The sequence below is a fragment of the Pseudomonas sp. LBUM1663 genome, assembly GCF_059695905.1.
In genome coordinates, this window is record NZ_CP166792.1 from 5,724,373 (window position 1) to 5,782,043 (window position 57,671).

52 protein-coding genes (1 of these 52 running past the window's edge) are annotated in these 57,671 nt (G+C 59.3%); 24 read left to right on the forward strand and 28 right to left on the reverse strand.

The features are described from left to right. Positions 1-184 precede the first annotated feature (184 nt). Positions 185-442 carry a PA4570 family protein gene (locus ACA075_RS26230; protein WP_095632313.1) on the forward strand — a complete coding sequence of 86 codons (258 nt, stop codon included), beginning with the start codon at positions 185-187 and terminating at the stop codon, positions 440-442. A gap of 128 nt (positions 443-570) precedes the next feature. Here the strand turns inward: ACA075_RS26230 and bamJ are convergent, their stop codons facing one another. The 3 genes from bamJ to ACA075_RS26245 form a co-directional block, all read right to left on the reverse strand. Then, entirely contained in the window at positions 571-1,188 is a 618-nt protein-coding gene (bamJ, locus tag ACA075_RS26235) for a BamJ family beta-barrel-assembly machinery protein (protein WP_010467525.1), read from the reverse strand. Between the two features lie 121 nt (positions 1,189-1,309). Continuing rightward, on the reverse strand, positions 1,310-1,621 hold the full coding sequence (locus ACA075_RS26240; RefSeq protein WP_094470564.1) for a DUF6482 family protein: 312 nt from the start codon (positions 1,619-1,621) through the stop codon (positions 1,310-1,312). A 209-nt stretch (positions 1,622-1,830) separates the two neighbouring features. Further along, positions 1,831-2,319: a TIGR00645 family protein gene (locus ACA075_RS26245; protein ID WP_149418392.1), complete on the reverse strand. Its 489-nt coding sequence runs from the start codon at positions 2,317-2,319 to the stop codon at positions 1,831-1,833. Between the two features lie 159 nt (positions 2,320-2,478). Here ACA075_RS26245 and ACA075_RS26250 point away from each other — a divergent pair, with 159 nt between their 5' ends. Next, positions 2,479-4,308, forward strand: coding sequence for a hypothetical protein (locus tag ACA075_RS26250; RefSeq protein ID WP_497296182.1), 1,830 nt, complete (start codon positions 2,479-2,481; stop codon positions 4,306-4,308). Positions 4,309-4,332: 24 nt separating this feature from the next. Here ACA075_RS26250 and ACA075_RS26255 read toward each other — a convergent pair whose 3' ends face one another. Further along, positions 4,333-4,653: a PA4575 family protein gene (locus tag ACA075_RS26255; RefSeq protein WP_010467520.1), complete on the reverse strand. Its 321-nt coding sequence runs from the start codon at positions 4,651-4,653 to the stop codon at positions 4,333-4,335. A 317-nt stretch (positions 4,654-4,970) separates the two neighbouring features. Next, positions 4,971-7,409, reverse strand: coding sequence for a Lon protease family protein (locus tag ACA075_RS26260; RefSeq protein ID WP_497296183.1), 2,439 nt, complete (start codon positions 7,407-7,409; stop codon positions 4,971-4,973). A 276-nt stretch (positions 7,410-7,685) separates the two neighbouring features. Between ACA075_RS26260 and ACA075_RS26265 the strand changes: the two genes are divergently transcribed. The 4 genes from ACA075_RS26265 to ACA075_RS26280 all read left to right on the forward strand — a co-directional run bounded on the left by ACA075_RS26265 (position 7,686) and on the right by ACA075_RS26280 (position 11,259). Next, positions 7,686-8,174, forward strand: a complete 489-nt coding sequence (locus ACA075_RS26265) for a DUF3015 domain-containing protein (RefSeq protein WP_219096085.1) — start codon at positions 7,686-7,688, stop codon at positions 8,172-8,174. Positions 8,175-8,267: 93 nt separating this feature from the next. Further along, a complete protein-coding gene (locus ACA075_RS26270; protein WP_497296184.1) occupies positions 8,268-10,121 on the forward strand; it encodes an Lnb N-terminal periplasmic domain-containing protein in 1,854 nt (617 codons plus the stop codon). A gap of 216 nt (positions 10,122-10,337) precedes the next feature. Next, positions 10,338-10,694: a hypothetical protein gene (locus tag ACA075_RS26275; protein ID WP_497296185.1), complete on the forward strand. Its 357-nt coding sequence runs from the start codon at positions 10,338-10,340 to the stop codon at positions 10,692-10,694. A gap of 70 nt (positions 10,695-10,764) precedes the next feature. Further along, on the forward strand, positions 10,765-11,259 hold the full coding sequence (locus ACA075_RS26280; protein ID WP_497296186.1) for a GreA/GreB family elongation factor: 495 nt from the start codon (positions 10,765-10,767) through the stop codon (positions 11,257-11,259). Between the two features lie 167 nt (positions 11,260-11,426). On the opposite strand, the gene ettA is transcribed toward ACA075_RS26280, so the two are convergent. Then, a complete protein-coding gene (gene ettA, locus ACA075_RS26285) occupies positions 11,427-13,091 on the reverse strand; it encodes an energy-dependent translational throttle protein EttA (RefSeq protein WP_010467508.1) in 1,665 nt (554 codons plus the stop codon). 286 nt (positions 13,092-13,377) lie between these two features. Between ettA and ACA075_RS26290 the strand changes: the two genes are divergently transcribed. The 5 genes from ACA075_RS26290 to ACA075_RS26310 all read left to right on the forward strand — a co-directional run bounded on the left by ACA075_RS26290 (position 13,378) and on the right by ACA075_RS26310 (position 21,844). After that, positions 13,378-17,226, forward strand: coding sequence for a sensor domain-containing protein (locus ACA075_RS26290; RefSeq protein ID WP_497296187.1), 3,849 nt, complete (start codon positions 13,378-13,380; stop codon positions 17,224-17,226). Between the two features lie 231 nt (positions 17,227-17,457). Continuing rightward, on the forward strand, positions 17,458-18,711 hold the full coding sequence (glyA, locus tag ACA075_RS26295; protein ID WP_054051411.1) for a serine hydroxymethyltransferase: 1,254 nt from the start codon (positions 17,458-17,460) through the stop codon (positions 18,709-18,711). A gap of 331 nt (positions 18,712-19,042) precedes the next feature. Further along, positions 19,043-20,356, forward strand: a complete 1,314-nt coding sequence (locus ACA075_RS26300) for a C4-dicarboxylate transporter DctA (RefSeq protein WP_497296188.1) — start codon at positions 19,043-19,045, stop codon at positions 20,354-20,356. Positions 20,357-20,424: 68 nt separating this feature from the next. After that, complete coding sequence (locus ACA075_RS26305; protein ID WP_109634999.1) at positions 20,425-21,129, forward strand: FadR/GntR family transcriptional regulator; 705 nt, start codon at positions 20,425-20,427, stop codon at positions 21,127-21,129. Positions 21,130-21,154: 25 nt separating this feature from the next. Beyond that, entirely contained in the window at positions 21,155-21,844 is a 690-nt protein-coding gene (locus tag ACA075_RS26310) for a GntR family transcriptional regulator (RefSeq protein ID WP_497296189.1), read from the forward strand. A gap of 103 nt (positions 21,845-21,947) precedes the next feature. Here the strand turns inward: ACA075_RS26310 and yjiA are convergent, their stop codons facing one another. The 3 genes from yjiA to ACA075_RS26325 form a co-directional block, all read right to left on the reverse strand. After that, positions 21,948-22,916: a GTPase gene (gene yjiA / locus ACA075_RS26315; protein ID WP_497296190.1), complete on the reverse strand. Its 969-nt coding sequence runs from the start codon at positions 22,914-22,916 to the stop codon at positions 21,948-21,950. 162 nt (positions 22,917-23,078) lie between these two features. Then, positions 23,079-23,276 carry a YbdD/YjiX family protein gene (locus ACA075_RS26320; RefSeq protein WP_008154232.1) on the reverse strand — a complete coding sequence of 66 codons (198 nt, stop codon included), beginning with the start codon at positions 23,274-23,276 and terminating at the stop codon, positions 23,079-23,081. Positions 23,277-23,290: 14 nt separating this feature from the next. Further along, positions 23,291-25,357, reverse strand: coding sequence for a carbon starvation CstA family protein (locus tag ACA075_RS26325; RefSeq protein WP_219096078.1), 2,067 nt, complete (start codon positions 25,355-25,357; stop codon positions 23,291-23,293). A 159-nt stretch (positions 25,358-25,516) separates the two neighbouring features. On the opposite strand from ACA075_RS26325, the gene ACA075_RS26330 reads away from it, so the two are divergent. Continuing rightward, a complete protein-coding gene (locus ACA075_RS26330) occupies positions 25,517-25,885 on the forward strand; it encodes a PilZ domain-containing protein (RefSeq protein WP_497296191.1) in 369 nt (122 codons plus the stop codon). A gap of 134 nt (positions 25,886-26,019) precedes the next feature. Here ACA075_RS26330 and radA read toward each other — a convergent pair whose 3' ends face one another. Genes radA through ACA075_RS26345 form a run of 3 tightly spaced genes read right to left on the reverse strand, consistent with a single transcriptional unit; the run spans position 26,020 to position 29,576 of the window. Beyond that, complete coding sequence (gene radA, locus ACA075_RS26335) at positions 26,020-27,387, reverse strand: DNA repair protein RadA (RefSeq protein ID WP_010467488.1); 1,368 nt, start codon at positions 27,385-27,387, stop codon at positions 26,020-26,022. A gap of 45 nt (positions 27,388-27,432) precedes the next feature. Beyond that, complete coding sequence (locus ACA075_RS26340; protein WP_497296192.1) at positions 27,433-27,975, reverse strand: ankyrin repeat domain-containing protein; 543 nt, start codon at positions 27,973-27,975, stop codon at positions 27,433-27,435. A 59-nt stretch (positions 27,976-28,034) separates the two neighbouring features. After that, complete coding sequence (locus tag ACA075_RS26345) at positions 28,035-29,576, reverse strand: catalase (protein WP_497296193.1); 1,542 nt, start codon at positions 29,574-29,576, stop codon at positions 28,035-28,037. A 286-nt stretch (positions 29,577-29,862) separates the two neighbouring features. On the opposite strand from ACA075_RS26345, the gene mscL reads away from it, so the two are divergent. Beyond that, on the forward strand, positions 29,863-30,276 hold the full coding sequence (gene mscL / locus ACA075_RS26350; protein ID WP_497296194.1) for a large-conductance mechanosensitive channel protein MscL: 414 nt from the start codon (positions 29,863-29,865) through the stop codon (positions 30,274-30,276). 46 nt (positions 30,277-30,322) lie between these two features. Here mscL and ACA075_RS26355 read toward each other — a convergent pair whose 3' ends face one another. Next, entirely contained in the window at positions 30,323-31,099 is a 777-nt protein-coding gene (locus ACA075_RS26355) for a ferredoxin--NADP reductase (RefSeq protein ID WP_497296195.1), read from the reverse strand. Between the two features lie 346 nt (positions 31,100-31,445). Between ACA075_RS26355 and ACA075_RS26360 the strand changes: the two genes are divergently transcribed. Both ACA075_RS26360 and ACA075_RS26365 read left to right on the forward strand, forming a co-directional pair. Next, on the forward strand, positions 31,446-32,156 hold the full coding sequence (locus ACA075_RS26360) for a LuxR family transcriptional regulator (protein WP_497296196.1): 711 nt from the start codon (positions 31,446-31,448) through the stop codon (positions 32,154-32,156). A gap of 188 nt (positions 32,157-32,344) precedes the next feature. Then, the gene (locus ACA075_RS26365) at positions 32,345-33,469 is read left to right on the forward strand and encodes a methyltransferase (protein WP_497296197.1); all 1,125 of its coding nucleotides are present in this window, start codon (positions 32,345-32,347) and stop codon (positions 33,467-33,469) included. A gap of 79 nt (positions 33,470-33,548) precedes the next feature. Here the strand turns inward: ACA075_RS26365 and ACA075_RS26370 are convergent, their stop codons facing one another. Genes ACA075_RS26370 through ACA075_RS26380 form a run of 3 tightly spaced genes read right to left on the reverse strand, consistent with a single transcriptional unit; the run spans position 33,549 to position 36,227 of the window. After that, positions 33,549-33,716, reverse strand: coding sequence for a DUF2474 domain-containing protein (locus ACA075_RS26370; RefSeq protein WP_010467474.1), 168 nt, complete (start codon positions 33,714-33,716; stop codon positions 33,549-33,551). Between the two features lie 57 nt (positions 33,717-33,773). Next, the gene (cydB, locus tag ACA075_RS26375) at positions 33,774-34,781 is read right to left on the reverse strand and encodes a cytochrome d ubiquinol oxidase subunit II (protein ID WP_219096073.1); all 1,008 of its coding nucleotides are present in this window, start codon (positions 34,779-34,781) and stop codon (positions 33,774-33,776) included. 3 nt (positions 34,782-34,784) lie between these two features. Continuing rightward, positions 34,785-36,227, reverse strand: a complete 1,443-nt coding sequence (locus ACA075_RS26380; protein ID WP_497296198.1) for a cytochrome ubiquinol oxidase subunit I — start codon at positions 36,225-36,227, stop codon at positions 34,785-34,787. Positions 36,228-36,757: 530 nt separating this feature from the next. Here ACA075_RS26380 and ACA075_RS26385 point away from each other — a divergent pair. Continuing rightward, entirely contained in the window at positions 36,758-37,996 is a 1,239-nt protein-coding gene (locus ACA075_RS26385) for an MFS transporter (protein WP_497296199.1), read from the forward strand. Here the strand turns inward: ACA075_RS26385 and ACA075_RS26390 are convergent. From ACA075_RS26390 to ACA075_RS26410, 5 genes are all read right to left on the reverse strand, one after another. Then, entirely contained in the window at positions 37,993-40,194 is a 2,202-nt protein-coding gene (locus tag ACA075_RS26390; RefSeq protein ID WP_497296200.1) for a xanthine dehydrogenase family protein molybdopterin-binding subunit, read from the reverse strand. The two genes, ACA075_RS26385 and ACA075_RS26390, sit on opposite strands and share 4 nt — an antisense overlap. After that, positions 40,194-41,180, reverse strand: a complete 987-nt coding sequence (locus ACA075_RS26395) for an FAD binding domain-containing protein (protein WP_497296201.1) — start codon at positions 41,178-41,180, stop codon at positions 40,194-40,196. The genes ACA075_RS26390 and ACA075_RS26395 overlap by 1 nt, the downstream gene beginning before the upstream one ends. After that, the gene (locus ACA075_RS26400) at positions 41,177-41,707 is read right to left on the reverse strand and encodes a (2Fe-2S)-binding protein (protein ID WP_497296202.1); all 531 of its coding nucleotides are present in this window, start codon (positions 41,705-41,707) and stop codon (positions 41,177-41,179) included. The genes ACA075_RS26395 and ACA075_RS26400 overlap by 4 nt, the downstream gene beginning before the upstream one ends. A 273-nt stretch (positions 41,708-41,980) precedes the next feature. Continuing rightward, positions 41,981-42,532, reverse strand: coding sequence for a DJ-1 family glyoxalase III (locus tag ACA075_RS26405; protein WP_497296203.1), 552 nt, complete (start codon positions 42,530-42,532; stop codon positions 41,981-41,983). A gap of 67 nt (positions 42,533-42,599) precedes the next feature. After that, positions 42,600-43,058, reverse strand: coding sequence for a DUF4879 domain-containing protein (locus ACA075_RS26410; RefSeq protein WP_497296204.1), 459 nt, complete (start codon positions 43,056-43,058; stop codon positions 42,600-42,602). Between the two features lie 214 nt (positions 43,059-43,272). Here ACA075_RS26410 and ACA075_RS26415 point away from each other — a divergent pair, with 214 nt between their 5' ends. After that, positions 43,273-44,568 (forward strand): NCS2 family permease, encoded by a 1,296-nt coding sequence (locus ACA075_RS26415; RefSeq protein ID WP_010467459.1) that lies wholly within the window; start codon positions 43,273-43,275, stop codon positions 44,566-44,568. Then, positions 44,565-45,644, forward strand: a complete 1,080-nt coding sequence (trmA, locus tag ACA075_RS26420; RefSeq protein ID WP_497296205.1) for a tRNA (uridine(54)-C5)-methyltransferase TrmA — start codon at positions 44,565-44,567, stop codon at positions 45,642-45,644. The genes ACA075_RS26415 and trmA overlap by 4 nt, the downstream gene beginning before the upstream one ends. A 60-nt stretch (positions 45,645-45,704) precedes the next feature. On the opposite strand, the gene ACA075_RS26425 is transcribed toward trmA, so the two are convergent. Then, positions 45,705-45,911, reverse strand: coding sequence for a tautomerase family protein (locus ACA075_RS26425; RefSeq protein ID WP_094470523.1), 207 nt, complete (start codon positions 45,909-45,911; stop codon positions 45,705-45,707). A gap of 111 nt (positions 45,912-46,022) precedes the next feature. Here ACA075_RS26425 and ACA075_RS26430 point away from each other — a divergent pair, with 111 nt between their 5' ends. The 3 genes from ACA075_RS26430 to ACA075_RS26440 all read left to right on the forward strand — a co-directional run bounded on the left by ACA075_RS26430 (position 46,023) and on the right by ACA075_RS26440 (position 48,375). After that, positions 46,023-46,934 carry a LysR family transcriptional regulator gene (locus ACA075_RS26430; RefSeq protein WP_497296206.1) on the forward strand — a complete coding sequence of 304 codons (912 nt, stop codon included), beginning with the start codon at positions 46,023-46,025 and terminating at the stop codon, positions 46,932-46,934. A 140-nt stretch (positions 46,935-47,074) separates the two neighbouring features. Next, positions 47,075-47,515 carry a type II 3-dehydroquinate dehydratase gene (aroQ, locus tag ACA075_RS26435; protein WP_497296207.1) on the forward strand — a complete coding sequence of 147 codons (441 nt, stop codon included), beginning with the start codon at positions 47,075-47,077 and terminating at the stop codon, positions 47,513-47,515. A 5-nt stretch (positions 47,516-47,520) separates the two neighbouring features. Next, positions 47,521-48,375, forward strand: coding sequence for a shikimate dehydrogenase (locus ACA075_RS26440; protein WP_497296208.1), 855 nt, complete (start codon positions 47,521-47,523; stop codon positions 48,373-48,375). Between the two features lie 134 nt (positions 48,376-48,509). Here ACA075_RS26440 and ACA075_RS26445 read toward each other — a convergent pair whose 3' ends face one another. Together ACA075_RS26445 and quiC are read right to left on the reverse strand one after the other, a co-directional pair. Then, positions 48,510-49,187, reverse strand: a complete 678-nt coding sequence (locus tag ACA075_RS26445) for a TetR/AcrR family transcriptional regulator (RefSeq protein WP_497296209.1) — start codon at positions 49,185-49,187, stop codon at positions 48,510-48,512. A 102-nt stretch (positions 49,188-49,289) separates the two neighbouring features. After that, a complete protein-coding gene (quiC, locus tag ACA075_RS26450; protein WP_497296210.1) occupies positions 49,290-51,191 on the reverse strand; it encodes a 3-dehydroshikimate dehydratase QuiC in 1,902 nt (633 codons plus the stop codon). 387 nt (positions 51,192-51,578) lie between these two features. Here quiC and ACA075_RS26455 point away from each other — a divergent pair, with 387 nt between their 5' ends. Then, the gene (locus tag ACA075_RS26455; protein ID WP_497296211.1) at positions 51,579-52,880 is read left to right on the forward strand and encodes an MFS transporter; all 1,302 of its coding nucleotides are present in this window, start codon (positions 51,579-51,581) and stop codon (positions 52,878-52,880) included. Between the two features lie 48 nt (positions 52,881-52,928). Here ACA075_RS26455 and ACA075_RS26460 read toward each other — a convergent pair whose 3' ends face one another. Then, positions 52,929-53,807: a DMT family transporter gene (locus ACA075_RS26460; RefSeq protein ID WP_497296212.1), complete on the reverse strand. Its 879-nt coding sequence runs from the start codon at positions 53,805-53,807 to the stop codon at positions 52,929-52,931. 227 nt (positions 53,808-54,034) lie between these two features. Further along, the gene (locus ACA075_RS26465) at positions 54,035-54,811 is read right to left on the reverse strand and encodes an IclR family transcriptional regulator (RefSeq protein ID WP_497296213.1); all 777 of its coding nucleotides are present in this window, start codon (positions 54,809-54,811) and stop codon (positions 54,035-54,037) included. 254 nt (positions 54,812-55,065) lie between these two features. On the opposite strand from ACA075_RS26465, the gene ypfJ reads away from it, so the two are divergent. Together ypfJ and ACA075_RS26475 are read left to right on the forward strand one after the other, a co-directional pair. Next, positions 55,066-55,959: a KPN_02809 family neutral zinc metallopeptidase gene (gene ypfJ, locus ACA075_RS26470; RefSeq protein WP_219096061.1), complete on the forward strand. Its 894-nt coding sequence runs from the start codon at positions 55,066-55,068 to the stop codon at positions 55,957-55,959. Beyond that, complete coding sequence (locus ACA075_RS26475; protein ID WP_497296214.1) at positions 55,960-56,919, forward strand: alpha/beta fold hydrolase; 960 nt, start codon at positions 55,960-55,962, stop codon at positions 56,917-56,919. A gap of 129 nt (positions 56,920-57,048) precedes the next feature. Here ACA075_RS26475 and ACA075_RS26480 read toward each other — a convergent pair whose 3' ends face one another. After that, the gene (locus ACA075_RS26480; protein WP_497296215.1) at positions 57,049-57,642 is read right to left on the reverse strand and encodes an HAD family hydrolase; all 594 of its coding nucleotides are present in this window, start codon (positions 57,640-57,642) and stop codon (positions 57,049-57,051) included. Beyond that, positions 57,639-57,671: the 3' end of an acyl-CoA thioesterase II gene (tesB, locus tag ACA075_RS26485; RefSeq protein ID WP_219096059.1), read on the reverse strand. 837 nt of this gene lie beyond the right edge of the window; the window shows 33 of its 870 coding nt (coding positions 838-870); its start codon lies beyond the right edge, outside the window — the gene reads right to left on this strand; its stop codon occupies positions 57,639-57,641. Before tesB ends, ACA075_RS26480 begins: the two co-directional genes overlap by 4 nt.

The window sequence follows — 57,671 nt, forward strand, 5'->3', positions numbered from 1 at the left end:
CCATACGTGGGATGGTGCTTCACCCTCCCCCACCTCTCCCGACATATCCTCGCAATAGCCAAACGCCAGCCGTTTTGACCTTACGCAATCTTTACCCGGAAAAAATCTCAAACTGCCAATAGGTCCTTGCTATTTGATGAATAAGAATTATTCTCATTGAAACCCATCAATGGAGATGAGACCCATGACTTATTTGATCGACGCCTGGCTGGACCGCCCACACCCCTACCTCAGGATCTTGCATCGGGAAACCGGGGAAGTTTGTGCGGTGCTTGAAGAAGAAGCCTTGAACGAGCTGCAGGATCAGGGTGATCTGGACGTCAACGGCTTGAGTTCCAGCGAGCCGGTGGTGCTCAAGGAACTGGTGCGCAATCTGTTTCTGTTCTGCTACGCCCGGGCGTTGCGCCCGACGAGTGATCTGAACCACAAGATTGAACTATGAAACACCGTAAAAAATTGTGGGAGCCAGCCTGCTGGCGATGGTATCAACGCGGTCTTGAAGAAACCCGGTCGCTCCTATCGCCAGCAGGCTGGCTCCCACATTAGCCCGCCATAAAGACAGGCCAGGTATTACAGAACGTCGAGCAGTTCGACGTCGAATACCAGAACGCTGTGCGGCGGAATGCTGCCAACGCCTTGAGCGCCGTAAGCCAGTTCGCTCGGCACGTACAGACGCCATTTACTACCGGCGTTCATCAGTTGCAGGGCTTCGGTCCAGCCAGCGATCACGCCGCCAACCGGGAATTCTGCAGGCTGGCCACGATCGTAGGAGCTGTCGAACACAGTGCCGTCGATCAGGGTGCCGTGGTAGTGAGTGCGCACTTGATCTTCACGGGTTGGCTTGGCGCCTTCACCTTGAGTCAGCACTTCGAATTGCAGGCCCGAAGCCAGGGTGGTAATGCCGTCACGCTTGGCGTTTTCAGCCAGGAAAGCCAAGCCTTCGCCAGCGGCCGCTTCAGCTTTTGCAGCTGCTTCGGCTTGCATGATTTCGCGGATCACCTTGAAGCTGGCGGACATTTCTTCCTGACCCACACGGCTAGGCTTACCGGCGAACGCGTCGGTCAGGCCAGCCAGGATCGCGTCCAGGTTAACGCCCGGTGGCGGGTTGTCGCGCAGTTGATCGCCCAGCTGACGGCCAATGCCGTAGCTGACGCGGGTTTCGTCGGTGGACAGATTTACTTCGGACATAACACTGCTCCGCTGTGCGGACGGCCCGGGAACTTGCCGTGCGTGCACAGCGCGTCCCGGAGCGCCCGGAACCAAAAGGGCCAGCAGACTAGCACAGATGCCGTTGCGTTGATCAGAGCTGTCAGTGGTGCCACGCAGAACGGAAGGCAATCGGAACTTTCAGGCTTTCCTCAGCACTGGCACCGAGCCCACACATCTCATCATGAACCGAGGTGTGCACAAGGTTGAATGGCAAGGAAGGGAAGGCATGAAGCACCTCGCGCGCATGCTCGACCGAACGCAGGTGAAACATTTCGCCGCGGGCATCACTCAAGGGATACGCCGCGCCGTGCATGCGAGCCTCCAGCAGATAGATCCCGCCTTCCATGGAGATCAGGTTCAGCTCATCGATTTTCCCGGCGATGGCATAAGCGCGCAACTCAACGAAGTTCATGAAGGCACCTCTTACAGTGTCAAGCCAATATCAATACATGCATAGGCCTCGACACCTCAAAGTACAAGCCACAAACGACACCGCCCGTCTGTTTGCACCTGACTGTAGGAGCGAGGCTTGCCCGCGAAGGCGGTGTGACGGGCAACAACTATATCGACTGACACGGTCCCTTCGCGGGCAAGCCTCGCTCCTACAGGGCTTTGTGTGCGTCAGTGCTTGGTGAGTTTGTCCAGGTAGCCCATGGCAAACGCCGACACGACGAATGTCATGTGAATGATCACGTACCACTTCAAATGCTCGGGATCGACGTTTTTGGCGTCCATGAAGATCCGCAGCAGGTGGATCGACGAAATCGCCACGATGGAGGCCGCCACTTTCATCTTCAGCGAAGACGAATCCATGGTGCCCAACCAGTTGAGCTTTTCCTTGTCGTCGTCGATGTCCAGTTGGGAAACGAAGTTCTCGTAACCGGAAATCATCACCATCACCAGCAAACCACCCACCAGCGCCATGTCGATCAGCGACAGCAGTACCAGGATCAAGTCCGACTCGGCCATCGAGAACACGTTAGGGATGACGTGGAAAACCTCCTGGAAGAATTTCAGCGCCAGCGCCAGTAGTCCAAGGGACAGACCGAAGTAGATCGGCGCCAGCAGCCAGCGCGAGGCATACATTGCATTTTCGATAAAGCGTTCCATTGAATCTCACACGTGGGCTGAAAATGGACGCGAGTATAACAGTCCCCCGTAACACCCAGAAACCGTCGGGAAATCCGCAACCTGCGCGTGTGCCACAAAGTTTTTCTGCTAGTGTCCAGACTATTGACCGCTCAGCGACATCGGACAGGAAGACTGGAAATGGGTGTGCGATTGCCAATAACGAGTGCCGGCATTTGCCTGGCCCTGCTGATGAGCGGCTGCTCACCCAGCGATGAGAAGCGCCAGACCAGCCTCGAGGAAAAGACCGCGCAGTTCGAGAAGTCTCTGGATGCGATTGAGGATCCGAAGCTCAAGGATGCCGTTGCCGAACTCGGCGGTTCTCTGCTGTTGCTCGAGCGTGCGCAACTCAAGCTCGACAGCAAACCCGTGGAAACCGAATACGGCGATGACGTTCTCGCCGTGCTCAAGCACTACCCCACGCCTCAGGCTTTGATCGACACCTACATCAACGGCCTGTTCGTGCTGCACAAGGATTCCGGATCCGACTACCTGACCGACCTGCAACCGGTGTTCCCTTTCAACTTCAACATTCCGGCCGCGTTTCTTTTTCCCCATGGCCTGGAATGGCAATCGGTGACCTTGAGCAACAAGCGCGTCATCGCGTTCCAGCCGGAATGGTCTGAAACCGATCCCGGCATTCAGCTGAGCCCCTCGAGTTCCAACCTGACCAACCCGGATGATCTGACGGTGACTTATCCGTTCATCGACGGCCTGGACATGGACAACAAGAACCAGCCCCAACCGGTGAGCCTGCAAGGCAAGGTCGAGGTCATCGCCCCTCGCCGGCTCTACACCTTCGACCTGACGAAAAAAGACGTTGGCCAGACCCGCACCAACGACAACCTCAGCGTCACCTTGCTGAAACTGGGCAACAACTACGCCGAAATCGAATTCAACAACAGCGCGCCACTGGCCCCGGAAGTCAGCGAAACACCGTTGAACCCGCTGATCGTCCAGGCCAGGGACATCACCGGGCAATTCCTCTCGCGCTCGGGTTCGATCAATGAAACCGCTGCGCAAATTGCCTTCTATCAAAAACAACTGGCGAAAATTCAGCAGCAAAAGGCCTGGAGCGAGACCTTCGAAAAGCAGATCGATGAAGAACAGCGCACCTTCGAGGCGCAGCAGAAGAATCATTACACCAAAGTGTATTTCAACGGTCCGGTGGAAACCGTTGAAGTCAGCGTGCAGGACTTCTCGGCCGCCACGGTGACTCGCAAGGACCTGAACCTGCCGGTACGCCGCTTCGACTCACACACCACAGAAAAAGCCATCCAGCCACTGACCTTGCCGGTGGTGGTGTATGACGATCGGGCCCCGACCTGGCTCAAGGGCGCAACATTGAGTGAGGAACAGCTGAAAAAGGGCGTCATCGTCAGTCAGTCGGTGGATGACCCCAGCGCCGCGCGCATTGAGTTCGACCACCCCAGAAGCTTCAATGACGAGCTGCTCGGCACATCGTTCAGCGCTGGCGATAGCCCGGTCACGTTTTTTACGGAGGATGGCAGCGGCAAACGCGATGAACCGATCGAGCTGCCGCCTGAGGCTTACGAGGTCGATCCGCTACGTGGCGCCATCACCTATGACTTGAACCTGTTTCCGGAAACACCGGCCTACGCAGTGGGCTCCATGCCGCTGTTTCTGGCGACTGTCGCCAAACAAACGCTCGACGCCCCTGCACTGCCCAAAGGCCTGGAACTCAAAGGCAATGCCTTGGTGGTTGATTTGAAGCTGTTTCCTGCCCAGGACTGGCGATTTTTCGCCAAAAACGACTCTGGAAACTACCTGAAGGAAATTCTTTCGGTCACCCACGACGCGAGCGCAGAAGGCCCGGCGTTATTTGCCGTGCATTACTTCTATGGCCAGCCAATACGTCTGGAAAGTTATCAGCGAACCGACCTCACCACCGTCCAATATGGTTTCGAGGTCAAACTGGCCAAGGCGGACCTGAGCCACCTTGATCAATAGCCGGTTTCAGTGGCCGCGCCGAACTCAGCCATTGAGGTTGCGGCAACGACCACCGTTGATTTCCCGCAGCTGGGCTTGCAGGTGCAGGCACCAGATTTGGGGGTCATCGGCCAGTTCGTAGCCATGCAGCGTCAGGCTTTCAACAATCGTGTCGAGGATGGATTCAGCCACGAAAGGACCATGAAACGGGCCCTGCGCCTTGATGGCGGAAGGTTGTTCACCGGCCATTCCGGCGGCGAATAGCAAGGTCCACATGCCCGTATCCCCCGCCAACGGGCGGATGGCACACTCGATACGGGTCACAAGGCCCAGGCATTGACGGGTGAGGCAGAGGTTGCGCGACATGGCGGCGACCCTCGGTAGATCCGGTATTCAGCCCCCACGGGAAGGCTGTCTCGATCCAGTGATTACTGTCGATATCCTTGAGCTGAGAATAGAAGAAAAGTTTGACTAGCACGTCAAGTGAGACCAGAAGGCGCCGAATGGTCATTGTGTGAATCTTGACGTCAGAGTGATGGCACTTTCTTGAAGCGGACACTTCACAATTGTGGGTGCGAGCCTACTCGCGATAGCGGACTTTCAGCCAACAGATGTGTTGGATGACAGTGCCTCATCGCGAGCAGGCTCGCTCCCACAGTGGATGGGTGTGATCCTCAGATCGGTCAGGCCGGCTTGGCCTCGACCAGCGCTTCCAACGCCGCTTCCTTCTCGGCTTCCTTGAGGTCTTCTTCGCTGATCATTTCCGCGATCACGCGCAAGCGTTCCACCACCCGTGCGTTAACGCTGCCTTCGGGGAACTGGCCATCGGCATCCGGGGCACCTGCCGGTTCGCCGACCAACAGGCTCAACGCCTCGTCAGCCTGGCGCACGGCGTAGACATGGAACTGCCCCGCACGCACCGCCGACAGCACCTTCTCGTCGAGCATCAGCGTGGCGACGTTGGCGTGTGGAATGATCGCCCCCTGTTCCCCGGTCAGCCCGCGGGCTTCACAAAGCCGGAAGAAACCTTCGATCTTCTCGTTGACCCCGCCCACCGCCTGCACTTCACCGAACTGGTTGATCGAGCCGGTGATCGCAAAGCATTGCTTGAGCGGCGTTTTCGACAGGGCCGAAATCAGCGTACACGCCTCGCCCAACGACGCACTGTCGCCATCGACGTAACCGTAGGATTGCTCCAGCGCGATACTCGCGGAAATCGCCAGCGGGAATTCCTGGGCGTAACGGCTGCCCAGATACCCGGTGAGGATCATCACGCCTTTGGAGTGAATCGGCTGGCCGAGGTTGACCTCGCGCTCGATGTCGACAATGCCGCTACCGCCCGGGTAGACCGTGGCGGAAATCCGCGCCGGCACACCGAACGCCGAGTCGCCGACTTCCAGCACGGTCAGCCCGTTGCACTTGCCGACGGCGGCGCCGTCCGTGTCGATCAGAATGATCCCGGCCAGCATGTCATCGAGAATCCGCGCCGAGACCCGCCCGGTACGGGTGGCCTTGGCCTTGAGCGCCCGTTCGATATGCCCGGCATCGGTCATCTCGTCCCCCGCCAGGTGACGAATGAAATCCGCCTCGCTGACCAGCTGGAACAGATCACCAATGCGCGCCGACAAACGCCCCTGATGTTCGGCCAGACGCGCGCTGTAAGTCGCCAGGCGCGCCACGGCATCGGCCGTCAGCGGCGCCATGCCTTCTTCCGAGGTGCGGGTTTTGAGCAACTGGGCGAACTGCTCCAGGCTCTCGTCGACCATCGGGATGTCCTCGTCGAAGTCCACCAGGACGCGGAACATCTCCTGGAAGTCCGGATCGAGGTCTTGCAGCGTGTAGTACAGCTGACGCGCACCGATGATGACGACTTTGACCTGCAACGGAATGTGTTGCGGCGTCAGGGTCACCGTGGCCAGGCGGCCCAGTTCACCGAGCGGCGATTCCATTTTCAGCTTGCGCGATTGCAGGGCGCGCTTGAGCGCATCCCACACGAACGGCTCACTGAGCATTTTTTCCGCTTCAAGGATCAGGAAACCGCCGTTGGCCCGGTGCAATGCGCCCGGACGCAGCTGCCGATAGGTCGTGTAGAGCGCGCCCTGATCGGTGCTGTATTCAATGCGGCCAAACAGGTTTTCGTAAGTCGGGTGCGGCTCGAAGACCACCGGCGCACCGCCGCTGGACGAATGACCGACCACCAGACTCGGGGCGTATTGCTCTTCCAGCAATTTGCGGGCGATGGCGTCAGTTTTGCTGTCGTCCACCAGTTGCTCGACCACAGTCTTGAGCAGATAGACCTGCATGGCTTGCAGGTAACCGCAAACGGCGGCGTTCTCAGCGTATTTCTCCGACAACGGCGACAACAACGGCTGCAAGGCCAACGTGATGGTTTCTTCGTTGAGGTGGCGCAGTTGATTGCTCGACTCGCGTTTCCATTGCGGCAGGCTGGCGAGCTCTTCGTTCAGTCGCTCCTCCAGACCTGAAATATCGTCGTGGAAACGCTCACGATCGGCTTCCGGCAACTGGGCGAATTCCGCTTCGTCCAGGGCCTTGCCTTCGCTCATCGGCGTGAATGCGATGTTGCTGGCGTCGCGGTAAAGCGCGACTTCTTTCTCCAACGCCAGGCGCTCGATCACGTCCAGTGCCTTGTCGTAGCGCTGGTTGAAGGCGCGGTCGATGGCGCTTTTTTTCTGCTGGTAGGACGGGTGCTCGAACACCGCCGGAAAGGTCGCCAGCAGGTTGTCGATCAAGCCGTTGATGTCACCGATGAAGGCGCCAGCGGTACCCGATGGCAATTCCAGCGCGCGGGGCTCGCGAGGCTCATCAAAATTATTGACGTAGACCCAGTCGGCCGGGGTCTGCAGGCGTTTGCCTTCGGCTTTCAGGTAGCGTTTGACGAACGAAAACCGGCCAGTGCCGGGTTCACCCATGACGAACACGTTGTAACCGGGGCGTGGCATGGCCACACCGAATTGCAGGGCTTCAACAGCACGTTCCTGGCCAAGCACACCGCGGAAGGGCTCCAGATCATTGGTGGTAGAGAAGCTGAACTGTTCAGCGGAAAACGGACGGGTCAGCGCTTCAGGCGCTAGACGCAAGCTGGCAGCAACAGGATCAGGCATCGGGCTTCCTTACATCAGGCGGGGCAGATAGCGGCATTCTGGCGCTGCCCATACCTCACTTGCAAGGCGCGCCTCCAGCCAAAGCATAGACAAACCGTCATCTCCAGGCTGGCCGGGGGCAAATCAATGATTTCAACGAATGTTTTGCAAAAAATCACGGAACCCCGGGAACGTGCCTAAACTCCAAACTGCGCGGCTGGATTAATAACTGGCCCACTGGCGCCGGATTGGGCCAGACCCCTTGTCCATTGGTATGCACATAAAGAGAACATAGCTATGAAACGGATTCTTCTCGGTACTCTCTTCACCGCTGTATCCATCAACGCCATGGCGCAGGCGCCAGGCGGCCCGGATTGCGGTTGGGGCAACATGCTGTTCGAAGGTCAGCGTGGCACCCCGGCTCACTTCCTGGCATCCACCACCAACGGCACTTCCGGCAACGCAACCTTTGGTATGACCTCTGGTACCAACGGTTGCTCGACTAATGCGTCGCTGACTTATGGCGGCAAATCCTGGTTTGCCATGAATGGCATGATGAACGAGCTGTCCGAAGACATGGCCAAAGGTAACGGCGAAGCGCTGACCACCTACGCCGTGGTACTGGGCGTGGCGCCGGAAGACCGTGCGCACTTCGCTGCCGTGACTCACGAGCACTTCCAGCAGATCTTCAGCAAGGCTGACGTGACCGCTGACGACGTGCATACCAACACCCTGGCCGTTCTGAAGAACGATCCGCGTCTGGCCAAGTACGCTACTCAAGCTTAAGCTCGACCCGCCCGCTCCTTTCGGGGAGCGGGTTTTGTTTTTTGGACCTGCCCTCTTTGGGTCTTTGTTTTTTTTCGACTTAAGTTGCCCACTATGCTCAAACGCCTTGCCTGGCTGGCGCTCTGTGTCTGCGCCCCGCTGTCCGCCGCGCCACATGTCGACAATCAACGTTTGCAGCAACTGGCCAACGACCCTTTCTGGATTTCCCTGGGCCATTACGAAACCGCCAAGCTGGGCGGTTGGCGCAGCTATGTCAGCGACAAAAAATTCTTTCTCGCACCCGACGGCAACGAACACCCCGACCGCGAACTGGCGGCCACCGTGCAGGCGCTGTACGCCCCGGCCAGTGCGGGCGAACAACATGCGCAATGTGTCTACCCGGCCCGCACCCGCTGGCTGAAGGCACAACTCAACCTGACCGACCTGCCGTCACTGGATTGCACTGAATTCAAGCAATGGTTCAAGGATGTCTCGCCCCATAGCGCGGTGATGATTTTCCCGGCGGCCTACCTGAACAGTCCGTCATCGATGTTCGGCCATACCTTGCTGCGCATCGACCAGGCCGATGTGCAGAGTGATCACACCGCGCTGCTCAGTTACGCGATCAACTTCGGCGCGTACATCGAAGGCTCGGACAACAGCATCCTCTACGCTTGGAAAGGTTTGATGGGCGGCTATCCGGGGCTGTTCGCGCTGGTGCCGTATCAGGAAAAACTCTCGGAATACCGCAGCCTCGAGAACCGGGACCTGTGGGAGTACCGGCTGAACCTGACGCAGGCAGAAACCGAGCGCATGGTCGAGCACGTCTGGGAGTTGAAGCAGATCCAGTTCGACTATTTCTTTTTTGACGAAAACTGCTCCTATCGCCTGCTCGAACTGCTGCAAGTGGCGCGGCCAAGCCTGCGCCTGACCGAACAGTTCCCGCTGACCGCGATCCCGACCGACACCGTCAAGGCGGTGAAAGAAGCCGGGCTGGTGGAATCCATTCAGTATCGTCCGTCTCGTGAACGGGAGCTGCTGAGCCGCGCCGAGCCATTGACTGACGAAGAGCAGGAGTGGGTGCTGAAAGTCAGCGCCGACCAGAAACAATTGCAGACGCCCGCGTTCAAGGCCCAACCGCGCGACCGTCAGGCGCTGATCATCGATGCGGCTTACCGACTCGAACGCTATCGCGCCAACGGTCAGGAGCGCGACCCTGAGCGGGCGCAGCGCAGTTTCGAACTGCTGCGGGCGATCAACCAGAACCCCGCCCCTGAGCTGAACATCCCAAGGCCCGGCCTGCCCGAGGACGGTCATGAATCCCGTACCTGGCAGGCCGGCATCGGCACCCGGGGCGACAAGGCCTTTGGCGAATATGGCTTGCGCATGGCGTATCACGATCTCAACGATAACGCCGAGAGCTTCCCGCTCGGTGCGCAGATCGAAATCCTGCAGATGAAACTGCGCCAGTACGAAGGCAATGAGTGGCAGTTCCAGCAACTCGACCTGGCGACCATTCGCTCCCTGACACCGCGCAATGAGCTGTTGCAGCCGCTCTCGTGGCAAGTCACCGGCGGTCTGGAGCGCGTGCCGGGCAAGCATGACGATGAGACGCTGGTCAGCCACGTCAACGGCGGTGGCGGCGGCACCTGGCAACTGGGCGAAGACATGCTCGGCTTTGCACTGGGCACCGTGCGTGTCGAACACAACAACGATTTCGCGGGTTTTATCGCACCGGCGGCAGGTTTCAACAGCGGTCTGCTGTGGAAAAACCCACTGGGCAATTTCAGCCTGGAAGCCAAGGGCGATTTCTTCACCAACGGCGAGGTGCGCCGCAGCGTGAGCCTCAACCAGCAGTGGGAACTGTCGCGCAACCTGGGCCTGCGCCTGAGTGCCCAGCGCGAATTCAGCCACCTCGCCTCGCCCGAGAACGAAGTGATGCTTGAGGTGAAGTGGTACCACTACTGATCGGCCGCACCACCCTCCCTGTGGGAGCGAGCCTGCTCGCGATAGCGGTGTATCAGTCAACGTTGATGTCGACTGACACTCCGCTATCGCGAGCAGGCTCGCTCCTACACGGGGATTGGCGTTATCCGACAGATTCATCACACGCCTTTCACACACGCCTCACGAATCCACTTCTAGACTCCCCTTATAGGCCGTTACACGGCCCGGGAGCTTGAGATGTGGCGGTGTGTGGCAGTAATCGGTTTGTTGCTGTTGATCGCGGGTTGCCAGACGACTCACGAGGATTTGATCGCCAAGGGTTATCCACCGGCGTTCGCCGATGGTTTCGATGACGGTTGCAGCAGTGGCCGGCAAGCCGCCGGGGCAATCACCGGGGAATTTCGCAAGAACGTCCCGCGTTATCTCAAGGACAAGCAGTACGCCGAAGGCTGGAGCGACGGTTTTCGCCAGTGCCAGGCCATGCGCGAAAGCGAGGATCGCGAGGACTATCGCAGCCACCATTGGGACGACCGCGACAAAGCCTGGCAGCAGCAAAAGGACCAGGACGCCGCCCGTGCCTATCGCTCGCAATGAGTGGCTGACAGACATCCATCGAAACTAAAAGCCTGCAACCATGGCCCAAACCCTATAACGGGAGAAAACCATGAGTCGCGCTTTCGTCAATGAAGATAACGCCGCCGCGCAAGCCGATCAGCCAGTCGAACGGCAGGTCAGCGCACAGCCCAATTACGTCACCCCCGCCGGGCTGGTGCAGCTTCAGGCGAAAGTCGCCGAGGTGCAAAACCTGCTCAACGGACAGGGTGCGAAAGGTGAACTCGCGGACAAACAGCGCCAGGCCGACCTGGAGCGTGACTGGCGGTATTTCAATCAACGCCTGCAAAGCGCTCAGTTGGTTGTACCGGCCTCCTCGACCCACAAAGTGCAGATTGGCGCGTGGGTGACCTTCGCCGATGAACAGGGCCACGAACAACGTGTGCAGTTGGTGGGTGAGGATCAGGCGGATGCGCCGAGCGGGCTGATCAACTGGGGCTCGCCGCTGGGGCGGGCGCTGTTGGGCGCGCAGGTCGGGGATGAGGTGGTGTGGAAGCGGCCGGTGGGGGATTTGGTGATTGAGGTTCTGGGCATAGAAATCGGGTGATATTCAGAGCCCAATCGCTAGCAGGCTAGCTCCCACAGTGGATTTGTGTCGATCAAATAACCCCTGTGGGAGCTAGCCTGCTAGCGATGGCCGCACCACGGTCTAATTGAAAAACCATAAAAAAACGGAGCCCTGAAGGCTCCGTTTTTTATGCAACCAACCCGATATCAGGCCAGTTTCTTGTGCCGTACACGATGCGGCTGGGAAGCCGCTTCGCCGAGGCGTTTCTTGCGATCTGCTTCGTACTCGGTGTAGTTGCCTTCGAAGAACACCGCTTGCGAGTCATCTTCGTAAGCCAGGATGTGCGTCGCGACGCGGTCAAGGAACCACCGATCGTGAGAGATCACAATGGCGGCGCCCGGGAAGTCCAGCAGGGCTTCTTCCAGGGAACGCAGGGTTTCAACGTCGAGGTCGTTGGATGGTTCGTCGAGCAGCAGGACGTTGCCGCCCTCTTTCAGGGTCAGGGCCAGGTGCAAGCGACCGCGCTCACCACCGGACAGGTCCTTGACGAACTTCTGCTGGTCGCCGCCCTTGAAGTTGAAGCGACCGACGTAGGTACGCGACGGGATCTCGTAGTTGCCGATGCGGATCTGATCGGAACCGTCGGAGATTTGCTGGAACACCGTCTTGCTGCCGTCCAGGTCTTCGCGACTCTGATCGACGCAGGCCAGTTGCACGGTTTCGCCGACTTCGATGCTGCCCGAATCCGGTGTTTCCTTGCCCATCAGCATGCGGAACAGGGTCGATTTACCGGCACCGTTACCGCCGATCACGCCGACGATGGCGCCTTTCGGCATGGAGAACGACAGGTTGTCGATCAACACGCGATCGCCGTAACCCTTGGAAACGTTCTTGAACTCGATGACCTTGTCGCCAAGGCGTGGACCGGCCGGGATGTAGATCTCGTTGGTTTCGCTGCGCTTCTGGAATTCCTGCGACTGCATTTCTTCGAAGCGTTGCAGACGAGCCTTGGATTTGGACTGGCGGGCCTTGGCGCCTTTGCGCACCCACTCCAGTTCTTCCTTCATGGCTTTTTCGTGGGCCGACTGCTGCTTGGATTCGGCAGCCAGACGATCGGACTTGGCTTCGAGCCAACCCGAATAGTTGCCCTCGTAAGGGATACCGGCGCCGCGGTCGAGCTCGAGGATCCAGCCGGCAACGTTGTCCAGGAAGTACCGGTCGTGCGTGATCGCGACCACGGTGCCCGGGAAGTCGTGCAGGAAGTGCTCCAGCCAGGCGACGGAATCGGCGTCCAGGTGGTTGGTCGGTTCGTCGAGCAGCAGCATGTCCGGTGCGGACAACAGCAGGCGGCACAGGGCCACGCGACGCTTCTCACCACCGGAAAGGAATTCGATCTTGGCATCCCAGGCCGGCAGACGCAGGGCATCGGCGGCGACTTCCAGTTGGCGATCCAGGTTGTGACCGTCGCTGGCTTGCAGGATGGCTTCGAGCTTGGCCTGTTCGGCGGCCAGTTTGTCGAAGTCGGCATCTTCATCAGCGTAAGCGGCGTAGACCTCGTCCAGGCGAGCCTGGGCGTTCTTGATCACGCTGACCGCTTCCTCGACCACTTCACGCACGGTCTTGGTCGGGTCCAGGATCGGCTCTTGTGGCAGGTAGCCGATGTTCAGCTCCGGCATCGGACGGGCTTCGCCCTCGAACTCGGTGTCGACGCCCGCCATGATTTTCAACAGCGTGGACTTACCCGAACCGTTGAGGCCGAGCACGCCGATCTTGGCGCCGGGGAAGAAGGACAGCGAAATGTTTTTCAGGATTTCCCGCTTCGGCGGAACAACTTTGCCCAGCCGATGCATGGTGAAGACGTATTGAGCCATGGAGAACCTTGGGTCAGTGACAGATGAATGATTGGAGCGCAGGCGATGCCCGGCCAGACTGTGCGCGTCGTCAGATTGATAATGTATCAATGCATGAGCGCTAAAAAAGTCTGAGTCTAGGAGCTGGAACGCTCCCGCGTAACCGGCAAAGCTACCTGAATGACAGGTGGCAGTCCAGCCGTGAGGGGCTGGCACTTAGCCACAACACAAGGCATGCTAGCCGCCCTTCGGGCGTCCGGCTTATAGTGCACGTCGCGCCAGTCCAGCCAAACCGCAGGATTACAGTTTGTCTAATGTCTCTCCGCCATCGTCCGTGAGCGTAGCCCATCCTGCGACCGGCTCGCCCCTGCGCGGATCCTTGAAGGGTGCGTTGGCGACGCTCGTGCTGTTGTTGCTCGCCTTGTTGTTCTGGCAGCTGCTGGATCAGCTGCGCGAAACACAGAAACACCAGCGGCAATACACCATCGACTACACCGCCGACCTGGCCGCGCAAGTCAGCCTGAACATGGCGCTCAAGGCCCAGATCGCGCTGAACCTGCTACCGATCGTCGAACAACCGCAAAGTGCCGACGAACAGCAGGCGCTACTGCGCAAGCTTCAACAATCGCTGCCTGAACTGCGCAGCCTGGCGTTGCTCAGTCCTTCCGGCAAAATCCTCAGCGACAGCGCCGCCGACAGCCAGGATGCCGACTACCTGGGTGAGCTGGTCCGACGCAGCCGCGCCCAGGCCCACTATTTCAGCAATGCCGACGACGGTTCAGTGGTGCACCTACTGCTGCATCAGGCCAGTGGCAGCAGCCGTGGTTACTGGGCCCTGCGCCTGACGCCGACATTTTTCTCGTCACTGACCAAACAAAATGAAGCCGGCATTCGTCCGCTATGGCTGGTGGAAAACCGGGTCAATCGCCAGATCATCAGCCGCGAAGAAGCGTCGCCTTCGGTTAAACCGAGCGCGTTGTCCCCGGACGATCTGGCCAACAGTGTGCTGACGGTGCCCCTGAGCAGCAGCGACTGGCAACTGCGCGGACTGTTCGATCGCCAGCAAGTGCTCGAACAACTGTTGCCGGCGTTCATCGGCAAATGCCTGTTGGGACTGGCATTTTCCCTGCTGCCGTTCATCGCGCTGCTGAGCATTCGCCGCCGTCAGCGCCAGTTGCATGAGGGCCGCCGCCGCTATCACGATATTTTCGAAGGCACTGGCGTTGCCCTGTGCGTATTGGACGTCTCCGGGCTCAAGACCTTCTTCGACAAAGCCCAACTGCACAGCAGCGAGCAACTCAAGGCCTGGCTCGACAGACCGGAGCAACGCCAGCAATTGCTCCAGGAACTGCGCATCACCGAGGTCAACCAGGTCGCCCTGCAACTGCTCAACGTCAATTCCTGTGCTCAGGCGTGGAAACTGTTGATTGACGGTTGCCCGCTGGACGGCACCGCCATCGGCCATCAAGTGCTCGAAACGGTGTTCAACCAGCAGAGACAGCTCGAGCTGGAAATCAAACTCCAGGACGCCAATGGCCGCGACCAGCACCTGTGGCTGGTGCTGCGCCTGCCGGAAGATCACGCCGACTATAAAGCGGTGATCCTGAGCATCACCGACATCACCAGCCGCAAGCTCATCGAGCTGTCGCTGCTGGAACGTGAAGGCTTCTGGTCCGATGTGGTGCGCACCGTGCCGGATCACCTGTACGTGCAGGACGTGATCAGTCAGCGGATGATATTCAGCAACCACCACCTGGGCCAGACCCTCGGTTATGACGGCACCGAGCTGCACCAGATGGGCGAGTATTTCTGGGAAATCCTCCTGCACCCCGAAGATGCCGATTACTACCACCGCTCGCGCCAGACCCAGCGCCGCGCGGGTTACACCCAATTGCTGCAATGCCAGTTGCGGTTCCGTCATCGCGACGGCAAGTGGCGGCGTTTCGACATTCGCGAACAGGCACTGGCGCGGGACAAACACGATCAAGTCACGCGGATCATCGGCGTGGCCAAGGACATCACCGATCAGATCGAAGCCAGTGAATCCCTGCGTGACAGCGAGCAGCGCTACCGGATGCTCGCCGAAAGCATCAGCGACGTGATTTTCTCCACCGACAGCAAAATGAAGCTCAACTACGTCAGCCCGTCGGTACAAGCCGTGCTGGGCTATGACGCCGAGTGGATCTTCCAGAACGGCTGGCAATCGACCATCGCCAACCCGCAGCAATTGACCGGCATTTACGGCCTGATGGATCGGGTCAGCAAAGCGCTGGATAAACCCGAGCAACTGGCACTGCTGCGCAGTCAGGTGCAGACCCAACTGTTCCTGTTCGATTGCCTGCGGGGCGACGGGCGCAAGATTCCGATCGAGCTACGGCTGGTACTGGTCTGGGACGAACACGAGGCCTTCGAAGGCGTGCTGGGCGTCGGCCGCGACATCAGCCAGCAACGCCGGGCCGAGAAAGACCTGCGCATGGCGGCCACGGTCTTCGAACATTCGACTTCGGCGATCCTGATCACCGACCCGGCCGGCTACATCGTCCAGGCCAACGAAGCGTTCAGTCGCGTCAGCGGTTATGCCGTGGAGCAGGTGCTGGACCAATTGCCGAACATGCTGACCGTCGACGAGCAGCAGGAAGCCCACCTGCGTTATGTGCTCAAGCAACTGCATCAGAACAACACCTGGGAGGGCGAAGTCTGGCTCCAGCGGCGCAACGGCGAGCATTACCCGGCCTGGGTCGGCATCACGGCGGTGCTAGACGATGAAGGTGACCTGGCCAGTTACGTGTGCTTCTTCAGCGACATCAGCGAGCGCAAGGCCAGCGAGCAGCGGATTCACCGCCTCGCCTACTACGACGCCCTGACCCACCTGCCCAACCGCACGCTGTTCCAGGACCGTCTGCACACCGCACTGCAATCGGCCGAGCGGCAGAAGTCCTGGGTCGTGCTGATGTTCCTCGACCTCGACCGTTTCAAGCCGATCAACGACTCCCTCGGCCACGCGGCCGGCGACCGTATGCTCAAGGAAATGGCCACGCGCCTGCTCGGTTGCGTCGACGATGACGACACCGTGGCGCGCATGGGCGGCGATGAATTCACCTTGTTGCTGCAACCTCGGGCCAACCGTGAAGTCGCCTTGAACCGGGCGATCCATGTGGCGGAGCAGATCCTCGCCAGCCTGGTGAAACCGTTCGTGCTGGAAGGCCGCGAGTTCTTCGTCACCGCCAGTATCGGTATTGCCTTGAGCCCGCAGGATGGCAACGAACTCAGTCAGCTGATGAAAAACGCCGACACCGCGATGTACCACGCCAAGGAGCGCGGCAAGAACAACTTCCAGTTCTATCAAGCGGACATGAACGCCAGCGCCCTGGAGCGCCTGGAACTGGAAAGCGACCTGCGTCACGCCCTGGAACAAGACGAATTCGTTCTGTACTACCAGCCGCAGTTCAGCGGCGATGGCAAACGCCTGACCGGCGCCGAAGCACTGCTGCGCTGGCGTCATCCACGTCGCGGCCTGGTGCCGCCGGGGGATTTCATTCCGGTGCTCGAAGAGCTTGGGCTGGTGGTGGATGTCGGTGACTGGGTGATCAGCGAAGCCTGCCGGCAGCTCAAGACCTGGCATCAGGCCAAGGTGCGGGTCCCGAAGGTGTCGGTGAACATTTCGGCCCGGCAATTCTCCGACGGCCAACTCGGGACGCGGATCGCCACCATCCTCAAGGAAACCGGCCTGCCGCCGGCATGCCTGGAGCTGGAGCTGACCGAAAGTATCCTGATGCGCGAAGTCAGCGAAGCGATGCAGATCCTCGCCGGGTTGAAAAACCTCGGGCTGAGTATTGCGGTCGATGACTTCGGCACCGGTTATTCCTCGCTGAACTACCTCAAGCAATTCCCGATCGACGTACTGAAAATCGACCGCACCTTCGTTGATGGCCTGCCGTCGGGCGAACAGGATGCGCAGATTGCCCGGGCGATCATTGCCATGGCCCATAGCCTGAACCTGGCGGTGATTGCCGAAGGTGTGGAAACCCACGAGCAACTCGACTTCCTGCGTGAGCATGGGTGCGATGAGGTTCAGGGGTATCTGTTCGGGCGGCCGATGCCGGCGGGCCGGTTTGAGGCGCAGTTCAGCAATGATGCGCTGTTCATGTTCGACTGAAGCACAATCATTGTGGCGAGGGAGCTTGCTCCCGTTGGACTGCGCAGCAGTCCCTTTTTGGGGCCGCTTCGCAGCCCAGCGGGAGCAAGCTCCCTCGCCACAGGCCAGCACAATCACCGCTGATCCCGTCATGAAGCCCACTTGTCTGCGACATGATGTCCTTTCATATGCCATCTAAAACCCATTGGGTTAGAATGCCCCCCTTTTCTGCCCCGATCCTTGAGGACCGCCATGTTCAGCCGTGATTTGACTATTGCCAAGTACGACGCCGATCTTTTTGCCGCCATGGAGCAAGAAGCTCAGCGCCAGGAAGAACACATCGAGCTGATCGCTTCGGAAAACTACACCAGCCCAGCGGTGATGGAAGCTCAAGGCTCGGTACTGACCAACAAGTACGCCGAAGGTTACCCGGGCAAGCGCTACTACGGTGGCTGCGAGTTCGTCGACGTGGTCGAGCAACTGGCCATCGACCGCGCCAAAGAACTGTTCGGCGCCGATTACGCCAACGTTCAGCCGCACGCCGGTTCGCAAGCCAACAGCGCCGTTTACCTGGCTCTGCTGCAAGCGGGCGACACCATCCTGGGCATGAGCCTGGCCCACGGCGGTCACCTGACCCACGGCGCCAGCGTTTCGTCCTCCGGCAAGCTGTACAACGCCGTTCAGTACGGCATCGACGCCAATGGCCTGATCGACTACGACGAAGTCGAGCGCCTGGCCGTTGAGCACAAGCCGAAAATGATCGTGGCCGGTTTCTCTGCCTACTCGCAGATCCTCGACTTCCCGCGCTTCCGCGAAATCGCCGACAAGGTTGGCGCCTACCTGTTCGTCGACATGGCTCACGTGGCCGGTCTGGTCGCCGCTGGCGTCTACCCGAACCCGGTTCCATTCGCTGACGTCGTGACCACCACCACGCACAAGACCCTGCGCGGTCCACGTGGCGGTTTGATCCTGGCTCGCGCCAACGCCGACATCGAGAAGAAGCTCAACTCCGCAGTATTCCCGGGCGCCCAGGGTGGCCCGCTGGAGCACGTAATCGCCGCCAAGGCGATCTGCTTCAAGGAAGCGCTGCAGCCTGAGTTCAAGACCTACCAGCAACAAGTGGTGAAAAACGCCAAGGCCATGGCCGGCGTGTTCATCGAGCGCGGTTTCGACGTGGTCTCCGGCGGTACGGAAAACCACCTGTTCCTGCTGTCGCTGATCAAGCAGGAAATCTCCGGTAAAGACGCCGACGCCGCTCTGGGCAAAGCGTTCATCACCGTGAACAAGAACTCCGTGCCAAACGACCCACGCTCCCCGTTCGTCACCTCCGGCCTGCGCTTCGGTACTCCGGCAGTGACCACTCGCGGCTTCAAGGAAGCAGAATGCAAAGAGCTGGCGGGCTGGATCTGCGACATCCTGGCTGACCTGAACAACGAAGCGGTGATCGATGCCGTTCGTGAGAAGGTCAAGGCCATCTGCAAGAAGCTGCCGGTGTACGGCGCTTAATTGCACCGCTGAACCGCAGCACTAAAAAACCGGCCAGTGATGGCCGGTTTTTTTTCGCCTTGGATTTGTAGGAGCCGGCTTGCTGGCGATACGTCCTTGAGCCTTGCAATGATCTTTCGGCCGCCATCGCCAGCAAGCCGGCTCCTACAGGACCAGCACCACTGGTCAGACCGGTCATGCCAATTATGCAATTTCCGCTTGCGATCACCCAAAAACAGCGCCTAGACTGCGCCTGCACTGGACATACCGGTAAGACCACAATAATTAAGTCCTGAATCTGATGCGCTCACTCAAGCGCACGGCAGCCAGGACACCGACCAGGATTCCTCCCATGCTCAGATGGTGCTCGCGTTCAATCTTCCTCCAAGTGGTTCTCGGACTGGTGCTCGGCATCGTCTGCGGGCTGACCCTTCCTGAATACTCCGCCCAGCTCAAACCGCTCGGCGACGGTTTCATCAAACTGATCAAGATGCTCATCGGTCTGATCGTGTTCTGCGTGGTGGTCAGCGGCATCAGCGGTGCCGGCGACTTGAAGAAGGTCGGACGCATCGGCCTGAAATCGGTGATCTACTTCGAAATCCTCACCACCATCGCCCTGGTGATCGGTCTGGTGTTCGCTTTCACCACCGGCATCGGCAGCGGCGCGAACATTCATCTGGATCAGCTTTCCGCTGCCGACATCGGCGACATCGCCCAGCGCGGTCAGCACATGCAAACCACCCCCCAGTTCCTGATGAACCTGATCCCGACCTCGGTTATCGGCGCCTTCGCGGAGAACAACATCCTGCAAGTGCTGCTGTTTTCGGTGCTGTTCGGCAGTGCGCTGAACCTGGTAGGCGAAGCAGCGTCGGGTATTTCCCGACTGATCAATGAACTGAGCCACGTGATCTTCCGCATCATGGGCATGATCGTGCGTCTGGCGCCGATCGGCGTGTTCGGCGCCATCGCCTTCACCACCAGCAAATATGGCCTGGATTCGCTGCAGCATCTGGGCAGTCTGGTCGGCCTGTTTTACCTGACGTGCGTAGCGTTCGTGTCGCTGATTCTCGGTCTGGTGATGCGCCTCTCGGGCCTGAAAATGTGGCCGTTGCTCAAGTACCTGCGCGAAGAACTCCTGATCGTCATGGGCACCGCTTCGTCCGACGCCGTGCTGCCACAAATCATGCGCAAGCTTGAGCACCTGGGCATCGGCAGTTCGACGGTCGGTCTGGTGATTCCTACGGGTTATTCATTCAACCTCGACGGTTTCTCGATCTACCTGACCCTCGCCATTGTCTTTATCGCCAACGCCACCGGCACGCCGCTGGCCATGACCGACCTGCTGACGATTCTGCTGGTCTCGCTGATCACCTCCAAAGGTGCCCACGGGATTCCCGGCTCGGCGCTGGTGATTCTCGCGGCGACACTCACGGCAATCCCGGCGATTCCGGTGGTCGGCTTGGTGCTGGTGCTGGCAGTGGACTGGTTCATGGGCATTGGCCGGGCGCTGACCAACCTGATCGGCAACTGCGTCGCTACTGTGGCCATCGCTCGCTGGGAGAAGGACATCGATATTCAACGGGCGAACAAAGTGCTTTCCGGCCAAGTGGGTTATACCTTCCAGCCGAGAAAACCCGTCGCCCCGGCGCATCAGCAGGAATTCTGAATAAACGCCGTGCCTGCCCGCGAGCAGGCACGGTCAACAATCGTTTTTGGATGCTCATGGAGCGAACAGTGATTACCTCGTCGACCGTTGTGAACTCAGTCGTAGAAAAACTCCGGGCCGCTTTGGCCCGTGGTCAGTGGCGCTCCGGCGAAATGCTGCCGGGGCAACGTGAGCTGGCCGAACAACTGGGCATCAGCCGCCCGAGCCTGCGTGAAGCGGTGATCGTGCTGGAAACCCTTGGCCTGGTGCGCTCGATGCCCGGCAAAGGCGTGGTGGTGCTGGACGCCCATCTCAGCGACAGCCAAAGCCACGACAGCGCGGTGGCCGGCGCCAGCCTGGAAGACGTGCTGCAACTGCGCTACACACTCGAACCGTTTATCGTCGGCCTGGTCGCGCAGTCAATCAGCAGCAAGGAAGTCGGGCAACTGCGCCTGACCCTGATGGACATGCGCGAAGCGCTGGAGGCCAACGACAGCGAGGCCGGGGTGAACGCCTACATCGCGTTCCACGAAGAACTGTTCACGCTGACCTCGAACCCGATTTTCCAGAGCGTGGTGCAGCAGACCAGTAATGCCCTCAAGCAAAGCGCCGAGGTGCTGCGCAACTCCCCCGAGCATCTGGCTGAGCGCCTTGAGGAGAACGAAGCCGTGGTGCGGGCGATCCGCAGCAAAAACAGCGCCCAAGCCAGTGCCGAGATGCGTCGGCACATCCTTCGGGAAGGTCAGCGGATGGGCATCGAACTGAATATCCCGGACGACAACCTCGGCAGTTAAAACTGCTTCGAACTGGAGACAGGCCATGAACAGCTTCGCCTCACCGCAAACACTCACTGCCCAGCCCTTTCCCGCGCGGGAGGACGATCTCTATTCGCGGATCTTCGACGCCATTCTCGAACAGCGCCTCACTGCGTCCAGCCGCTTTACCGAAGATAGCCTGGCGCAGATGTTCAGCGTTCGACGCAGTGACATTCGTGGCGTGCTGACGCGCCTGTCTCATCAGCAAATCATCGTCCTTCGGGCGAACCATCGGCCCCGCATCGCCGCGCTCGATGCCGAGCAGACCCGGCAGGCGCTGCATGCCCGGCGGCTGACCGAGATCACCTTGGTGCAACTGGCCTGCCGGCAACCTCGTGCGCAAGACTTGAACCGCCTGCATGCCCTGATCGAGAGCGAGCGCCACTGTACCGCGCGTGGCACGGCGATCCGGTTGGCCGGGGAGTTTCATTTGCAGTTGGCGGAAATGGCGGGGAATGCCCCGTTGGCGCATTTTCTCGGCAGTCTGGTGCCGCTGACTTCGCTGGCGATTGCGCAGTTTGATACCCACCTGCATGGAAATTGCGGTTGGCAGTTACATCAAGGCGTTCTGGAAGCAGTGGAGCGTGGCGATTCAGTCATGGCCGAAACGCTGCTAAGCCAGCATCTGGACCACCTTGAGGAAACACTGCTGAACTCAGGATCAAGATCCAGCCTGAATCGTGTTGCCGGTTAGATCGCTATCGCGAGCAGGCTCGCTCCCACAGGGGAATGCATTTCCAATGTGGGAGCGAGGATGCTCGCGATGACGGCATAAGATTCACTGAAAATCTTTGGCTTTAGTCCGCAGCCACCCGCGCAAACCCTTCCCGAATCTTCTCTTCCGGCAAATCATCGGCAATAAACACGATCACGCTTTCCCGCGCCTCGTCGTCCGCCCATTCGGTATCCCAGTCGAATCCGTACAACTTCAGGACCCCTTGAAACACCATCCGCCGCGGTTCGCCAACAATGCTCAACACACCTTTGTAGCGCAGCAATTGCTTGCCATGGTCTTCCAGCAGCTCGTTCATGAACTCGCTGAGCTTGTCGATATCCAGCGGCTTGTCGGTGCGCAGCACCAGGCTGGAGATCCGGTCGATGGAGGGCGCCTTGGCCACCGGGCGCAGGCTGACGCCGCCGAGGTCGGCATTCAGGTTGAAACCGCGCACGTCGAGCAATTCCGCCAGGTCGATCTTGCCGTGTTCGACCACACGAATCGGCGCGCGACGGTTGATGCGGGTCAGGCGTTCGCTCAGTGCGGTAAACGTCACTTCGTCGACCAGATCGCGCTTGCTCACCAGCAAGCGGTCGGCAAAACCGATCTGTGCCTGGGCGATGGTTTGCGTCAGGTGAGTGTCGGCATGCGCCGCGTCTACCAGGGTGATGATGCCGTCGAGGATGTAACGCTCGCGCAGCTCTTCATCGATGAAAAAGGTTTGCGCCACCGGTGCCGGGTCGGCCAGGCCGGTGCATTCGATCACCAGACGGTCAAAGGCGATTTCGCCGCTGTCCAGGCGTTCGAGCAGCAGGTACAAGGCCTTGGTCAGGTCTGTGTGGATGGTGCAGCAGACGCAGCCGTTGGACAGCGTCATCACTTGCACCGGTTCATCACCCAACAGCTGGGTGTCGATGCCGGCGTCACTGAATTCGTTCTCGATCACCGCGATTTTCAGACCGTGCTCGGCTTTGAGCAGGTGGCGCAGCAGCGTGGTCTTACCGGCGCCGAGGAAGCCGCTGAGGATGGTTACCGGGATGGGAGAGGACAACTGGAGTCTCCTGTTTCACAAAATTAAAAAGCAACACAAAACAAATGTGGGAGCTAGCCTGCTAGCGATAGCGGACTGTCAATCAACAGTGATGTTGAATGTTCAGCCGCCATCGCTAGCAGGCCAGCTCCCACAAGGATTGCTGTTAACCCGACAACCGGGTCAACAGCACTTCGGCCCACCCTTGCCACCGTAACGCGCTTCCTGACGCTCCCTGAAGAACATCTCGTAAGTCATTACCGGCTTGTCCGGGTGTTTGGTTTGCATATGCTCGACGTAGTTGTCGTAGTCGGGCATGCCGACCATCAGGCGCGCGGCCTGACCGAGGTATTTACCGAGGCGACTCAGGTCATTGAACATCGTGCATTCCTCGATTACGCATCCGGCAGCGCCTGGAACGGTGCTTCTTTATCCGTGCGTTCTTTGCTGCCCCAGGCGGAAATACCGACCTTGAGCGCATAGAACAGGATGCTGAAGACCACGAACAGGAACAGCGCGGTGAGCGTTGCGTTGGTGTAAGCGTTGAAGATCACGTGCTGCATCTGAGTGATGTCCTTGGCCGGGGCGAGGATCTGGCCGTTGGCCAGCGCATCGCTGTATTTTTTCGCCAGCGACAGGAAGCCGATCGCCGGGTTGGCGTCGAACAGCTTGATGAAGCCGGCGGTGGTGGTGCAGATCAGCAGCCAGACCGCTGGCAGCATGGTCACCCAGACGTAGCGTTGGCGTTTCATTTTGATCAGCACAACGGTGCCGAGCATCAGCGCAATACCGGCCAGCATCTGGTTGGAGATACCGAACAACGGCCACAAGGTGTTGATGCCGCCCAGTGGATCGATCACGCCCTGGTACAGCAACCAGCCCCACATCGCCACGCAACCGGCGGTTGCGATCAGGTTGGCGGTCCAGGATTCGGTGCGTTTCAGCGCCGGCACGAAGGAACCGAGCAAGTCCTGCAGCATGAAACGCCCGGCCCGGGTGCCAGCATCAACGGCCGTCAAAATGAACAGCGCTTCGAACAGGATCGCGAAGTGGTACCAGAACGCCATGGTGTTTTCACCCGGCAGGACACTGTGCAGGATCTGCGCAATACCGACCGCCAGGGTCGGCGCACCGCCGGCACGGGCCAGGATCGTGGTTTCACCGATGTCCTTGGCCACCGCTTGCAGCGCTTCCGGAGTGATTGCAAAACCCCAGCTGGTGACCGTTTGAGCCACTGCCACCACGTCACCGCCGACGACTGCCGCCGGGCTGTTCATGGCGAAGTACACGCCTGGTTCGATCACCGAAGCCGCGACCATCGCCATGATGGCGACGAAGGATTCCATCAGCATGGCGCCGTAACCGATGTAACGGGAATTGACCTCGTTATCCAGCAGTTTCGGCGTGGTGCCGGAGGAGATCAGCGCGTGGAAACCGGAGACCGCGCCACAGGCAATGGTGATAAACAGGAACGGAAACAGACCACCCTTCCACACGGGGCCGGTACCGTCGACGAACTGGGTCAATGCCGGCATTTTCAGCTCGGGCATAGTCACCAGGATGCCGATCGCCAATGCCACGATGGTGCCGATCTTCAGGAACGTCGACAGATAGTCACGCGGCGCCAGAATCAGCCAGACCGGCAGCGAGGCGGCCACGAAACCGTAACCGACCAGCATCCACGTAATCTGTACGCCAGTGAAGGAAAAGGCTTTGGCCCAGACTGGATCAGCGGCAATCTGCCCTCCGAGCCAGATCGAGCCCAGCAGCAGCAACACCCCGACCACGGAGATTTCGCCGATGCGACCCGGGCGGATGTAGCGCATGTAAATGCCCATGAACATCGCGATCGGGATGGTCGCCATCACGGTGAAAATCCCCCACGGGCTCTCCGCCAGGGCTTTCACGACGATCAACGCCAGCACCGCGAGGATGATGATCATGATCAGGAAGCAGCCAAACAGCGCAATGGTCCCGGGAATACGGCCCATTTCTTCACGAACCATGTCGCCCAGTGAGCGGCCGTTGCGGCGGGTCGACATAAACAGGACCATGAAGTCCTGAACCGCACCGGCCAGCACCACGCCGGCGATCAGCCACAGCGTACCGGGCAGATAGCCCATCTGTGCAGCCAATACCGGGCCGACCAGCGGCCCCGCGCCAGCGATGGCGGCGAAGTGGTGACCAAAGAGGATGTGTTTGTTGGTGGGGACGTAGTCCAGACCGTCATTGTTGAGTACGGCGGGGGTGGCCCGTCGCGGGTCAAGTTGCATCACATTGTTGGCGATGAACAGACTGTAATAGCGGTAGGCAACCAGATAAATGGCCACGGCAGCGACCACAATCCACAAGGCGTTGATCGCCTCGCCTCGGCGCAATGCCACGACACCAAGGGCGCACGCTCCCACGATTGCCAGCAGCAGCCAGGGTAGATGGCGTAGCAGGCTATTATTATTTTTCATTTTATGATTCCAGCCAGAGTGGACAAGAAAGACAGCCACCCCGAGTTTAGCTCGCCTGACGGCAAAGGCCATACCCCGACATTGGTCTAGAAGACTGTCCTGACTGGCAGCCTCCGACAATGCGGGTCTATAGTCAGCGAACATCTAGAGGATTGCGCCATGAGCGAGCACCCTGCCGATCGTCGCCGCTTCAAACGTATTGCGTTCGATGCCAAAACCGAGCTGAGCCAGGGGGAATTCATCTGGCCGGTGAAGCTGATCGACCTGTCACTCAAGGGGCTGCTGATCGAGAAGCCAGAGCCGTGGCTGGGTAATCGGGATTGGCATTTCCTGGTGGATATTCATCTAACCGACGACGTCGAGATCAAGATGGATGTGATGTTGACCCACGATGATCATGGTCAACTCGGGTTCGTCTGCAAACACATCAGCCTGGAATCGATTGAGCGCCTGCGGCGGTTGATCGAGTTCAACCTGGGGGATCCCGAGGAACTGGAGCGCGAATTGGGCGCTTTGATCGAAATCTGACGATTCGACGCAAACCCTGTGGGAGCCGGGCTTGCCCGCGATGACGTCTTCAGCTCCGACACAAATATCGACTGACAAACCGCTATCGCGGGCAAGCCCGGCTCCCACAGGATGGTGTACTTTGCTACCCGCAGCTACTCGAACAATGCGTCGAGGGCCTGTTCCAGACGGGTCACGGCAATAATCTGCAACCCCGGCGGCGCTTCCTTGGGCGCATTGCCCTTGGGCACGATGGCGCGTTTGAAGCCGTGCTTGGCGGCTTCCTTCAAGCGTTCCTGGCCACTCGGCACCGGGCGCACTTCGCCCGACAGCCCGACTTCGCCGAACACCAGCAAGTCATGGGGCAGCGGGCGGTTACGCAAACTGGACATGACCGCGGCCATCAACGCCAGGTCGGAGGCCGTTTCCAGCACCTTCACCCCGCCGACCACGTTGAGGAAGACGTCCTGATCGTGAGTCGGAATCCCGCCGTGACGGTGCAGCACCGCCAGCAACATCGCCAGACGATTCTGATCCAGCCCCAGCGTGACCCGACGCGGGTTCGCCAAATGGCTATCATCCACCAGTGCCTGGACTTCCACCAGCATCGGCCGCGTTCCTTCCCACGTCGCCATGACCACACTGCCCGGTACTTCTTCCTGCGCACGTGTCAGAAAAATCGCTGACGGGTTGGAGACTTCTTTCAGGCCCTTGTCGGTCATGCCGAAAACGCCCAATTCGTTGACAGCGCCGAAACGGTTTTTTACCGCGCGCAACAGACGCAGCCGTCCATCGGATTCGCCTTCGAAATACAGCACCGTATCGACCATGTGCTCCAGCACGCGCGGTCCGGCCAAGGCGCCTTCTTTTGTCACGTGGCCGACCAGGAAAATCGCCGTGCCGCTCTGCTTGGCATACCGCACCAGCAATGCCGCACTTTCCCTGACCTGCGACACGCCACCCGGTGCCGATTGCAGTTGCTCGGTGAAGATCGTCTGAATGGAGTCGATCACCATGACCTTGGGCTTTTCGACCCGGGCGGTGGCAATGATGGTTTCGATGCAGGTTTCGGTCATCACCCGCAGCTGATCCTGAGGCAGGCCCAGACGACGCGCGCGCATGGCCACCTGCTGCTGGGATTCTTCGCCGGTGACGTACAGCGCCGGCATGACTTTGGCGAGGTTGCACAAGGTTTGCAGGAGAATGGTCGATTTACCAATGCCCGGGTCACCGCCGATCAGCACCACCGAACCATCCACCAGGCCACCGCCCAACACCCGATCGAGCTCGCTGGACGCGGTGGAGAAGCGCGGAATCTCTTCGACGCTGACTTCGGCCAAGGTCTTGATCTGTGCCTGCTGGCCGGTCCAACCGGTGCGACCGCTGGGTGCTGCGGCACCGCCGCTCTCGACCATGGTTTCGGTCAGCGTGTTCCAGGCCCCGCACTCGCCGCACTGGCCGGCCCACTTGGGGAAGGTTGAGCCGCACTCGGTGCAGCCGTACATGCGCTTGGCCTTGGCCATCTGAACTCCCGGCAAAAACCGCGATGATAGCTCAGCTGACGCGGATCAGCGCGGCGCCGCTGTGCGGATTTCACCGTTGGCCAGACGCGCGGCGCTGTTGCCCAACGGATCTTCGGCATTCAGGTCGGCGCCCTTGGCCTTGAGCTCATCCAGCAATTCGACTCGCTTGAACAGTCCCGCGTACATCGCGGCCGTCTGGCCAGCGCCGTTACGTTGGTCGGGGCTGCAATGGGCGGCCAACAGAGTTTTGGCGATCTGGATTTCGCCCTTGAAAATGGCGCCCATCAGGGCGGTGTTGCCGCGCTGATCCTGAGCGCAGGCATCGGCCCCGGCTGCGAGCAAACGGTCCACGGCGGCTGTCTGGCCGTGATAGGCCGCAAGAATCAGCGCGGTGTAACCCTTGCTGTCGCGGGTAGCGAGGGAATATTTGGCCTCAATGAAGGTATCGAGCATCGGCACATCGCCACGGCGGGCGGCGTCGAAGTAATAATTTTGCAGTTGAACCTTCAGCGCTGCGGGATCTTCGGCCGGCGCGCCGAATACGCTCAACGACACGCACGCCAGAAACATCGATAGACAAAAACGCATGGCAAGCTCCTAGGGCTGACGGAGCCTCGTCAGAGGCCCCGCTTTTCAGGCAAACGCGATCAGTCCGCCAGCTTGGCCGCCAGCGCCTTGACCCGGCTCAGATCACCCTTGGCCACTTTGGTCACGCCGCTGCCGTATTCCGGGTCGGCCTTATAAAGGAAGGACAGGATGATGTGCTTGCTTTCGTCATCGGTGGTGGCCAGTGAGCCGCCGAAGCTCTCGATCAAGTCCTTGCGTTCTTTCTTGCTGAACGAGCGATACAGATCGCCGGCCTGCTTGAAGTTCTGCTCACGCTGGATCTTCGCCTGCTGAGTGCTGCCCGACAGGGCCGACTGGCTGTAACGTGCGGTTTGCGGCTCGTCACGCGGCAGCAAACGGCTCGGCTGATAATTCACGCCGCTACTGCTGTGACCGATGTTCATCGCGCCATCCTGATTGCCGTTGTTCACAGCGACCTTGGGTGCATTGATCGGCAATTGAAGTGCATTGGCGCCCAGGCGATACAGTTGAGTATCGGCATAAGAAAACACCCGCCCCTGTAATAAGCGATCTTCGGAAGGTTCGATGCCTGGAACAAGATTGGCCGGTGCCATGGCAACTTGTTCTGTGTCCTGGAAGACATTTGCCGGATTACGGTTCAACACCATTTGTCCAACTTTTCGCTCAGGAACTCCGGGCCAGATTTTGGTTGCGTCCAATGGATCGAAATCAAACTTGTACACGTCTTGAGGATTTAATACCTGGACGTACAAGTCCCATTTAGGAAAGTCACCCTTGTTAATATGAAACACCAAATCATTAGTCATATGACTGTAGTCTTGGCCTTGTACTTTGGTCACCGCTTTTGGATCGAGGTTATTAATCCCCTGCAAACTTTTCCAGTGAAACTTCACGTAGTGAATTTCACCTTTGGCATTTACCAACTTGTAAGCATGAACACCATTACCGTCCATTTCCCGATAACTGGCGGGTGTACCGGAATTTGAATACAACTCCGTCAAGGTGCGAGTGGCTTCCGGGACATGGGAGAAGAAATCGAAGCGGCGGGCATCATCGTCCAGGTTGGTACGCGGGTCTGGCTTGAAGGCGTGGACCATGTCCGGGAATTTGATCGCATCACGAATGAAGAAGGTCGGGAAATTGTTGCCGACCAGGTCCCAGTTGCCGTCCGCGGTGTAGAACTTGGTGGCAAAGCCGCGGGGGTCACGCAGGGTTTCTGGCGAATGGTTGCCGTGGACGACCGCCGAGAAACGCACGAACACCGGGGTGCTCTGACCACCCGCAAATACCTTGGCCTTGGTCAGGTCACTCAAGTCATCCGTCACGGTGAAGGTGCCGTGGGCACCGGTGCCGCGGGCATGCACGACGCGCTCGGGAATGCGCTCACGGTCAAAGCGTTGGAGCTTCTGGATCAGTTGCACGTCCTGTAGCAGCACCGGGCCGTTGGCGCCGGCGGTTTGCGAGTTCTGGTTATCGCCCACGGCAGCGCCGTTGTCTCGGGTCAGGGTCGAAGCGTGGACGGAGAAGGACAGCAGGCTGGCGGTTAATACGCCGAGGGTGTACCGAGAGGGGAAAGCCCCAAGGCCAATGGTCGAATTCATATCAGGTTCCTCTGTTTTCAAGGCGCACTCCAAGTGCGCTCCCCAGAGGCTAGAGGCCCGGACCGCAGAACATAAATAGAAAGAACGTAATACGATGATTCATAAATTTATGTGGCTAATCAGCTCGTTAGCACGTATTTCGCGCGCGATTGGTGGCACTTTGAAAACTAATTGGCGGCAAATGTGTCGATAAACACGAGTATTGTAAGAAGCTGTTTCGAGCAAGAGCCGTAATGCTGCTTTACACTGCGTTCCACCAACCTCATCTGTAACAAGGAAATAACCTATGGGCGTGATAAGTGAGTTCAAGGCCTTCGCGGTCAAAGGTAATGTGGTCGACATGGCCGTCGGTATCATCATCGGCGCCGCCTTCGGCAAGATCGTTTCATCGTTTGTCGGCGACGTGGTGATGCCGCCAATAGGCCTGTTGATCGGAGGGGTGGACTTCAGTGACCTGGCCGTTACGCTCAAGGCAGCCAACGGGGATGTCCCGGCGGTGGTGCTGGCCTACGGTAAGTTCATCCAGAGCCTGATCGACTTCGTCATCGTCGCCTTCGCGATCTTCATGGGCGTCAAAGCCATCAACCGTCTGAAACGCGAAGAGGCTGTTGCGCCAACCCTGCCGCCGGTTCCAACCAAGGAAGAAGAGCTGTTGAGCGAGATCCGTGATCTGCTCAAGGCCCAGAACAATCAGCCCTGAAGGCTGATTGCAAATAGAAACGGCGCCTTCGGGGCGCCGTTTTTTTTTACCAGAAGTTCTCGACCGCCACCTGGCCGGGTCGTCGACTGAGGCTCAAGTGCATGTCCCGCTGTTTGAGCAACTTGCGTGTGTCATCGATCATCTGAGGGTTGCCGCAGAGCATGACCCGCGAATGCTCGGCCGTCAGCGCCACCCCCGCCACCCGCTCCAGTTCGCCATTTTCTATCAACGTCGTGATTCGCCCGTTCAGGGCGCCGGGGTGCTCCTCGCGCGTGACGGTGGCGATGAACTGCAATTTGTGCGCGTATTCGGCCAGATAGTCGCGCTGCGCCAGCCCCGCGATCAGCGCCTGATAAGCCAGCTCGCGGGCTTCCCTTACGCTGTAGACCAGGATGATCCGCTCGAATTTCTCCCACACCTCGAAGTCCTGCAGGATCGACAAAAACGGCGCCACGCCGGTGCCTGTGGATAACAACCAGAGATCACGACCGTCGACGAAACGATCCAGCGTCAGGTAGCCAAAGGCCTGACGGTCGACCAACAGCGTATCGCCAATCTGCAGCCGGCTCAGTTCACTGGTGAACTCCCCGCCGGGCACAACGATGGAAAAGAACTCGAGAAACTCGTCATGTGGCGAGGAGACCATTGAATAGGCGCGCCACACCGTACTGCCATCGGCCCGGGTCACGCCCAGCCGGGCGAATTGCCCTGCCCGAAAACGAAAGCCGGGATCTCTGCTGGCCCGCAACGTGAACAGGTTGGGGGTCAACGGCTGAACGTCGGTCAGGGTCTGGCGAGTGAATTTTTCTGCGCTGGCGGTCATGGGGTGCTCCATTCAACAGATGCCCCAGTGTCCCGCAAAGCGAGTGATGTAAACACCGGTGATTTGTAGTGGCTTTAGACAAGACTCCATATCCTGCGGTTATTAGTACGGTTTTAAATCACTCTCTTTCCAGACCAACGAAAGGGTGCAAAAGCAAAGTTCAATAGTTACATTGGGTACAACATATAACTTTGTTAATTCATGACTAAGAACCATTTATTTACTTTTCAACCTTTTCAAGAGCAAAAAAATTGCAGCCTGTTCGTAGGATTACTCCTACACTCGTGGCGTGCTGGATTTCGGATCCAATATGCACCCCCCAAGATACCCGCATGGAGTTACGCTAATGGAAATGTGGAAGGAATCACGTTTAAGACAGATAGCTGAAGCGAAAGACGTTGAACCTGCCTATGAGATTTCACTGGATTTCGTCAAAAGCCTTGGCTTTAATTTTTGTGCATTTTCAATCACTTCTCACTTACGAGGCCCACGCTTCGATAGAGTGAATTTCAATAACTACCCCAGTGGCTGGAACGCGGAATATGAACAAAACCACTTCAGGGAAATCGACCCGATAGTAGCTCATTGCAATCGTTCAACAATGCCCATTTTATGGGAAGAGAAGGTTTACTCGAAGACACCAACGCTGTGGCAAGCACAGAAAGAACTGGGTTTGCAGTATGGCTGGTCGCAATCGCTGCATGGCGATAACGGGCTGCGCAGCATGCTTAGCCTGGCAAGAAGCGACAGCCCCATCACCCCCTATGAATTTTATGAAAAACTGGGTTACATGATTTTCATCGGCAACCATCTGCATGGGCTCGTCGCTAAAAAACTCCCCGATCGCGTGAAGGATTGCTGCAAACCTCATTTATCAGTACGCGAGATCGAGATATTGAAACTGTCAGCCGATGGCAAAACCGCCTATGAAATAGGCTGTATCCTCTGCATCACTGAACGCACCGCAAATTTTCATATTCACAGGGCAATCCAGAAACTGGGCGTCAACAACAAGCTCGCAGCAGTGGTCGCGGCAACCAGGGCGTGCATGATCTGAGCAGTACGCCCGAGTACCGATGAGGAAAAACCTGCGAGTATTCCAAAAGAAAAAAACGTACCATTTGCGGCTCCTCCAGAGTGATGACGAGTGAACCATTACGTCGCAGTCCACTCGGACGGTCCCGCCCGCTACAACGCTTCAGGCAGCGGGACACCACACTCGTTGACTACCCAGAGCCCCGCCTCATGCCCCTGCTCGAAACGCCCTTCGCCCAACTCGATCTGATCCGTCAGCCAGAACAGCAAAACGAACCGCTGCAAGCTTTCGACGCAGCAGACGAATACCTGCTCAATCATCTGGCCGTGCAACAAACGGCCGCCGACACTCGGGTACTGGTGCTCAACGACAGTTTCGGCGCATTGGCTGCGAGCCTGGCGGGAAAAGTGGTGGTGACCACCAGCGGCGACTCGTTCCTGGCCTTCCAGGGCCTGGAAAAGAATCTGATCCGCAACGGCCAAGCCTTCGATGCCGTGCCGAGCGTACCGGCCAACGAAGCTTTTGCGGGGCCGTTTGACCGTGTGTTGATCCGGGTGCCGAAAACCCTGGCCTTGCTGGAAGAGCAACTGATTCGCCTGCAAAACCAACTGGCTCCGGGCGCCCAGGTCATCGCTGCGGCGATGGTCAAGCATTTGCCTCGTGCCGCCGGTGACCTGCTGGAACGTTACATCGGCCCGGTGCAAGCCTCGTTGGCGGTGAAAAAAGCCCGACTGCTGATCGCAACGCCCGAAGCCAAAAGCCCAGCCGTGTCCCCCTACCCTTCCCGCTATCAACTCGACACGCCGGCGATCGAACTGCTGAACCACGCCAATGTGTTCTGCCGCGAAGGGCTGGACATCGGCACTCGAGCATTTCTTCCACACTTGCCACAGAACCTCGGTACCGCGCGCGTTGCCGATCTCGGTTGTGGTAACGGCGTACTGGCAATCGCCAGCGCTCTACAAAACCCTGAAGCCCATTACACGCTGGTGGACGAGTCATTCATGGCGGTGCAATCGGCCGCCGAAAACTGGCGCGCTGCACTGGGTGATCGTGACGTGATCGTGCGCGCCGGCGATGGCCTGGCCGGGCAAGAGCCGCAATCGCTGGACGTGGTGCTGTGCAATCCACCTTTTCACCAGCAACAAGTCGTCGGCGATTTTCTTGCCTGGCGGATGTTCCAGCAGGCGCGCGAAGCCCTGGTAACTGGCGGTGCGTTGTACATCGTCGGCAACCGTCACCTCGGTTACCACAGCAAGCTCGCGCGGTTGTTCCGTGGCGTCGAGCAAGTGGCGGCCACACCGAAATTCGTCATTCTCAAAGCCCGCAAATAATCGCAGGTAAAAAAAACCCTCCGTGACAGGAGGGTTTGAATCCGTGCCGCAAGGCAACGGGATGGGAATCTCGGGTGTTTCAGTGCGTGGACAGACCTGCGGCGTTCATGAACATGCGCATCAAACTGGCCACGATAAACAGGGCCCCCACGCTACCGACCCAAATCAAGGCCAACCAACCGAGCCGCTGCCAAAGCGGTTTTTTCTCTGCCGCCTTGATTTCCTCCAGGGAATGTTTGCCAGCCATCATCTTGACCTCCTCTGAAACGGCGCAGGTTCAAGCCCTGCGCCATTGTCGTGTGCGCTAGTGATAACCGTCTTCGTGGGTCACCTTGCCGCGGAACACGTAGTAGCTCCAGAAGGTATAACCCAGGATGAACGGGATGATGAACAGCGTACCGACCAGCATGAAGCCCTGGCTTTGCGGCGGTGCAGCAGCGTCCCAGATCGAGATCGAAGGCGGCACGATGTTGGGCCACAGGCTGATGCCCAGACCGCTGTAGCCCAGGAAGATCAGCACCAGGGTCAGCAGGAATGGCGTGTAGTGCGCATTTCGGGCCACGGCGCGAATCAGTCCGTACATGGTCACCAGCACCAGGATCGGTACTGGCAGGAACCAGAACAGATTCGGCAGGGTAAACCAGCGAGCCGCGATCTCGGCATGGGCAAGCGGGGTCCAGATACTGACGATACCGATCACCGCCAACACCACGAACGCCAACGGCCGCGCCAGATCATGCATCTGCTCCTGCAACTTGCCTTCGGTCTTCATGATCAGCCAAGTGCAACCCAGCAGCGCATAAGCCACCACCAACGCGAGGCCGCAGAACAGCGTGAACGGTGTCAGCCAGTCCAGTGAACCGCCCGCAAACTGGCGGTTGACCACTGGCAACCCGTCGATGAATGCACCCAGCGCCACACCCTGGAAGAACGTTGCGGCAATCGAACCACCGATAAACGCCTTGTCCCACAGATGACGCTTGTCGTCCTTGGCCTTGAAGCGGAACTCGAACGCCACGCCGCGGAAAATCAGCCCGATCAGCATGAAAATCAGCGGCAGGTACAGCGCCGAGAGCACCACCGAATAGGCCAGCGGGAACGCGCCGAACAACGCCGCGCCGCCCAGCACCAGCCAGGTTTCGTTGCCGTCCCAGACAGGGGCGACGGTGTTCATCATCACGTCACGGTCAGTCTTGCCCGGGATGAACGGGAAGAGAATCCCGATCCCCAGGTCGAAACCGTCCATGACCACGTACATCATGATGCCGAAGATGATGATCACGGCCCAGATCAGCGGAAGATCAATACCCATGACTCAAATCTCCTTGGTCAGGCTGGGGCGGTGGTCAGCGTCTGCACCATCGTCGTCGGCCGCAGAAAGCGGACGGGCCGGCGTGCGTTTCTGGCCAGGGCCACCGTCATTGGTTTCCTTGCCTTCGTCGATCTTCGGCCCTTTGCGCACCAGGCGCATCATGTAGCCCAGACCGGCACCGAACAGCGCGAAATACACCACCACGAATAGGATCAGCGTGATGCTCATCTGCATGAAGCTGTGATTGGAGGACGCGTCCGCCGTGCGCATCAGGCCATAGACCACCCACGGCTGACGGCCGATTTCAGTGGTAAACCAACCGGCAAGGATCGCAATCAGTCCGGACGGACCCATCCACAACGCCAGATAAAGGAACGGTCGCGAGGTGTACAACTTATCGCTCTTGCGCAGCCACAGGCTCCACAGTCCGGTGAAGATCATCAGCATGCCCAGACCCACCATGATCCGGAATGACCAGAACACGATGGTGGAATTAGGACGGTCTTCAGGCGGAAAATCTTTCAGCGCCGGCACTTGCTTATCCAGGGAATGCGTCAGGATCAAGCTGCCCAGATACGGAATTTCCACCGCGAACTTGGTCCGCTCTTCTTTCATGTCCGGCCAGCCGAACAGGATCAGCGGGGTTGGCTCATCGCCGTGGTTTTCCCAGTGACCTTCGATCGCGGCGATTTTCGCCGGCTGGTGCTCGAGCGTGTTCAACCCGTGAAAGTCACCGATGACCGCCTGAATCGGCGCCACGATCAAGGCCATCCACATGGCCATCGAGAGCATGGTGCGGATGGCCGGGTTGTCCTTGCCGCGCAGCAAGTGCCAGGCCGCCGAAGAGCCGACAAAGAAGGCGGTGGCGACGAACGCAGCCGTGGCCATGTGCATCAGGCGGTACGGGAATGACGGGTTGAAGATCACGGCGAACCAGTCGGTTGGAATGACCTGGCCATTGATGATTTCGAAACCCTGCGGGGTTTGCATCCAGCTGTTGGAGGCGAGAATCCAGAAGGTCGAGATCAGCGTGCCGATGGCGACCATGACCGTGGCGAAGAAGTGCAGGTTGCGCCCGACCTTGTTCCAGCCAAACAGCATGACGCCTAGGAAACCGGCCTCCAGGAAGAACGCGGTCAGGACTTCATACGTCAGCAACGGCCCGGTCACGGAACCGGCAAAGTCCGAGAAGCGGCTCCAGTTGGTGCCGAACTGATACGCCATGACCAACCCGGACACCACGCCCATGCCGAAGTTGACGGCAAAGATCTTCGACCAGAAATGGTACAGATCACGGTAAGTGTCGTTGTTCGTCTTCAGCCACAGGCCTTCGAGTACCGCCAGGTAACTCGCCAGGCCAATGGTGATAGCCGGGAACAGGATGTGGAACGAGATGGTGAACGCGAACTGAATTCGGGCGAGATCAAGCGCCTCCAAACCGAACATAAGTCTTCCTCTGTCAGGTAATACCGGCTGAAGGCTTGCGGCCTGCACCCACTGCCCCCACGGATATGGAGTGTGGCGAATTTGAATTCGTTCTTTTTTTACAACCATCACAACGTAGGGAGTCTGGCCATCTGGCCGCCGGATCATTTCCACAAGGGTCTTGATCTGGATCAAGCAATGGTTAAAAGAGTAGTCCCATTTTTGACGATGTACGGTGTGGTCTTTTGCCGCGTGACAGGTTGCCTCATAGCTCTGCTCATGAACTGAAACACATTACCTGTGGAAGCGAGCCTGCTGTGGCGAGGGGGCTTGCCCCCGTTTCGGCCGCGCAACCGCCGTAAGTTGGATGATGCGGGTGTGCCTGTTGTAATGAGTTGCCAATAAATTGGGGCCGCTTCGCAGCGCGACGGGGGCAAGCCCCCTCGCCACGGGAGATCGGTGTTTAGCTAACTAAATTTCCAGGGGCCGCAACTTCTGGTTACAGGTTGGTGATAATCTCGACCCTTCCCTCGCTCAAGACCTGCCCTCAGATGCCCAGCCAAGCGCCCTTGCTGTTACGCCATCACCGCCCTTTTATCGCGTTCTGGCTGGCTCGGGTGTTCACAGCCAGCGGTTTTCAAATGCTCACCGTGGCCATCGGCTGGAATCTGTATCAACTGACCGGCAATGTGCTCGATCTGGGTCTGGTGGGGCTGGTGGAATTTGCCCCGCGGGTGCTGTTCATGCTGCACACCGGGCACGTTGCGGACCGCTATGACCGGCGCAAGGTCGCGGCGATCTGCCAGTCTCTGCAAGCGTTGATTGCCCTGTCCCTGGCCATCGGCAGCGCGACCGACCATGTCACCCGAGAGATGATCTTCATTCTCGCGTTCTTGCTGGGGGCTGCGCGCTCATTCGAGATGCCGACCACCCAGGCCTTGCTGCCGAGCATCGTGCCCAGCGCGCTATTCCCCCGCGCCGTCGCCGCCGCACAGTCGGCCCAACAATCCGCCACCATCGTCGCCCCGGCCCTGGGTGGTTTGCTCTATGCCTTCGGCAGCGTCTGGGTGTATGGCCCGACGGTGATCCTCTACATCATTGCCTGCTTGTTGATGCTCAACCTGCCGGCCCGGCAAACGCCGCTGAACAAGGGCAAGGCAACCCTTGATTCGTTGCTCGCGGGTATCCGCTTCATTCGCAGTCGCCCGGACATTCTCGGGGCGATTTCCCTGGATCTGTTTGCGGTATTGCTCGGCGGTGCGACGGCGCTGCTGCCGGTGTTCGCCAAGGACATCCTGTTGACCGGCCCCTGGGGCCTGGGCCTGTTGCGCTCAGCCCCGGCAGTCGGTGCGCTGCTGATGTCGCTGTACCTGGCGCGATTCGCCGTGGAGCGCAAAGTCGGGCGGGTAATGTTCACGGCCGTCGGTGTGTTCGGCGTCGCGACCATCGCATTTGGCCTCTCGACTTCATTCTGGTTTTCCCTGGCCGTACTGGTGGTGTTGGGCGCAGCGGACATGATCAGCATGGTGATCCGCGCCTCCTTCGTGCAACTGGAAACCCCGGACGAAATGCGCGGCCGGGTCAGCGCCGTGAACGGTTTGTTCATCGGTGCTTCGAACCAGTTGGGCGAGTTCGAATCCGGCCTCACCGCCCATTGGTTCGGCACCGTGCCGGCGGTGGTCATGGGCGGTATCGGCACGCTGGTGGTGACCGGGGCGTGGATCAAACTGTTCCCGACCCTGGCCAACCGCGACCGCATGCATGTGCCGGTGGAAGAAGCCAAGGTCTAGAGCAGTTTGTCGAGGGTGATGGGGAAATCCCTCACCCGTTTGCCGGTGGCGTGATAAATGGCATTCGCCACCGCCGCCGCCACCCCGACGATGCCGATTTCGCCTACCCCCTTGGAGCCGAGGGCGTTGACGATCTCGTCGCGTTCTTCGACAAACAGCACATCAATTTCGCCGATGTCGGCGTTTACCGGGATGTGGTACTCGGCCAGGCTGTGGTTCATGTGACGACCCAGCGCATGGTCGGTTTGCGTCTCCTCGTGCAGCGCCATGCCGATACCCCACACCACGCCACCGAGAATCTGGCTGCGGGCCATTTTCGGGTTGACCACCCGGCCTGCGGCAATGGCGCTGACCACCCGGCTCACCTTCACCGTGCCCAAATCCTCATCCACCAGCACCTCGACGAACACGGCCGAGTGGGTCGCGGTGGCGTAGGCTTCGCGTTTTTTGTCGGGCTCGGCGTCTACTTGAACCTCAATCACATCTTCGCCGCTGTTCCGGGCTAAATCAGACAGCTTTATCCGCGCGTCACCGAATGACAGCTGTCCTTCTTCGAAAACCGACTGCTCAGAGGTCACGCCACTGAATGCAGGACACGTTTGCCGCGCCACAGCGAGCAGTTTTTCCTTCAGCGCTTCACAGGCTTGCTGCACGGCAGTGCCGACCGACGAAACCGTGAACGATCCGCCCTGCAATGGCGCGGTCGGTAATGAAGAGTCACCAAGGACAAAAGTGACGTCCTTCAGCGAAACGCCCGACGACTGCGCGGCGATTTGCGTCATTACCGTGTAGGTTCCGGTGCCGATGTCTGTGGTCGCGCTACTAACCGTTAGTTTGCCGTTGTGATCGAGCGATGCCTTGGCACTGGCCTTCTGCTGCATAGCCTCCCAGACGCCTCCGGCCATGCCCCAACCGACCAATTGCCGACCGTGACGCATGCTTCGGGGTTCGGCATTGCGCTTATCCCAGCCAAAACGTTTGGCGCCTTGGGCGTAGCACTCACGCAGTTCTTTGCTGGAGTACGGTTTGTCTTCGTTCTGATTGCGTTCGGAGTAGTTGATCAAGCGCAACTGAACCGGATCGATCGCTAATGCGCACGCCAGTTCGTCCATTGCACATTCAAGTCCGATCAATCCCAGTGCCGCGCCTGGGGCACGCATGTCCAGCGGTGTGAAAACGTCCAGCGGCAGCAGTTTGTAGGTCAGCTGCACGTTGTCGCAGTGATAGAGCATGCCGCTCCACTCCACTACGTGCTCGGTGAAATCTTCGAAGCGCGAAGTCTGGCCGATGGCAGTGTGCGCGACCGCGAGCAACCGACCATTGGCCGCCGCGCCCAATTGCAAGCGCTGCAAGGTGCGTGGGCGATAGCCGAAAGTGAACATCTGCTGGCGCGTCAACGTCACGCGCACCGAACGTTTGAGCTCCAACGCCGCCATCACAGCCAAGGGCAATTGATACTGCGGACGCAAGCCCGAACCGAATGCACCGCCCACATAGGCAGCGAAAACTCTGACCTGCTCCTTCTCAAGCCCGAAGACCTTTTGCACATAGGACTGACAGTTCTGCGGGCCTTGGGTCTTGTCGTGGATGTGCAGACTGCCATCGGCCTGATACAGCACCGTGCTGGCGTGGGCTTCCATCGGGTTGTGGTGTTCGATCGGGGTGCTGTAGTTCAGATCCAGACTCACGGCCGCGCCGGCAAACTCAGCCTGAAAATTCCCACGTGGCTTGGGCAATTCGGCGGGTGCGGTATGGGCTTCGCCTTGCAGCGATAGCAGATCGGTCTGATGAGACTCGGCTTCGTATTCAATCTTTATCAACGAACCTGCATGGCGCGCCAGCTCAAGGTTATCCGCGACGACGAGTGCCAGTGGCTGGCCGCTGTACAGGACCCGATCGTTGTACAACGGGCGAAACGGCGAACCTTCGGCCGAGTCAGCGTCTTCGTAATCTTTGTCGTAATTGGCGATTCTCGGGCGATTGTTGTGATCAATCACCGCTACCACGCCAGGCAGCGCCAGCGCCTCGGATGCGTCGATGCTGACCACGCGACCGCTGGCAATGTTGCTCGAAACGACGCTGCCGTGCAGCAAGCCTTCCTCGGGAAACTCACCGGCGTAGCGGGCCTGGCCGGTGACTTTGAGCTGGCCGTCGACCCGATCCAGCGATTGGCCCATGGGTTTGGTGAAGGTGTTCATCAGGCGTGTCCTCCCAGCGCGGCATCACTCAGGGCGCGGACAATGGCTCGGCGCGCCAGTTTGACTTTAAAGGCGTTATGTTCGAGCGGTTCGGCGTTTTGCAGCAAAGCGTCGGCGGCGGCGCCGAAAGTTTCGCTGCTGACCGCTTTGCCCACCAGCCAGTTTTCGACGGTTTTGTCGCGCCAGGGTTTGTGCGCTACACCGCCGAGGACCAGCCGCGCTTCACGAATGATCGGCCCGGTCATTTCGAGCGCAGCAGCCACCGAGACCAGTGCAAAGGCATACGACGCACGATCTCGAATCTTCAAGTAATGGCTGTACTCGGCAAAACCGGGGGAGGGTAACTCGATGGCAATGATCAGTTCATCGTCGGCCAGTTGGTTGTCGCGCTCCGGCGTATCGCCGGGCAAACGATGGAAGTCGGCGAACTCGATGGTCCGCGCACCGCCGCGACCTTGCACGTGGACCACGGCTTCCAGGGCGGCCAAAGCAACGCACATGTCGGACGGATGAGTGGCGACGCACTGCGCACTGGCGCCAAGGATCGCGTGAATTCGGTTCAGCCCCTCCCGCGCCGGACAGCCGCTGCCGGGTTCGCGTTTGTTGCACGGCACGCTGGCATCGTAGAAGTAATAGCAGCGCGTGCGTTGCAGCAGATTGCCGCCGGTGCTGGCCATGTTGCGCAACTGCGGTGAAGCGCCAGCCAAAATGGCTTGGGACAACAGCGGGTAACGCTGTTCGATCAACGGGTGCCAGGCCAGATCAGCGTTGCTGACCAGGGCGCCGATCATCAATCCGCCTTTGGTCGTTTCGGTGACTTCGCGTAATGGCAAACCGGTGATGTCGATCAAGTGCTCGGGGCGGGTGAGGTTTTCCTTCATCAAATCCAGCAGATTCGTACCGCCAGCGATGAAGCGCGATGCCGGGCCGGCGAGATGAACCGCGTCCTGCACCGAATCCGGCTTGCTGTAATGGAAAGGGTTCATTGGCCACCGCCTTGCCCAAGTTGACGGCAGACTGGAAGCGCCTCCTCGATGGCGTCGCGGATGTTGTTGTAGGCGCCACAACGACAGAGGTTGCCGCTCATCAGCTCTTGAATTTCTTCAGTGGTTTGCGCCCAACCTTCGTTGACCAAACCCACCGCCGAGCAGATCTGCCCCGGCGTGCAATAGCCGCATTGAAAGGCATCGTGTTTGATGAAGGCTTGCTGCATCGGATGCAGTTCGTCGCCATTGGCCAATCCTTCAATGGTGGTCAACTCGGCACCGTCGCACATCACCGCCAACGTCAGACAAGCGTTAACCCGTTTGCCGTTGAGCAATACCGTGCAGGCACCGCACTGGCCGTGATCACAGCCTTTTTTCGTGCCGATCAGGTCCAGTTGCTCACGCAGAAGGTCCAGCAATGTGATCCAGGGCAGGATCTCAAGATGACGATCCTGGCCGTTGAGGGACAGGCGTAACGGATGACGTACGAAAGACGGCTGCGCCGCCTCGGGAGTGGTCGCGCTCATAAACACCTCACGGTTGGTCGTACATTCGCGGCGTTTTGGCAAACCGCCGTCATAAGGGGTACGACTTCGGGGTGGGATTAGCGTTCAAGGGAATTGATGGGCGTGGAAAAAGGGTATGTAGCAGCTGGCGAAGCCTGCGTTCGGCTGCGAAGCGGCCGTAAAATCTGCCAACTTGGTCTACCTGATACAACACGGTGGCCAATCTCACGACTGCTTCGCAGCCGAACGCAGGCTGCTACATGGATCGCGCAACGGCAAAAAGAATATGAACGGCTATACCACCAACTCCCCCGCCACTGCCGCCCGCGTGGCTTTACCGCAGAGTTGTTCCACCAGCGTCAGGGCAAATTCGAGCGCCGCACCCGAACCTTGAGCGGTGATGCAATTGCCGTCGACCACTACGGGTTGGTCGACAAAGTTGCAACCCGAGAGTTGATGGCTGGCTGATGGCAGGCAGGTCATGCGCCGCTGACGCAGAACGCCGAAGGTTTGCAGCGCCAGCGCCGGAGATTCGGCGATGCCGGCAAACAAGCGTCCGGCAGCCGCCTGATCCTTGATGAGTTGCAATAGAGGCTGATGGGCGGCGAGATGTTGCGAGCCAACTTCTCCGCCGGGCAGAGCGATCAGGTCGAACGGCTGAGCCAGTAAATCCACCAACATTGCATCGGCGGTCACGCGGGTACCACGGGCACAAGTAAGCATGCGCCGGCCCTCGATGCTCGCCACCACCACTTCAACCTTGGCGCGGCGAAGTACATCGATCAGGGTCACGGTTTGCAGGTCATCGATGCCCTCGGCGAGGGTAATCAAAGCTCTAAAGGTCATGGGCGCGGTCCACAGAATGATCTTTAAAGCGTAGTCAGCTTTCTTGAGACTTGTTCCAGCGCAGCCGTTACTTGATGTAAAGCTGTGTCGACATCTTGTCGCCCGGGGCATTGATTGAGGTGTTGCTGAACGTGAAGATCCCGTCCTGCTTGCCTGCAAGATTGAAGATATAGAGATAGCCGACGGTCTTTGCTCCAGGTGTGCACTCGGTCAGGTTGCCGGTTTGAAAGGCACACACTGGCGTCCGGGTGCCGTCTATTTCAAAACCATCCAGCGCGACATGTGGACTAGGGCTACCGTAGCCGACTTCCAGCACGTAGACCTTGATGCTCGGACCGCTGTGGTCGCAACTCGTCTCGGTCTGCCCGTCGGCAATGTTCTCAAAACCACAGGACGGCGATTCAACCTTGACCACCTTCAACTGGCTCAATCGCGGCGCCATTGCCGCCGAGGCAGTTTGCGCCCCCAGCCACAACGCCATCGCGACGCCAATCACCGCAACCCCACGCTTCCTAATGCAATTCATAACGCCCCCCAAAACCAGCGCGCAGTATGGCTCACTTCGCTTTAGCGCAAAACATCGACGACGATCGCAGCCATAAGCAGCCATAGCCCCACGCTGCTGGTATGATGCGCGGCTTTTTCCGGCCCACAGTAAATTACCAGGCGCTATCAGCGGTCTGTGCTTTGCTGTTGAGGTCGATACATTCACGGCGCCGGGCGCGCCACGGGGAGCAGACATGCTGGAAAGGCTGTTTCAACTCAAGGCACACAACACCAACGTGCGGACCGAGATTCTGGCGGGCGTCACGACCTTTTTGGCCATGGCCTACATTCTGTTCGTCAACCCGAGCATCCTCGGCGAGACCGGCATGGACAAGGGCGCGGTGTTTGTCGCGACCTGTCTGGCGGCAGCTATCGGCTCCACGGTGATGGGCCTGATCGCCAACTACCCGATCGCACTCGCGCCGGGCATGGGCCTGAACGCCTTCTTCACCTACACCGTGGTCCTGCACATGGGCCACACCTGGCAAGTGGCACTGGGGGCGGTCTTCATCTCGGCGGTGCTGTTCTTCCTGCTGTCGATCTTCCGTATCCGCGAATGGATCATCAACAGCATCCCGCTGCCGCTGCGTTCGGCGATTGCCGCCGGCATCGGCCTGTTCCTGGCACTGATCGCCCTGCATAACGCCGGCATCGTGGTCAGCAACCCGGCGACCATGGTCGGCCTCGGCGACTTGAAGCAACCCGCTCCAATCCTCGCGACCCTCGGTTTTGCCCTGATCGTTGCCCTCGAAGCGCTCGCCGTGCGCGGTGCGGTGCTGATCGGCATTCTGGTCGTGACCATCGCGTCCATCGCATTGGGCTTCACGCCGTTCGGCGGCGTAATGTCGATGCCACCGTCTCTCGCACCGACCTTCCTGCAACTGGACATCAAAGGCGCCCTCGACATCGGTCTGGTCAGCGTGATTTTCGCTTTCCTGTTCGTCGACCTGTTCGACAACTCCGGCACCCTGATCGGCGTCGCCAAGCGCGCCGGCCTGATGGGCAAGGACGGCCACATGCCGAAAATGGGCCGCGCCCTGATCGCCGACAGCACCGCTGCCATGGCCGGGTCCTTGCTGGGCACCTCGACCACCACCAGCTACATCGAATCCGCCGCAGGCGTGAGTGCCGGTGGCCGCACCGGCCTCACCGCTGTTGTCGTGGCGATTCTGTTCCTGCTGGCGCTGTTCTTCTCGCCGTTGGCCGCCAGTGTTCCGGCGTTTGCCACTGCGCCGGCGCTGCTGTTCGTCGCCGTGTTGATGACATCCGGCCTGGCCGAAATAGACTGGGACGACATCACCGTTGCCGCACCGGTCGTGGTCACTACGCTGGCCATGCCATTCACGTATTCCATCGCCAACGGCATCGCCTTCGGTTTCATCTCCTGGACCGCGATCAAGTTGCTGTCCGGTCGCGGCCGCGAGCTGAACCCGGCACTGGTGATTCTTTCGATTCTGTTCGTGATCAAGTTGGGTTGGTTCAACGCATGACTTCTGATTCCCTGGCCTACGCCGTCCAGCTCGAAGAAAAGGTCACGCGCCTGCGCGACCTGCTGGCCCCGTTCGATGCACCGGAACCTGCGGTGTTTGACTCGCCGCTGAAAAATTTCCGCCTGCGGGCTGAATTCCGCCTGTGGCGCGAAGGCGGCGAGCGTCACTACGCGATGTTTTCCCAGGAAGACAAACGCACGCCGATCCTGATCGAAGCGTTCCCGATCGCCAGCCTGCGCATCAATGAACTGATGCCGCAGCTCAAGGCGGCCTGGAAGGCAAGTGCGGCGCTGAGCCACAAGCTGTTTCAGGTGGAGTTCCTGACCACCCTGGCCGGCGATGCGATGATCACCCTGTGCTATCACCGTCCACTGGACGAACACTGGCACGCGGCGGCGTCGAAACTGGCCACCGACCTGAACGTCAGCGTTATCGGTCGTTCGAAAGGCAAACGCGAAGTGATTGGCCAGGATTACGTGGTCGAGAAACTGGACGTCGGTGGTCGCACGTTCAGCTACCGCCAGCCCGAAGGTGCATTCACCCAACCCAACGGCACCGTGAACCAGAAGATGCTCAACTGGGCTTACGACGCCCTCGGCGATCGCCCGGACGATTTGCTGGAGCTGTATTGCGGCAATGGCAACTTCACCCTGCCGCTGGCGACCCGCGTGCGCAAAGTGCTGGCCACCGAAATCAGCAAGACTTCGGTGAACGCGGCGCTGAGCAACCTCAGCGAAAACGTTGTGGATAACGTCACCCTGGTGCGCTTGTCCGCGGAAGAGCTGACCGAAGCCCTGAACGAAGTCCGCCCTTTCCGTCGCCTGCACGGCATCGACCTGAAGAGCTACGAATTCGGCAGCGTCTTTGTCGACCCGCCCCGCGCCGGCATGGACCCGGACACCTGCGAGCTGACCCGGCGCTTCGACAACATCCTCTACATCTCCTGCAACCCGGAAACCCTGGCGGCCAACATCGCCCAGTTGCACGACACCCATCGCATCACCCAGTGCGCGATGTTCGACCAGTTTCCGTGGACACATCACATGGAATCCGGGGTGTTGCTGACGCGTCGTTGAAGGTAAGTCGCCTAGACAAATCAGCCGTCGCGAGGACGGCTCTGCGGGCTTGTCACACCCTCATCCCGGCTGGTTTTTTCGATACTCGGTGGTGGTCATGCCCGCGTAACCCCAGTTATCGGTGTCGACTTCTTCGATCACGATATGGGTCAATTTTGGATCCTTGCCGAGGACTCGTTCCAAGGTGTCGGTAATCTCGGCAATCACCTGGGCTTTCTGCTCCCGGGTAACGCCGTCACGGGTAATGCGCACGCTGACGAAAGGCATGATGCTGCTCCTGGCCGGTTATCAAGGAAGACGCCGGTCAAGTAAAGCACCGCAGGGTCGATTTAATCTACAGTGGCGCAGTCCCTCATTTGATCCCCGGTGTCATCCATCATGCAGCGAGTATTCGACGATCTTCAGCTGGGCAGCATCGAACTGTTTTGCCTCGCGGCCGAAGCTGGCAGCTTTACGGCGGCCGCGTTGGTGGCGGGTGTCACACCGGCAGCCGTGAGTCGATCGGTGTCGCGCATGGAAGAACGCCTGGGCGTGCGGCTGTTTGCGCGCACCACCCGCAGCGTCAAGCTGACCGACAGCGGTCGCCGCTATTACGAGGAATGTCGTCAGGCCCTGGCGCAGTTGGTCGAGGCTCAGCGCGAGGTCATGGGCCAGCAACAGCAACCGTCCGGCACACTGCGCATCAGTATTCCCACGACGTATGCGCACCATCGGATCTTGCCGTTGTTGCCGGCATTCCGGGCGCGCTTTCCGGACGTGAAAGTCGAATCGCACATCAGCAATCGCAATATCGATTTCGTCGGCGAAGGCTATGACATGGCGATCCGCGTGCGGGCGATTCCGGATTCCGGCCTCATCGCCCGGCACCTCGAGGATGCCGCGCTGGTGATGATTGCCAGCCCCGATTACCTGAAACGCGCGGGAACCCCGCAAAGCCTGGACGACCTCGCGCAGCACGAATGCATTCAGTACGAACTGCCCAGCAGCGGTCGGCGCATTGCCTGGCTGTTCAATGACAACGGCGCCCCGCGAGAGATTCTTGCAGAAGGCAGCCTCAGTTGTTCTGACGACGTGCTCGGCGGCGTGACCCTGGCCAAACACGGGGCGGGGCTTTTTCAAACCTACCGCTTCATTGTCGAAAACGAACTGGCCTCTGGTTCGTTGGTGGAAGTGCTCAAGCCTTATGGCGGACGCTCCCGGCCGTTCACCCTGCTCTATCCACAGAGTCGCCATATGCCGCTGAGACTGCGGGCATTCATCGATTTCCTGGTTGAACATTTGCCGCGATAAGTAGTGCGACCGTCCGATCACCGCACACAAAACCTCAATTAAGGCGCTCTTCAATTGACCGAACTAACCAGCTAGTACAATTTATCTCCACAGGCTGAACACCCCAGCCCATTCCAAAAATAATAAGTGGAGAGACTTCGATGTCCCCTATCGTTCTGGTGCTCAACGGCCCGAATCTGAACCTGCTCGGCACCCGTGAACCGGCGACTTACGGTCACGAGACCCTGGCCGACCTCTCGGCGCTGTGCGGGCGCGCCGCCGAAGAATTCGGTCTGGCGGTGGAGTTTCGCCAGACCAACCACGAAGGCGAATTGCTTGACTGGATTCACGCGGCCCGCGGCCGTTGCGCCGGGATTGTCATCAACCCGGCGGCCTGGACACACACGTCAGTCACGATCCGCGATGCCTTGATCGCCAGCGAATTGCCGGTGGTCGAAGTCCACCTGTCCAACGTTCACGCCCGCGAACCCTTCCGGCATCACTCGTTCGTTTCCGCCATTGCAACTGCGGTGATGGCCGGTTTCGGCAGCCACGGTTATCGCCTGGCGCTGGATTATTTCGGCCAACGCTTGAAGGGGTGAATGCCGTGACTCAGAACAACGCAGTACTGGCCGGGCTGATCGGCGCCGGCATCCAGGCTTCTCGTACTCCGGCTCTGCACGAGCATGAAGGTGATGCCCAGGGTTTGCGTTATCTCTATCGCCTGATCGACCTCGATCAGTTGAAACTCGACAGCAGCGCCCTGCCCGATCTGTTGATGGCCGCCGAACGCATGAACTTCACCGGCCTGAATATCACCTTCCCGTGCAAGCAAGCGATCATCCCGTTGCTCGACGAATTGTCGCCGGAAGCGCGCGGCATCGGGGCGGTGAACACCGTCGTGCTGAAGGACGGTAAACGCATCGGCCACAACACCGATTGCCTGGGTTTTGCCGAGGGTTTTCGCCGGGGCTTGAAGGACGTTGCCCGTGAGCGTGTGGTCCAGATGGGCGCTGGCGGCGCCGGTGCGGCAGTGGCCCACGCGCTGTTGAGCGAAGGCGTACAGCAGCTGAGTATTTTCGATGTGGAGATCAGCCGCGCGCAGGCGCTGGCGGACAATCTCAATCAACACTTCGGCGCTGGCCGCGCGGTGGCGGGGCATGATTTGCCGAGCACGTTAGGCCAGGCGGATGGGTTAGTGAACACCACGCCCATGGGCATGAAAAAACTGCCGGGCATGCCGGTGCCGGTGGCGTTGCTGCGAAGTGAATTGTGGGTGGCGGAGATTGTTTATTTTCCGCTGGAAACCGAACTGCTGCGTAACGCCCGCGCCCTGGGTTGCCGGACGCTGGATGGCGGCAATATGGCGGTTTTTCAGGCGGTGAAGGCGTTTGAATTGTTCAGTGGTGTGATGCCGGATGTGCAGCGGATGTTGGCGCATTTTCAGAGCATGAATGGCTGAACCGGCTCTGTGGCGAGCGAGCTTGCTCGCGCTGGGCTGCGCAGCGGCCCCGCATTTTGTGAGTGTGGCACAGGGGTGCGCCAGCCTGGTCAAGCGGGAGCAAGCCCCCTCGCCACAGCCGTTCTCACCACAGGTCAGGCCTGCAAATACCGCAAAACCGACTCGCAGATCATCGCCCGATGACGCTGCTTGATGCTTTCGTCCGGCAAGTCGATCTGAAAGATCTCGCCGAAGGTATGGCGGTTCGACACGCGATAAAAGCAAAACGAGCTGATCAGCAGATGCACATCCAGCGGCTCCAGCCCGGAACGGAACACGCCTTCTTCGGCCCCGCGGCGCAAAATCACGCCCAGTGAGTCAAGGATGGTGTTGTTCATCGCCTTGATCGCGTCGGAGCGCTTCACGTACTCAGCGTTGTGAATGTTCTCGATGCTGACGATGCGCACGAAATCGACGTTGCGATCATGGTGATCGAAGGTGAATTCCACCAGTCGCCGAATCGCCTCCACCGGCGCCAGTTCGGCCAGGTGCAGATGGTTTTCCGTGTTGCGGATGTCGCCGTAGAGTTTCTCCAGCACCTCGACGTACAGCTGTTCCTTACTGCCGAAGTAGTAATAGATCATGCGTTTTGAGGTGTGGATGCGCTCGGCGATGGCATCGACGCGAGCACCGGAAAGCCCTTGCTGGACGAACTCGACTATCGCCTCTTGAAGGATGTTCTCGCGGGTCTTTTCCGGGTTGTTCTTGCGACTCTTGCGCGGCTCGGCAATCGGTTCGGCGGGCGCTGCGGAGAGTTCTGAAGTTATCGTCATTGCGGGCTCACGGCCATCACTGCACAGGCTGGCGATTATGGGCCGCGTCGCACAGTGAAGGAAGCCGCGCGGCAGCGGTTTGTCGCCGGGTTTACGATTTTCCTACAACTTTAACGGACGTACCGCACCACTTCGGGATTTGGCCATGGCCGCCAGGCGTACCGCCACATTGGCTGCACCGTAACCGGCGTAGCCATTTTTGCGCTGGATGATTTCAAAGAAGAACCGCCCCTCGAACGGCTCCGTGTACACATGGAACAGCTCGCAGCCTTGGGCATCGCGGTCATAAAGAACGTTGAAATACGCCAGTTCACTGAGGAATTCGTCATCGAAATCGAACCGTGCAGCGAGGTCATCGTAATAGTTGAGCGGAATATCCAGCAGCGGCACACCCGCCTCTTTGGCACGACTGACTTCGGCAAAGATGTCATCGCAGTCAAACGCGATGTGATGCACGCCGGAGCCGCGATAACTCGACAGCGCGTGTGAGATTGCGGTGTTGCGGTTTTCGGAAATGTTCAGCGGCAGGCGAATCGAACTGTCACGACTGCGCAACGCTCGACTCTTCACCAAACCGTAAGGATCGGGCAGCACCACTTCGTCATCGGCTTCAAAATCCAGCAGGCTCTTATAGAACAGCACCCAACTGTCGAGGCTGTCGGCCGGCAATGCCATCGCCATGTGGTCGATGCGTTTGAGGCCGCCACCGGCCGCGCCAGCCGGTTGCAGATGGAAATCGATGCCGTAGACATCGGCGTCCTGATCCACCAGATAAATCAGACTGCCATCCGGTGCGCGCACGGCAGCGAGCTCAAGCTCATTGGGGCCGACCAGTCCGCGATACGGTTGCCCCTTGTAGGCCACGGCCCGTGCCAGCGCACTGGCACTGTCCTTGACCCGCGCGGCGGTGGCACACAACGATGGACCGTGCGCTTCGAAAAAACTGTGGGCAAACGAGTAAGGCTCGGAATTGAGGATCAGGTTGATGTCACCCTGACGCAGCAGGCTCACACTCTTGGAGCGATGTTGCCCGGCCTTGACGAAACCCAGTCGCTCCAGCCAATGGGAAAGCTTGGCGCCGAGGCTTTCGTCCACAGCGAATTCAAGAAACTCGATGCCGTTGTATTCGCTGGCCTTGGGGGTTTCAAACAGAATGTCGAGACTGGCCGCCGGTGGCGTTTCCTGGGCCAGACGCTGACGGGTTTTCTCCTCCAGATACAGCAACGAACGCAATCCATCAGCGGCGTTGGCCCGAGGCGGTGCGGCGCGGAAACCGTCGTTGAAGATTTCCAGCGACAGCGGCCCGGTGTACCCGCTCTTGATGATCGGAGCCAGGAAACCCGGCAAATCGAATTCGCCCTGGCCCGGGAAGCAGCGGAAATGCCGACTCCACTCCAGCACGTCCATGGCCAGGATCGGCGCGTCGGCCATTTGCACGAAGAAGATTTTATCGCCAGGGATCTCGGCGATCGCACTCGGGTCCCCCTTGAGCGACAGCGTGTGAAAGCTGTCCAGCAACACGCCAAGGCTTGGGTGATCGGCCTGACGGACGATGTTCCACACCTGTTGATAGGTGTTCACATGCCGACCCCAGGCCAGCGCTTCGTAGCCGATCCGCAGCCCGCGGGCGCCGGCGTGTTCGGCCAGCAAGCGCAAGTCGTCGATGAGGATGTGTTCATCACCGATGGAATCGGTGGACGCGTTGCTGCACACCAGCACCAGGTCGGTGCCCAATTCCTGCATCAGGTCGAACTTGCGCTCGGCCCGTTCCAGGTTGCGATGCAAACGGTCACGGCGGCAGCCTTCAAAGTCCCTAAAGGGTTGAAACAGTGTGATCGCGATCCCGAGATCGGCGCACATCTGTTTGATTTCCCGCGGGCTGCCGTCGTAGTAGAGAAGGTCGTTCTCGAAGATCTCCACCCCATCGAAACCGGCGGCGGCAATGGCTTCGAGTTTTTCCGGCAGGGTACCGCTCAAGGACACGGTGGCAATGGAACGCTGCATATTTCGACTCCCGGTGGAGGCTATCTTTTCAGGGCCTGGCACGCTTTCGCTTTATGTAGGAGCCGGCTTGCTGGCGATGGCGTCCGCGAGATCGCCATCACCAGCAAGCCGGCTCCTACAGAGACCGCGTTTTTCTTGACGTGAATTATTGGCTGCAAGACCCTGCACAGCAATTCAAAGTGTACTATCCGGTTAGTTTTGCGTGCGATTATCGAACACAATGCCCGTTGGCGAATTGACGATTTTTCGTCCACTGCCCACCATCGACGACACATTGAATCCGACCGAAAACACCGGTCTCGATGACCAAAGAAACAGAACACCACATAAAAATAATCGGTGGCCTACATGACTCCTTCTCAAAGTTCTCCCGTGGAGCGCTCCTCCATGACTCCTGCCAGCGGCGCTATCGGCGACAAGATTCGCGGCGCCATGGCGGTCGGCAAGACCCGTTGGGGCATGCTGGCACTGGTGTTTTTTGCCACCACGCTCAACTACATCGACCGCGCCGCACTGGGCGTAATGCAGCCTATCCTCGCCAAGGAAATGAGCTGGACGGCGATGGACTACGCCAACATCAACTTCTGGTTTCAGGTCGGCTACGCCATCGGTTTCGTGCTGCAAGGCCGGTTGATCGATCGGGTCGGCGTGAAGCGCGTGTTCTTCTGCGCGGTGCTGCTCTGGAGCCTGGCGACCGGCGCTCACGGACTGGCCACGTCGGCGGTCGGCTTCATGGTCTGCCGATTCATCCTGGGATTGACCGAAGCCGCTAACTACCCTGCCTGCGTGAAAACCACGCGCTTGTGGTTCCCGGCCGGCGAACGCGCCGTGGCCACCGGCATCTTCAACGCCGGCACCAACGTCGGCGCGATGTTCACGCCGATGCTGCTGCCGCTGATCCTGCACGTGTGGGGCTGGCAAGCCGCGTTCCTGTGCATGTCGGCACTGGGCGGGATCTGGTTGCTGTTCTGGGGTTTGAAGTACTTCAACCCGGAGGAGCATCCGAGCGTCAAACAATCGGAACTGGACTACATCCAGAAGGAAGTCGAACCGGAGCAGGCCCGTGTGCCGTTCTCGAAAATTCTGCGCATGCGTGGCACCTGGGCCTTCGCCCTCGCCTACTCCATGACCGCGCCGGTGTTCTGGTTCTACCTGTACTGGCTGCCGCCGTTTCTCAATCAGCAATACAACCTGGGGATCAACGTGACCCAGATGGGTATCCCGCTGATCATCATTTACCTGACTGCAGACTTCGGCAGCGTCGGCGGCGGGATCCTGTCCTCGTTCCTGATCGGCCGCGGCATGAACCCGATCAAGGCGCGGCTGATGTCCATGCTCCTGTTCGCCTGCTGCATTGTCGGCGTGATCATGGCGGCGGGGTCGAGCAGTCTGTGGGTCGCGGTGTTCGCCATCTCCCTGGCCATCGGAGCGCACCAGGCCTGGACTGCCAACATCTGGAGCCTGGTGATGGACTACACGCCTAAACACATGATGAGTACGGTGTTCGGCTTCGGCGGCATGTGCGCGGCCATCGGCGGGATGTTCATGACCCAGTTGGTCGGCCACATCCTGACGGTCACCAACAATAACTACACCGTGCTGTTCACCCTGATTCCGGCGATGTACTTCATTGCCCTGACCTGGATGTACTTCATGGCACCGCGCAAGATTCCTACCGTCACCGAGTAAAATGCCTCCCTTGGCAGGCCTGGTTCCAGGCCTGCCTTTTTGATTTTCCTACCGACGACTCTGCTGCCACGCCGCCGCCAATCCGCTGCAGCAAATCACCGCGATCCCGATCACCGTAGTCAGGGTCGGTGTGTGCGAGAACAGCAGCCAGCCCAGCAGACCGGCAAACACGATCTGGCAGTAACCAAACGGCGCCAACAACGCGGGCGCGGCGTGACGGAAGGCCTGAGTCAGAAACAGGTGTGCGGTCATCCCGCAGGTCCCCAGCGCCACCATCATGAAACCATGCCCCAGGGTCGGCACTTGCCAGAAGAACGGCACCAGTGCGCTCATCACCAGGGTGTTGCACAAGCCGGCGAAGAAGTTGCTGGTGGTCGGGCTGTCGATGTTGCTGAGCTTGCGGGTGAGCACCTGATAGAAGCAGAAAAACAGCGCCGAACAGAGCGGCAGCAGGACCGCTGGCGTGAACAGATCGCCACCGGGGTGGACAATGATCAACACGCCGATAAATCCGCAAATCACCGCGACCCATTGGCCACGTGTTACGCGCTCCTTCAGCAGCGGCACCGACAGCGCAGTCACCAAAACCGGCGCAAGAAAGTTGACCGCCGTCGCTTCGGCCAACGGGATGTACTGTAGGCCGGTGGTAAAAAACAGACTGGTGCCCAACAGGCACAGCGCCCTTACCAACTGCAGAATCGGTCGTTTGGTCCGTAGGACGCGAAGCCCGGATTGCGGCAGAAAAATCCCGGCCATCAACAAGGTGTGCACCACATAGCGGGCCCAGACCACCATCACGATCGGATAGAAGCCCGAGAGGTATTTCGAAAAGGCGTCATGGCTGGAAAACAGGAAAGTGGCGACGACAATCAGCAAAATCCCTTTGAAGGGCTGGTTGACGCCGGAGAGCGGTGTGCTGGCGGTCATGGGTATCCCTTGCTAAGTGCAACGTGTCGCGGGCGGTGAGCTCCAATAATTTAGAACCTGGTTCCAGATTCAAACACAAGCATCAGCCGAAAGTGTTCGAATACCGCACAGTTTTACAGCCAATAAAAATCAATGGTGGGAGCGAGCTTGCTCGCGATGGCGGACTTACACTCAACATTTTAGCTATTTGAAAGTCCGCTTTCGCGAGCAGGCTCGCTCCCCACAAATCAACTGAACAACTCCGACGCCAGACTCGCCGCCGCCAACTCTTCGGTATACCTCAACAACAGCGGCGCCAATTCATGCAACCGCGCCCCCGGCATCCGCGCACTCGGTCCGGCGATGCTCAGCACACCGATCACTCGACCCTCGCTCGGGTGCCGCACCACCGCCGCGATCGCCGAGGTGCCCACAGCAGAGCTTTCCTCGACCCAGGCGTAGCCCTGCTCTCGCGCCAGACGCAGGCGTTCGAGCAGTTCAATGTTGGAACGCGGAGCATTCGGCCCGAGGTCTTTTGGCCGCTCGCCACCCTGGCGTTCCACCAGCGACAACGCCTCGGCATCGCTCATGCACGCCAGCCACGCATGGCCCGACGCGGTATAGAACAACGGCGCATCGCGGCCCATTTCCGGGTCGTAGCGCAGGCCGGAACGGGCCCCCTGGGACTTGGCAATCCAGATCTGCCGCTCGCCTTCAATCACCCCAAGACGCACCAGTTCCCCGGTGTCCTGGGCCAGACGATCCAGCACCGGTTGAACGATATCGGCGCCGCTGCCCGACAGGTAACGAAACCCCATCGCCACCAGTTTGGTGGACAAGTGATACCGCAGGTTCTCTGGATTCTGCCGCACATAACCCAGCCGGATCAGCTCCGCGAGCAGACGGTGAGTTGCGCTTTTCGGGATGTCCAGTTGCTCCGCGAGCATCTGCATCGGCAGGCCGCGAGGGTCACTGGTGAGGCTTTCGAGCACGTTGAAGACACGTTCGATCTGACTACCGGCCATGGGAGGTTCCACCTACAATTTGCCTGATTCTAGAAGATGAACCGTGTAACGCGAAATCTGGAACCCGATGCTCGATAGAGACAGCGGCTGGCCTATTCGATAAAAACCCGCCCACTGACGGAATTCGATGGGTGATCCATGTTCCTACAGTCAGCGAGTCGACCGGCCAGTGAACGAAAAGCCGGACAGCCGGACTGGCGCCGCCCCCACACACCAGCAACACTCATCACCACGGACAATCAGAGGATTCCCACATGCTATGGAAAAAAGGCCGACGCAGCGACAACGTGGTCGACGCCCGTGGTGATGATGTCGGCAGCGGTGGCGGTGGGATGCGTTTTGGTGGCGGCAAAGGCCTGAGCCTGACCGCTATCATCCTGATTGTGGGGATTGGCTGGCTCACCGGCCAGGACCCGATGCAAATCCTCGGGCAACTGACCGGACAAATGACCGAGCAATCGGCACCGGCCACCAACCAGAGCCGCAAGGCGCCGCCGGCCACTGATGAAGGCGCCGAATTCGTGCGCTCGATCCTCGGCGATACCGAAGACACCTGGGGCCAGATTTTCCAGCAGGCCGGTCGGCAGTATAAAAACCCGACGCTGGTACTGTTCAGCAACCGAGTGAATTCGGCATGCGGCCTGGCGACATCGGCGACCGGTCCGTTCTATTGCCCGGCCGACCAGAAGGTCTACCTGGACATGGCCTTTTTCCAGGAAATGTCGCAACGCTTTTCCGCGGCCGGTGACTTCGCTCAGGCCTACGTGATCGCTCATGAAGTCGGACACCACGTTCAGACGTTGCTCGGCGTTTCCGCGAAAATTCAGGCAGCCCGCCAGCAAGGCCGGCAGATGGAAGGTGATGGCGGCTTGTTGGTGCGTCAGGAATTGCAGGCCGATTGCCTGGCCGGTGTCTGGGCCAACAATGCGCAGCAGCGTCTGAACTGGCTGGAACCGGGTGACATCGAAGAAGCCTTGAACGCGGCCAACGCCATCGGCGATGACCGTTTGCAACAACAGGGGCAGGGTCGGGTGGTACCGGACTCGTTTACCCATGGCACATCAGCGCAAAGGGTGCGCTGGTTCAAAACCGGATTTGCGCAAGGCCAGGTGGGCCAGTGCGATACCTTCGCGGCGAAAAACCTTTAAATGAATAAGTGGTTGTTGATGTTGTTGTTCACCTGCGCAAGCACCCAGGCTGCGGAGCATGGCGTCAAAGAGCTCAGCCCCGGCCGGTTGTTGTTGAAAGAAGGTGAGATGGCGGTGGGGCTCGGCCCGGCGCCCGCGAAAATCGAACGCGTGCTGATCATCATCCATGGTCGTCTGCGCAACGCTGAAACCTATCGCCAGAGCGCCGAGCGCGCGGCGGAACTGGCCGGGCAAAGCGCAAGCACCCTGGTGATCGCCCCGCAATTCCTCAACGAAACCGACATCGCACTTCATCCTGTGGCAGACACGGTGTTGCGCTGGCAGGGCAATGACTGGATGTCAGGAGGTTTATCCACCGCTCCTTTTGCGCTGAGTTCCTTTGCAGCCCTCGATCAAATCATCGAGCGAGTCGGCGACCGTCGACAATTTCCGGACGTGAAGCAAATCATCATCGCCGGCCACTCTGGTGGCGCTCAGATGGTGCAGCGTTATGCGTTGCTGGCCCGTGAGCAACCGGCCCTGACGGCCGCCGGCGTGAAGCTTCGCTACGTGGTCGCCAACCCTTCGTCCTATGCGTATTTCAATGAGCAACGGCCGGTGGCGTTCAACCATGCGGCGTGTCCCGGTTTCAATCGCTGGAAATATGGACTGACGGATTTACCGGTTTATGCCAGTGGGCAAACGGCACCGCAGATTGAAGGAAACTACGTCAAACGGGACGTGACTTATCTGCTCGGGCAGCAAGACACTGACCCGCAGCATCCGGCGCTGGACAAAGGTTGCGAGGCCGAAACGCAAGGTGCTTATCGTCTGGTTCGCGGGAAGAATTTTTTCAATTACCTGCTGCGTCGCAATCCGAAAGGGGTGAATCAGCGGCTGGTTGAAGTGCCGGGGGTCGGGCATAACGGGGATGGGATGTTGACGTCGCCGGAGGGGCAGAAGGTGTTGTTTGGTCAGTGAGTTTTGTATGGACTGATCTGACGTCTTCGCGGGCAAGTCGGATCGCCGCACCGCTCGCTCCTACAGGGTTTCTCGCTGTCCTTATAGGAGCGAGCGGTGCGGCGATCCGACTTGCCCGCGAAGAGGGCCTCAGGCAGACAACATCTCCCGCAACACCCCACAATCCGCCGCATGCCAATCCGTCAGCTCCGGCCAAGGGTTATCCGGCAAATTCACCAACACCGTCCGCGCCCCCGCCGCTCGACCGCAATCCAGATCAAAGCGGTAATCACCGACCATCACCATCTCGCTCGCCGGCACGTTCCAGGCCTGGGCCAACTTCAGCAAACCACCGGGATGCGGTTTGGGCGGCGCTTCATCACGCCCCAGCACATCCTCCACGGCAAAGCAGTCAGCCAGGCCGATCGCCTCCAGGGTTACGTGGGCCAGCTCCCGGGCATTGCGCGTGAGAATGCCCAGGCGATACCCGCGCCCGGCTAACTCACGCACCAGCTCCACTGCGCCCGGCGCGGCTTTCGAGCCTAGCGCCAAGTCCCGTTCATGCTCCAGCAACCACGCATGTTTGGCGGCCGCTTCATCGGCCGGCAGCGCCGCGAGGTGGGTCAGGATGTCGTCTTCGGCGGGAATTGCCAAGGCCACGCGAATCGCCGCGAAGTCATGCACGGCCACCGTCAGGGTGCCGTCCATGTCGAACACCCAGTGCCGCACCTCGGCCAGGCTCATGCCCAATCCTTGCGGTGGCGAATCAGGCC

Coding starts and splice junctions, on each gene's coding strand:
- ACA075_RS26475 (WP_497296214.1), top strand. CDS start 55,960: ATGAATAAGTGGTTGTTGATGTTGTTGTTCACCTGCGCAAGCACCCAG.
- ettA (WP_010467508.1), bottom strand. CDS start 13,091: ATGGCTCAATACGTCTTCACCATGCATCGGCTGGGCAAAGTTGTTCCG.
- ACA075_RS26455 (WP_497296211.1), top strand. CDS start 51,579: ATGACTCCTGCCAGCGGCGCTATCGGCGACAAGATTCGCGGCGCCATG.
- bamJ (WP_010467525.1), bottom strand. CDS start 1,188: ATGTCCGAAGTAAATCTGTCCACCGACGAAACCCGCGTCAGCTACGGC.
- ACA075_RS26390 (WP_497296200.1), bottom strand. CDS start 40,194: ATGAACACCTTCACCAAACCCATGGGCCAATCGCTGGATCGGGTCGAC.
- ACA075_RS26460 (WP_497296212.1), bottom strand. CDS start 53,807: ATGACCGCCAGCACACCGCTCTCCGGCGTCAACCAGCCCTTCAAAGGG.
- ACA075_RS26365 (WP_497296197.1), top strand. CDS start 32,345: ATGCCCCTGCTCGAAACGCCCTTCGCCCAACTCGATCTGATCCGTCAG.
- ACA075_RS26300 (WP_497296188.1), top strand. CDS start 19,043: ATGCTCAGATGGTGCTCGCGTTCAATCTTCCTCCAAGTGGTTCTCGGA.
- ACA075_RS26255 (WP_010467520.1), bottom strand. CDS start 4,653: ATGTCGCGCAACCTCTGCCTCACCCGTCAATGCCTGGGCCTTGTGACC.
- ACA075_RS26360 (WP_497296196.1), top strand. CDS start 31,446: ATGGAAATGTGGAAGGAATCACGTTTAAGACAGATAGCTGAAGCGAAA.
- ACA075_RS26240 (WP_094470564.1), bottom strand. CDS start 1,621: ATGAACTTCGTTGAGTTGCGCGCTTATGCCATCGCCGGGAAAATCGAT.
- ACA075_RS26325 (WP_219096078.1), bottom strand. CDS start 25,357: ATGAAAAATAATAATAGCCTGCTACGCCATCTACCCTGGCTGCTGCTG.
- ACA075_RS26400 (WP_497296202.1), bottom strand. CDS start 41,707: ATGAGCGCGACCACTCCCGAGGCGGCGCAGCCGTCTTTCGTACGTCAT.
- ypfJ (WP_219096061.1), top strand. CDS start 55,066: ATGCTATGGAAAAAAGGCCGACGCAGCGACAACGTGGTCGACGCCCGT.
- ACA075_RS26355 (WP_497296195.1), bottom strand. CDS start 31,099: ATGACCGCCAGCGCAGAAAAATTCACTCGCCAGACCCTGACCGACGTT.
- ACA075_RS26270 (WP_497296184.1), top strand. CDS start 8,268: ATGCTCAAACGCCTTGCCTGGCTGGCGCTCTGTGTCTGCGCCCCGCTG.
- ACA075_RS26330 (WP_497296191.1), top strand. CDS start 25,517: ATGAGCGAGCACCCTGCCGATCGTCGCCGCTTCAAACGTATTGCGTTC.
- ACA075_RS26410 (WP_497296204.1), bottom strand. CDS start 43,058: ATGAATTGCATTAGGAAGCGTGGGGTTGCGGTGATTGGCGTCGCGATG.
- ACA075_RS26250 (WP_497296182.1), top strand. CDS start 2,479: ATGGGTGTGCGATTGCCAATAACGAGTGCCGGCATTTGCCTGGCCCTG.
- ACA075_RS26345 (WP_497296193.1), bottom strand. CDS start 29,576: ATGAATTCGACCATTGGCCTTGGGGCTTTCCCCTCTCGGTACACCCTC.
- ACA075_RS26380 (WP_497296198.1), bottom strand. CDS start 36,227: ATGTTCGGTTTGGAGGCGCTTGATCTCGCCCGAATTCAGTTCGCGTTC.
- cydB (WP_219096073.1), bottom strand. CDS start 34,781: ATGGGTATTGATCTTCCGCTGATCTGGGCCGTGATCATCATCTTCGGC.
- mscL (WP_497296194.1), top strand. CDS start 29,863: ATGGGCGTGATAAGTGAGTTCAAGGCCTTCGCGGTCAAAGGTAATGTG.
- ACA075_RS26230 (WP_095632313.1), top strand. CDS start 185: ATGACTTATTTGATCGACGCCTGGCTGGACCGCCCACACCCCTACCTC.
- ACA075_RS26430 (WP_497296206.1), top strand. CDS start 46,023: ATGCAGCGAGTATTCGACGATCTTCAGCTGGGCAGCATCGAACTGTTT.
- aroQ (WP_497296207.1), top strand. CDS start 47,075: ATGTCCCCTATCGTTCTGGTGCTCAACGGCCCGAATCTGAACCTGCTC.
- ACA075_RS26310 (WP_497296189.1), top strand. CDS start 21,155: ATGAACAGCTTCGCCTCACCGCAAACACTCACTGCCCAGCCCTTTCCC.
- ACA075_RS26425 (WP_094470523.1), bottom strand. CDS start 45,911: ATGCCTTTCGTCAGCGTGCGCATTACCCGTGACGGCGTTACCCGGGAG.
- glyA (WP_054051411.1), top strand. CDS start 17,458: ATGTTCAGCCGTGATTTGACTATTGCCAAGTACGACGCCGATCTTTTT.
- ACA075_RS26245 (WP_149418392.1), bottom strand. CDS start 2,319: ATGGAACGCTTTATCGAAAATGCAATGTATGCCTCGCGCTGGCTGCTG.
- ACA075_RS26320 (WP_008154232.1), bottom strand. CDS start 23,276: ATGTTCAATGACCTGAGTCGCCTCGGTAAATACCTCGGTCAGGCCGCG.
- ACA075_RS26480 (WP_497296215.1), bottom strand. CDS start 57,642: ATGAGCCTGGCCGAGGTGCGGCACTGGGTGTTCGACATGGACGGCACC.
- trmA (WP_497296205.1), top strand. CDS start 44,565: ATGACTTCTGATTCCCTGGCCTACGCCGTCCAGCTCGAAGAAAAGGTC.
- ACA075_RS26465 (WP_497296213.1), bottom strand. CDS start 54,811: ATGGCCGGTAGTCAGATCGAACGTGTCTTCAACGTGCTCGAAAGCCTC.
- ACA075_RS26275 (WP_497296185.1), top strand. CDS start 10,338: ATGTGGCGGTGTGTGGCAGTAATCGGTTTGTTGCTGTTGATCGCGGGT.
- ACA075_RS26405 (WP_497296203.1), bottom strand. CDS start 42,532: ATGACCTTTAGAGCTTTGATTACCCTCGCCGAGGGCATCGATGACCTG.
- ACA075_RS26415 (WP_010467459.1), top strand. CDS start 43,273: ATGCTGGAAAGGCTGTTTCAACTCAAGGCACACAACACCAACGTGCGG.
- ACA075_RS26385 (WP_497296199.1), top strand. CDS start 36,758: ATGCCCAGCCAAGCGCCCTTGCTGTTACGCCATCACCGCCCTTTTATC.
- ACA075_RS26370 (WP_010467474.1), bottom strand. CDS start 33,716: ATGGCTGGCAAACATTCCCTGGAGGAAATCAAGGCGGCAGAGAAAAAA.
- ACA075_RS26265 (WP_219096085.1), top strand. CDS start 7,686: ATGAAACGGATTCTTCTCGGTACTCTCTTCACCGCTGTATCCATCAAC.
- ACA075_RS26260 (WP_497296183.1), bottom strand. CDS start 7,409: ATGCCTGATCCTGTTGCTGCCAGCTTGCGTCTAGCGCCTGAAGCGCTG.
- ACA075_RS26340 (WP_497296192.1), bottom strand. CDS start 27,975: ATGCGTTTTTGTCTATCGATGTTTCTGGCGTGCGTGTCGTTGAGCGTA.
- ACA075_RS26395 (WP_497296201.1), bottom strand. CDS start 41,180: ATGAACCCTTTCCATTACAGCAAGCCGGATTCGGTGCAGGACGCGGTT.
- ACA075_RS26280 (WP_497296186.1), top strand. CDS start 10,765: ATGAGTCGCGCTTTCGTCAATGAAGATAACGCCGCCGCGCAAGCCGAT.
- quiC (WP_497296210.1), bottom strand. CDS start 51,191: ATGCAGCGTTCCATTGCCACCGTGTCCTTGAGCGGTACCCTGCCGGAA.
- ACA075_RS26445 (WP_497296209.1), bottom strand. CDS start 49,187: ATGACGATAACTTCAGAACTCTCCGCAGCGCCCGCCGAACCGATTGCC.
- radA (WP_010467488.1), bottom strand. CDS start 27,387: ATGGCCAAGGCCAAGCGCATGTACGGCTGCACCGAGTGCGGCTCAACC.